This is a genomic window from Clostridium sp. ZBS15 (assembly GCF_023845705.1).
GTDB classification, from domain to species: Bacteria; Bacillota; Clostridia; order Clostridiales; family Clostridiaceae; genus Clostridium; species Clostridium aquiflavi.
The window spans coordinates 4788-62458 of record NZ_JAMQHY010000040.1 but is presented as its reverse complement, the minus strand read 5'-3'; the positions used below and the strand labels follow the sequence as shown (position 1 = coordinate 62458).

Annotated in this window: 55 protein-coding genes and 1 riboswitch (1 of these 56 only partly in view); of the genes, 16 read left to right on the top strand and 39 right to left on the bottom strand. The window is 27.1% G+C overall.

All coding sequences use genetic code 11. The annotated features are described in order from the left end of the window. The 4 genes from NG904_RS12355 to NG904_RS12340 all read right to left on the bottom strand — a co-directional run. On the bottom strand, window positions 1-169 hold the 5' end (the start) of the coding sequence (locus NG904_RS12355; protein WP_252231806.1) for a PrkA family serine protein kinase. Its footprint begins 1754 nt before the window's first position; the window shows 169 of its 1923 coding nt (coding positions 1-169); the start codon lies at window positions 167-169; the stop codon falls past the left edge of the window. 161 nt (window positions 170-330) lie between these two features. Continuing rightward, entirely contained in the window at window positions 331-1584 is a 1254-nt protein-coding gene (gene apgM / locus NG904_RS12350; protein WP_252211907.1) for a 2,3-bisphosphoglycerate-independent phosphoglycerate mutase, read from the bottom strand. A 21-nt stretch (window positions 1585-1605) separates the two neighbouring features. After that, window positions 1606-2367: a hypothetical protein gene (locus NG904_RS12345; RefSeq protein ID WP_252211905.1), complete on the bottom strand. Its 762-nt coding sequence runs from the start codon at window positions 2365-2367 to the stop codon at window positions 1606-1608. A 13-nt stretch (window positions 2368-2380) separates the two neighbouring features. Further along, on the bottom strand, window positions 2381-3856 hold the full coding sequence (locus tag NG904_RS12340) for an SLC13 family permease (protein WP_252231805.1): 1476 nt from the start codon (window positions 3854-3856) through the stop codon (window positions 2381-2383). A gap of 201 nt (window positions 3857-4057) precedes the next feature. On the opposite strand from NG904_RS12340, the gene NG904_RS12335 reads away from it, so the two are divergent. Beyond that, window positions 4058-4951, top strand: coding sequence for a LysR family transcriptional regulator (locus tag NG904_RS12335; RefSeq protein WP_252231804.1), 894 nt, complete (start codon window positions 4058-4060; stop codon window positions 4949-4951). Between the two features lie 181 nt (window positions 4952-5132). Here the strand turns inward: NG904_RS12335 and recQ are convergent, their stop codons facing one another. From recQ to NG904_RS12280, 11 genes are all read right to left on the bottom strand, one after another. Continuing rightward, window positions 5133-6896, bottom strand: a complete 1764-nt coding sequence (recQ, locus tag NG904_RS12330; RefSeq protein ID WP_252231803.1) for a DNA helicase RecQ — start codon at window positions 6894-6896, stop codon at window positions 5133-5135. 20 nt (window positions 6897-6916) lie between these two features. Beyond that, entirely contained in the window at window positions 6917-7090 is a 174-nt protein-coding gene (locus NG904_RS12325; RefSeq protein ID WP_252231802.1) for a hypothetical protein, read from the bottom strand. A 279-nt stretch (window positions 7091-7369) separates the two neighbouring features. Beyond that, window positions 7370-9061: an ABC transporter ATP-binding protein gene (locus tag NG904_RS12320; protein WP_502801462.1), complete on the bottom strand. Its 1692-nt coding sequence runs from the start codon at window positions 9059-9061 to the stop codon at window positions 7370-7372. Between the two features lie 13 nt (window positions 9062-9074). Further along, window positions 9075-10841 (bottom strand): ABC transporter ATP-binding protein, encoded by a 1767-nt coding sequence (locus tag NG904_RS12315; RefSeq protein WP_252231800.1) that lies wholly within the window; start codon window positions 10839-10841, stop codon window positions 9075-9077. A 122-nt stretch (window positions 10842-10963) separates the two neighbouring features. Continuing rightward, window positions 10964-11926 carry a helix-turn-helix domain-containing protein gene (locus NG904_RS12310; RefSeq protein ID WP_252231799.1) on the bottom strand — a complete coding sequence of 321 codons (963 nt, stop codon included), beginning with the start codon at window positions 11924-11926 and terminating at the stop codon, window positions 10964-10966. 166 nt (window positions 11927-12092) lie between these two features. Then, window positions 12093-14069, bottom strand: coding sequence for an FtsX-like permease family protein (locus NG904_RS12305; RefSeq protein WP_252231798.1), 1977 nt, complete (start codon window positions 14067-14069; stop codon window positions 12093-12095). Beyond that, window positions 14062-14829: an ABC transporter ATP-binding protein gene (locus tag NG904_RS12300; RefSeq protein ID WP_252231797.1), complete on the bottom strand. Its 768-nt coding sequence runs from the start codon at window positions 14827-14829 to the stop codon at window positions 14062-14064. Before NG904_RS12300 ends, NG904_RS12305 begins: the two co-directional genes overlap by 8 nt. A gap of 120 nt (window positions 14830-14949) precedes the next feature. After that, complete coding sequence (locus NG904_RS12295) at window positions 14950-15966, bottom strand: sensor histidine kinase (RefSeq protein ID WP_252231796.1); 1017 nt, start codon at window positions 15964-15966, stop codon at window positions 14950-14952. A gap of 1 nt (window position 15967) precedes the next feature. Beyond that, complete coding sequence (locus tag NG904_RS12290; RefSeq protein WP_252231795.1) at window positions 15968-16642, bottom strand: response regulator transcription factor; 675 nt, start codon at window positions 16640-16642, stop codon at window positions 15968-15970. A gap of 178 nt (window positions 16643-16820) precedes the next feature. After that, the gene (locus NG904_RS12285; RefSeq protein ID WP_252231794.1) at window positions 16821-17177 is read right to left on the bottom strand and encodes a hypothetical protein; all 357 of its coding nucleotides are present in this window, start codon (window positions 17175-17177) and stop codon (window positions 16821-16823) included. Between the two features lie 217 nt (window positions 17178-17394). After that, window positions 17395-17757 carry a response regulator gene (locus NG904_RS12280; RefSeq protein WP_252231793.1) on the bottom strand — a complete coding sequence of 121 codons (363 nt, stop codon included), beginning with the start codon at window positions 17755-17757 and terminating at the stop codon, window positions 17395-17397. Window positions 17758-18173: 416 nt separating this feature from the next. Between NG904_RS12280 and NG904_RS12275 the strand changes: the two genes are divergently transcribed. Beyond that, window positions 18174-18518: a hypothetical protein gene (locus tag NG904_RS12275; RefSeq protein WP_252211882.1), complete on the top strand. Its 345-nt coding sequence runs from the start codon at window positions 18174-18176 to the stop codon at window positions 18516-18518. A gap of 107 nt (window positions 18519-18625) precedes the next feature. Here the strand turns inward: NG904_RS12275 and NG904_RS12270 are convergent, their stop codons facing one another. After that, window positions 18626-19039, bottom strand: coding sequence for a MarR family winged helix-turn-helix transcriptional regulator (locus tag NG904_RS12270; protein WP_252231792.1), 414 nt, complete (start codon window positions 19037-19039; stop codon window positions 18626-18628). A 174-nt stretch (window positions 19040-19213) separates the two neighbouring features. Here NG904_RS12270 and NG904_RS12265 point away from each other — a divergent pair, with 174 nt between their 5' ends. After that, complete coding sequence (locus NG904_RS12265) at window positions 19214-19672, top strand: DUF2798 domain-containing protein (RefSeq protein WP_252231791.1); 459 nt, start codon at window positions 19214-19216, stop codon at window positions 19670-19672. A 68-nt stretch (window positions 19673-19740) separates the two neighbouring features. On the opposite strand, the gene rbr is transcribed toward NG904_RS12265, so the two are convergent. The 12 genes from rbr to NG904_RS12205 form a co-directional block, all read right to left on the bottom strand. Beyond that, window positions 19741-20331, bottom strand: coding sequence for a rubrerythrin (gene rbr, locus NG904_RS12260; RefSeq protein WP_252226574.1), 591 nt, complete (start codon window positions 20329-20331; stop codon window positions 19741-19743). 277 nt (window positions 20332-20608) lie between these two features. Continuing rightward, window positions 20609-21568, bottom strand: coding sequence for a patatin-like phospholipase family protein (locus NG904_RS12255; protein WP_252231790.1), 960 nt, complete (start codon window positions 21566-21568; stop codon window positions 20609-20611). 311 nt (window positions 21569-21879) lie between these two features. Continuing rightward, the gene (locus NG904_RS12250; RefSeq protein WP_252231789.1) at window positions 21880-22692 is read right to left on the bottom strand and encodes a hypothetical protein; all 813 of its coding nucleotides are present in this window, start codon (window positions 22690-22692) and stop codon (window positions 21880-21882) included. 228 nt (window positions 22693-22920) lie between these two features. Continuing rightward, window positions 22921-24378, bottom strand: coding sequence for a sensor histidine kinase (locus NG904_RS12245; RefSeq protein WP_252231788.1), 1458 nt, complete (start codon window positions 24376-24378; stop codon window positions 22921-22923). 5 nt (window positions 24379-24383) lie between these two features. Further along, entirely contained in the window at window positions 24384-25040 is a 657-nt protein-coding gene (locus NG904_RS12240) for a response regulator transcription factor (protein WP_252231787.1), read from the bottom strand. 337 nt (window positions 25041-25377) lie between these two features. Then, complete coding sequence (thiE, locus tag NG904_RS12235; RefSeq protein WP_252231786.1) at window positions 25378-26010, bottom strand: thiamine phosphate synthase; 633 nt, start codon at window positions 26008-26010, stop codon at window positions 25378-25380. 82 nt (window positions 26011-26092) lie between these two features. Next, window positions 26093-26923 (bottom strand): hydroxyethylthiazole kinase, encoded by an 831-nt coding sequence (gene thiM / locus NG904_RS12230; protein ID WP_252231785.1) that lies wholly within the window; start codon window positions 26921-26923, stop codon window positions 26093-26095. 192 nt (window positions 26924-27115) lie between these two features. Beyond that, on the bottom strand, window positions 27116-27901 hold the full coding sequence (gene thiD / locus NG904_RS12225; RefSeq protein WP_252231784.1) for a bifunctional hydroxymethylpyrimidine kinase/phosphomethylpyrimidine kinase: 786 nt from the start codon (window positions 27899-27901) through the stop codon (window positions 27116-27118). A 52-nt stretch (window positions 27902-27953) separates the two neighbouring features. Beyond that, window positions 27954-28481 (bottom strand): energy coupling factor transporter S component ThiW, encoded by a 528-nt coding sequence (thiW, locus tag NG904_RS12220; protein ID WP_205455232.1) that lies wholly within the window; start codon window positions 28479-28481, stop codon window positions 27954-27956. 78 nt (window positions 28482-28559) lie between these two features. After that, window positions 28560-28671: riboswitch (TPP riboswitch) on the bottom strand. Window positions 28672-28802: 131 nt separating this feature from the next. After that, on the bottom strand, window positions 28803-29681 hold the full coding sequence (gene sdaAA / locus NG904_RS12215; RefSeq protein WP_205455233.1) for an L-serine ammonia-lyase, iron-sulfur-dependent, subunit alpha: 879 nt from the start codon (window positions 29679-29681) through the stop codon (window positions 28803-28805). 1 nt (window position 29682) lies between these two features. Next, the gene (sdaAB, locus tag NG904_RS12210) at window positions 29683-30363 is read right to left on the bottom strand and encodes an L-serine ammonia-lyase, iron-sulfur-dependent subunit beta (protein WP_026140575.1); all 681 of its coding nucleotides are present in this window, start codon (window positions 30361-30363) and stop codon (window positions 29683-29685) included. Window positions 30364-30653: 290 nt separating this feature from the next. After that, window positions 30654-32300, bottom strand: a complete 1647-nt coding sequence (locus tag NG904_RS12205) for a nucleoside kinase (protein WP_061307420.1) — start codon at window positions 32298-32300, stop codon at window positions 30654-30656. 135 nt (window positions 32301-32435) lie between these two features. On the opposite strand from NG904_RS12205, the gene NG904_RS12200 reads away from it, so the two are divergent. The 11 genes from NG904_RS12200 to NG904_RS12150 all read left to right on the top strand — a co-directional run bounded on the left by NG904_RS12200 (window position 32436) and on the right by NG904_RS12150 (window position 45436). Next, a complete protein-coding gene (locus NG904_RS12200) occupies window positions 32436-33134 on the top strand; it encodes a DUF421 domain-containing protein (RefSeq protein WP_003373452.1) in 699 nt (232 codons plus the stop codon). Next, complete coding sequence (locus NG904_RS12195; RefSeq protein ID WP_012451363.1) at window positions 33134-33514, top strand: DUF4363 family protein; 381 nt, start codon at window positions 33134-33136, stop codon at window positions 33512-33514. The genes NG904_RS12200 and NG904_RS12195 overlap by 1 nt, the downstream gene beginning before the upstream one ends. 193 nt (window positions 33515-33707) lie before the next feature. Then, window positions 33708-34640 (top strand): class II fructose-1,6-bisphosphate aldolase, encoded by a 933-nt coding sequence (gene fba / locus NG904_RS12190; protein WP_003369309.1) that lies wholly within the window; start codon window positions 33708-33710, stop codon window positions 34638-34640. 715 nt (window positions 34641-35355) lie between these two features. Further along, the gene (locus NG904_RS12185) at window positions 35356-36579 is read left to right on the top strand and encodes an argininosuccinate synthase (RefSeq protein ID WP_061308182.1); all 1224 of its coding nucleotides are present in this window, start codon (window positions 35356-35358) and stop codon (window positions 36577-36579) included. Window positions 36580-36581: 2 nt separating this feature from the next. Beyond that, on the top strand, window positions 36582-37979 hold the full coding sequence (argH, locus tag NG904_RS12180) for an argininosuccinate lyase (RefSeq protein WP_085322712.1): 1398 nt from the start codon (window positions 36582-36584) through the stop codon (window positions 37977-37979). Next, window positions 37972-39006 (top strand): N-acetyl-gamma-glutamyl-phosphate reductase, encoded by a 1035-nt coding sequence (gene argC, locus NG904_RS12175; protein ID WP_053342499.1) that lies wholly within the window; start codon window positions 37972-37974, stop codon window positions 39004-39006. The genes argH and argC overlap by 8 nt, the downstream gene beginning before the upstream one ends. Window positions 39007-39025: 19 nt before the next feature. Further along, window positions 39026-40249 carry a bifunctional glutamate N-acetyltransferase/amino-acid acetyltransferase ArgJ gene (argJ, locus tag NG904_RS12170; protein WP_053342498.1) on the top strand — a complete coding sequence of 408 codons (1224 nt, stop codon included), beginning with the start codon at window positions 39026-39028 and terminating at the stop codon, window positions 40247-40249. 32 nt (window positions 40250-40281) lie between these two features. Beyond that, window positions 40282-41136 (top strand): acetylglutamate kinase, encoded by an 855-nt coding sequence (argB, locus tag NG904_RS12165; RefSeq protein WP_017826788.1) that lies wholly within the window; start codon window positions 40282-40284, stop codon window positions 41134-41136. 13 nt (window positions 41137-41149) lie between these two features. Next, on the top strand, window positions 41150-42331 hold the full coding sequence (locus NG904_RS12160; RefSeq protein WP_085322711.1) for an acetylornithine/succinylornithine family transaminase: 1182 nt from the start codon (window positions 41150-41152) through the stop codon (window positions 42329-42331). Between the two features lie 93 nt (window positions 42332-42424). Further along, on the top strand, window positions 42425-43345 hold the full coding sequence (gene argF / locus NG904_RS12155) for an ornithine carbamoyltransferase (protein ID WP_061308179.1): 921 nt from the start codon (window positions 42425-42427) through the stop codon (window positions 43343-43345). A 474-nt stretch (window positions 43346-43819) separates the two neighbouring features. Continuing rightward, window positions 43820-45436 (top strand): sensor domain-containing diguanylate cyclase, encoded by a 1617-nt coding sequence (locus NG904_RS12150; RefSeq protein ID WP_252231783.1) that lies wholly within the window; start codon window positions 43820-43822, stop codon window positions 45434-45436. A gap of 125 nt (window positions 45437-45561) precedes the next feature. On the opposite strand, the gene NG904_RS12145 is transcribed toward NG904_RS12150, so the two are convergent. After that, on the bottom strand, window positions 45562-46602 hold the full coding sequence (locus tag NG904_RS12145; protein WP_252231782.1) for a nucleoid-associated protein: 1041 nt from the start codon (window positions 46600-46602) through the stop codon (window positions 45562-45564). A 162-nt stretch (window positions 46603-46764) separates the two neighbouring features. Between NG904_RS12145 and NG904_RS12140 the strand changes: the two genes are divergently transcribed. Further along, on the top strand, window positions 46765-47325 hold the full coding sequence (locus NG904_RS12140) for a class IV adenylate cyclase (protein WP_035785088.1): 561 nt from the start codon (window positions 46765-46767) through the stop codon (window positions 47323-47325). A gap of 44 nt (window positions 47326-47369) precedes the next feature. On the opposite strand, the gene NG904_RS12135 is transcribed toward NG904_RS12140, so the two are convergent. The 10 genes from NG904_RS12135 to NG904_RS12090 all read right to left on the bottom strand — a co-directional run bounded on the left by NG904_RS12135 (window position 47370) and on the right by NG904_RS12090 (window position 56267). Further along, entirely contained in the window at window positions 47370-48347 is a 978-nt protein-coding gene (locus NG904_RS12135) for a type I phosphomannose isomerase catalytic subunit (RefSeq protein ID WP_252231781.1), read from the bottom strand. A 200-nt stretch (window positions 48348-48547) separates the two neighbouring features. Further along, the gene (locus NG904_RS12130) at window positions 48548-49474 is read right to left on the bottom strand and encodes a 1-phosphofructokinase family hexose kinase (RefSeq protein ID WP_252231780.1); all 927 of its coding nucleotides are present in this window, start codon (window positions 49472-49474) and stop codon (window positions 48548-48550) included. A gap of 303 nt (window positions 49475-49777) precedes the next feature. Then, a complete protein-coding gene (locus NG904_RS12125; protein ID WP_252231779.1) occupies window positions 49778-50635 on the bottom strand; it encodes a tagatose bisphosphate family class II aldolase in 858 nt (285 codons plus the stop codon). 44 nt (window positions 50636-50679) lie between these two features. Next, window positions 50680-51111: a PTS sugar transporter subunit IIA gene (locus tag NG904_RS12120; RefSeq protein WP_252231778.1), complete on the bottom strand. Its 432-nt coding sequence runs from the start codon at window positions 51109-51111 to the stop codon at window positions 50680-50682. A gap of 174 nt (window positions 51112-51285) precedes the next feature. Then, window positions 51286-52449, bottom strand: a complete 1164-nt coding sequence (locus NG904_RS12115; RefSeq protein WP_252231777.1) for an SIS domain-containing protein — start codon at window positions 52447-52449, stop codon at window positions 51286-51288. A 52-nt stretch (window positions 52450-52501) separates the two neighbouring features. Beyond that, complete coding sequence (locus tag NG904_RS12110) at window positions 52502-53227, bottom strand: GntR family transcriptional regulator (RefSeq protein WP_252211849.1); 726 nt, start codon at window positions 53225-53227, stop codon at window positions 52502-52504. 216 nt (window positions 53228-53443) lie between these two features. Next, a complete protein-coding gene (locus tag NG904_RS12105; RefSeq protein ID WP_252226607.1) occupies window positions 53444-54292 on the bottom strand; it encodes a PTS system mannose/fructose/sorbose family transporter subunit IID in 849 nt (282 codons plus the stop codon). Continuing rightward, a complete protein-coding gene (gene agaW / locus NG904_RS12100) occupies window positions 54282-55049 on the bottom strand; it encodes a PTS N-acetylgalactosamine transporter subunit IIC (protein WP_252211847.1) in 768 nt (255 codons plus the stop codon). Before agaW ends, NG904_RS12105 begins: the two co-directional genes overlap by 11 nt. A gap of 59 nt (window positions 55050-55108) precedes the next feature. Further along, complete coding sequence (gene agaV / locus NG904_RS12095; protein WP_252231776.1) at window positions 55109-55585, bottom strand: PTS N-acetylgalactosamine transporter subunit IIB; 477 nt, start codon at window positions 55583-55585, stop codon at window positions 55109-55111. Window positions 55586-55724: 139 nt separating this feature from the next. Then, window positions 55725-56267 (bottom strand): hypothetical protein, encoded by a 543-nt coding sequence (locus tag NG904_RS12090; RefSeq protein WP_252231775.1) that lies wholly within the window; start codon window positions 56265-56267, stop codon window positions 55725-55727. A 176-nt stretch (window positions 56268-56443) separates the two neighbouring features. Here NG904_RS12090 and nagA point away from each other — a divergent pair, with 176 nt between their 5' ends. After that, on the top strand, window positions 56444-57583 hold the full coding sequence (gene nagA / locus NG904_RS12085) for an N-acetylglucosamine-6-phosphate deacetylase (RefSeq protein ID WP_252231774.1): 1140 nt from the start codon (window positions 56444-56446) through the stop codon (window positions 57581-57583). Window positions 57584-57671: the final 88 nt, after the last annotated feature.

Below are 57671 nucleotides of genomic sequence, written 5' to 3'. Positions count from 1 at the left end.
TTAGTTCCTCTACTCCTTGTTTTAAAATCATATCATAAACTCTTTTATGTGATAGTTTAGCAATATCAGGATCACCCTTTACCAATTCTAAATAATCTAAAAAAGTTCCTGAAAATTTATTTTTACCATTCTTTTCTCTATCTATTTGTATAAATTCTTTAAAGTCCATATCCCCGCCTCCTTTTTATTAAAATATATTCAACAAAAAGGTAACAGTATGACAAATTTTTGTAAATTCATTAATATACTTAATAAAAACAAAGAACTGTATACTGAATTTTTCAAAAAAATATCCAGATACAGTTCTCTTAAACTTATATTATTTAATTTTTATGCTCCTCTTTTCTTAGTAAATCCCATAAAATCCATTTGTAACATGAAAATATCAGATGCAGTAATATTATTTAAACAACCATTATTAAAGTATTTTTCTCCAGTTAACTTAACCTCATCTTTTCTAACATCTTCTCCCCATATTATAGTTGGAACCCCGTCTCCAGTATGATCTCTTGCTTCACATGGAGTTGAATGATCTGCTGTAAAACTCACATAACATTTCGTTTTATCTATATTGTCTAATACATATCCAACCATCTTGTCTATCTTCTCTATAACCTCAACCTTTTTCATAGGTAAATTATCATGACCTGCAAGATCTGTTGCCTTGACATGAACCACAACCCAATCATAACCTTTATTTATATATTCTATTGCCTTTTCAGCTTTTTTATCTATTCTCGTATCAAAATTCGCAGTAAAATCATCTTCAGTATATTTTTCCATTCCTGCTAAATTTGCAATACCATAAACTGTTTTATCTCCAGCTATACATACTGCCTTAATTCCAAACTTTTCTGTTATCTTAGACATGAATTTCTTTTGTCCAACACCTCTGGTCAAAATTGTATTTGCAGGTTTTTCTCCCTGTTCAATTCTTTTTAAATTAACTGTATGATTTTTTAGTATTTTATTCGCTTTAATTGTAAACTCAAGAAGATTTTTTGCTGTTTTTTCACTTTTAATATCATTTTTATCTATTGCTGTTGGAATTACTAACTTCTCCCCTTCACAAGCTGTTCCTGGATCTGTACAAATTATTTCTTTTCCCAAACCCTCTCCTCTTAATACAACAGCTACTCTATGATCAGTTAGTTCCTTAACTAAAACCTTTGTCCCATCTTCTAATAACATTCCATTTAATGACTTTGCTAATAAATCTGTATCTTTTCTAATACGTCCAGCTCTTCTATCAATAACAATATCATTCTCATCTATAGTTCCAAAGTTACCTCTAAAAGCAATATCTCCATCATTAATTTCTATACCAGCACTTACAGCTTCAAGTGGTCCCCTACCTGGATAGACTTTACTGCTATCATATCCAAATATCTCAAGATGACCTACATCAGTACCTACTCTTATACCTGGTGCTATTGGATGTACATTTCCACACATTCCTTCACTCACTAATCTATCTAAGTTAGGAGTATTAGCTTTTTCAAGTGGAGTTAATCCATTTAATTCTTTATTAGGTCTGTCACCCAAACCATCTGCTATTATTAATATGCCTTGTCTTTTCCTCACTTTATTCACCTACTTATTATATTATATATTCTTCATTTTTAAACTTTTGTTCTTTAATTTTTCTTCTTTAGCCTTTGTTAATAAATCCTTATTCTTAACCATAAACAATATTGAAATTATTATAGCCATTCCCCAAACTATATAATTAAAAGTTTTATTTTTGTTATATATATTAATTGCAAGTTTCATATCAGATCCACTTTTAATTTTTCCAAATGCATATTTACCAAAAATTTTTCCGTCTTTTTCAAAAACTTCATATTCTTTTTCTGGATCAAAATTAACTATATTTAAAAGTTCATATCCAATAGGAGCTGCTAAATTAATTGTATAATTTTCAATATTTAAAGGAGAATTGTTTTTATCTTTAAATTCAATCATATTTATATTTTTAGGAAATGTACTTCCTATTTTAGCTCCCTTTTCTACATAAGTTTTTTCTTGTATAATTTCAAGATCAAATGTAACTTCTGTATTTTTTTCTTTGAAGTTTAATGAGTTATATTCTATATCTCCATTTTTTATAAGCTCAACATTTCCATTTTGTGTTCCATTTTCTATTGTAATTTTATTTATTTTGCTATCTTTATAAGATGGAAAATATATATTTCCATTTGAATCAGTTATAGCTTTTATACTTTCTTTTATATTTGCATTTTCTCCGTCTTTAGTAATTACATCTTCTATAGATACAAGCTTTGCATCTTTATCTGCTGCAAAAACTGGCACTGATGATGAAGTCACTAAAGTTAATACTAATACTATAGTTAGTAGTTTTTTCATATAAATTTCCCTCCTAAACTATTCCTAATACTTTAAACCAAGTAAATGAAGCACCCATTAAAATTGCCCATTTTACTAATAATACAAGTAATCCATAGATTAATTCTTGTAATACAGTAAAGTATCCTGTGTTGTAGTATATAAGATTAACCTTACTACTTGGTGGTAATGTAATCGTATCCGCAATAGTTAATGCTGCTGGTAATGCCAATGCTATTGGATTATAACCTGATGTTTTTGCTATTGCTATTATTGTTGGTATAAGTATTATTGTTCTTACTGTTTTTGATGTAAATACTAAATGACTAAAACTTGAAATAAACATTATTGTTGCAAATAAAGCATAAAAACTTAAATTTTCAATTCCCAAAGAAGTAAATATACTATTAAGCACCCATGATGCAACGCCAGTATCATTTAATGCAACTCCACCTGCATATGCTCCACATGCAAATATTAATAAGTTCCATGATATCTTGGCCTCTTTCCACTTCAATATTCCTATATAAGGCATAAAGAATAATGCTGCTGATAATATTGCAACCATAACTAAACTTAGTCTAAATCCTAATATTTTAAGTTGTCCTTTATCTAGTGCCCACATAATAACCGTGAAAGCAAAAATAATAAGTGCCTTCTTTTCTGTTATTGACATTTTTCCAAGGCTTTTATATTGATCGTTCAGTTTTTTCATGTCTTCTACAGTTACTTTTTTATTATGAACTTTAAATAATGACTTACCTATAAAAAATGAAGCTATTAATGTAAGTATAGTTATTGGAGCTGATGCCATAAACCATTCACCCCATGAAATTTCATGACCTGAAAGATCTCTTATAAAGCTGACTGCAAGTATTTGTGATGATGTAGCTGTTAATATAGCAGCAGTTGATAAGTTATTTGATTGAATTCCTTGTAATGCTAATAATCTACCAAAGTTATTTTTAGGATCATCTAAATTAACATGAAAAGCTTCTATTACTAGCATTACTATAGGGAACATCATAGCAGCACGAGCAGTTGTTGATGGAACAACAAAAGCTATTAGAAAATTTGTTGCCATAAGTAATGCTAATATATTATTAGTACTCTTCCCAAATTTAGTAATAAGAAATAATGCTAACCTTTTAGCAAGTCCACTCTTTTCCATACCAGATGCTATTATGAAGGCTGCAAAAGTTAACCAAATAACTTCATACCCTAAAACCCCCATAACTTGAGTCTCGTTCCAAGCACCAGTTAATGGTAAAAGAACTATAGTAAGTAGTGCTGTTACATAATTAGGTATACTATTTGTTATCCATAATGTTAATGCAAATAAGAATACCCCCATTGCCATCTTTCCTGAATAAGAAAGTCCGTTTGGTGTTGGCATTGTAAAAATTATTGCAAATAATATAAGTGCTATTGGTAAACCAAAAAACTGCATTCTTATCTCAAAAGTACTTTTTTGTTTTTTTATCTTTACTTCTTTTTCTGAATTGCTCAAAATACATTCTCCTCTCATTTTTGTATTAGTTTCCTCGAGAATTATTCTAACAGTAAATCAAGTTACATATCCAATTACAAATACTTATTAAAAATTTTCTTTTTACTTTTACTATAAGCATTTTTTATAGTTACTTGTTTATTAGATTATTAATGTGTAGTATAATTTTACTAAAATAAACATATATTAAGGGGTATTGAAATGAATATTCAAAATATAAAAACATTTCTTATTCTCTCTGAAAATAAAAACTTTACCAAAACTTCCGAAGAGTTATTCTGTACTCAAGCTGCTGTGTCCCTTAGAATAAAAAGCTTAGAATCATATTTTAATACAAAGCTATTTTCACGAGATAATAAAGATGTAAAATTAACTGAAGCTGGAAAAGAATTTTTACCATATGCTAGAAAAATATTAGAATCAACAAATGAGGCTAAACTCAAGATTTCACTATTAAATGATTTAAAAGAACAGAAAATAAACATTTCATGTTCTAGCACACCAGGAACTTATATACTTCCTGATATAATATATAAATTTAATTTAAAACATCCATACATCTCTATATTAAACGATGTCAAATACGCTAAAGATGTAATACAAAACATAAAAGATAATGTATGTTCAATTGGTTTAATAAGCCAACCTGAATTTTTTGATGATGATTTAATTTGTGAAGTTATTGGTGAAGACCCATTGGTGTTATTAGTAGGTAATAACCATCCTTTTACCAAAAAAAAATCTATAAGTATAAATGATTTAAAAAACAGTACTTTCCTAATATCAAATCCTAAAAGTTCAATAACTAAATATTTTGAAAGTATAGGTAATTTTAAATTCAATTCTGAAAAGATTTACACAATAGGTAATATTGAAGCTATTAAACAAGGAGTTATTTCAAACATTGGAGTATCAGCTTTATCTTACTACTCAGTCAAAAATGAACTTAATTATGGACTAATTAAATCTATTCCATTTAAAGAAAACATAAAAATTAGTAGAAAACTTTATCTTATAAAAAATAAAAATTATAAAAAATGTATCGCTGATGAAGTATTTATTGATTTTTTAAGACATTCTTTAAAACAATTATAATAAGATTTTCTTATACACAAGTATTATTTTATTAACAGTAATGTTATTTTCTGCTAACTGCTAAGTTCTCTCATAAATCATTAGTGTAACCAACATAATATTCTAAATAAAAACAAGTGAAGTCTATACTAATTTAGTTTAGTTAAACTTCACTTTCCTTTAAATACATCGTGATATTTGTTTAAAACAAAGCGATTATTTTTAATATTTCTTCCCCATAATCATTTATTTTCTTTTCACCAATACCTCTAATATCTAATAATTTTTCTGCATTATCAGGTTTACTATTACATATATCAATTAAAGTTGTATCTGAAAAAATTATGTATGGTTTTTTATTTTCTTTAAACGCTTTTTCTTTTCTCCATTTTTTCAATGCCTCAAATAATTCTATATTTAAAATGCTTTCTTCTTTGTCTAAAATTTTAAATATAACTTTTTCTTTGTTTTTTAAGACTTTATATGAACGTTGATTAAGTTTTAACATTGAATATGTTCCTTCTTTTAAATCTACATATCCTTGCTTTAATAAGCTATTAATCAAATCTTTAATTAATGAACTACCATATTCTCTCATTATTCCATAAGTTGTTACTTTATCCAAATTATTTTGTATTATCTTAGGGCCTTTAAACCCTTTTAATATATCTATAAGTACTGATATTCCATATTTTTCTCTTGTTCTAAAAACAGTTGATAAAACCATTTGACTTTCCTTTGTAAAATCTTTTAGCTCATCATCATTTAAGCAATTACTGCAATTATTGCAGTAATTTAATTTTCCATAATTTCCAAAATAATTTAATATATATTTTCTATAACATTCTTTTAAATTGCAATAATCAATCATATATTGTAATTTTCTAAGATGAACTTCTCGTGTTTTAAAAGATGAACTCTTATTTATTATATATTCGACTCTTCTTATATCACTTTCATAATAGAAAAGATAACAATCGCATTTTTCTCCATCTCTTCCCCCTCTTCCTATTTCCTGATAATAACATTCTATATTTTGAGGGATAGTAAAATGTACTATAAATCTTATATTTGACTTATCAATGCCCATTCCAAATGCATTAGTTGCAATCATTACATTAAATTTTTCAAATAAAAAACCTTCTTGAAAACTTTCTTTTTCTTCATCTTTAAGCCCACCGTGATATTTTCCGACACTATAGCCTAAATCATTTAAATAGTAATAAAGATTATCTACTTCTTTTTGTGAAGCACAATATACTATTCCTGATTGTTCTTCATGACTTCTTATAATATCTTTTAATTCTTCTAATTTATCAATTTCTTTTAAAACAGTTAATTTTAAATTTTCTCTATTAATATCACCTATGTATATATATGGTTTAAATAACCCTAAAAGATTTATTACATCATCTTTTACCTCTTTTGTTGCTGTTGCTGTAAATGCAGAAATTACTGGTTTGTTCTTTAAAAGTTTATAAAACTCTGAAATTTGCAAATAGCTTTTTCTAAAGTCATGACCCCATTGAGATACACAATGAGCTTCATCAATAGCTATTTGAGAAATATCTAAATCTTTTATCATATTTCTAAATATATTTGATTCCAATCTTTCAGGTGCAATATATATTATTTTATATTCATTTATGGAAGCTTCTAATAATATGTTTTTAATCTCCTCAATACTTTGAGTGCTGTTTATGTATGCTGCTTTTATACCACTTTCAACAAGATTATCAACTTGATCTTTCATTAGAGATATTAACGGTGAAATTACAAGAGTTATACCATTAAAAATTAAGGCTGGTATTTGATAACAAATTGATTTTCCTGCACCTGTAGGCATAAGGCAAAAGGTATCTCTACAATTAAGAATACTGTTTATTATTTCATATTGTCCTCTTCTTAAAGTGCTATATCCATAATACTTCTTTAATACATAAAAAACCTTTTCTCTATTATCCATGAATTCCTCCCCCTTAATAATTAATTTAAAGTGTCTCTAAATAAAGTATATCTTAAAAAATCCAAATAATAAGCCAATTGTTTCATTCCTTGAACTGCTTTACTATTTACAGACATTCTATATCCAATTAACCCCAGAATAGCTATTATAATAATTATTATAAAGACTATTATTTTATTATTTTTAATGTTCATAATCAGTTCTCTTTTATTATTCTCATTATATAGTATATACCAGAGATAATAATTCTCAAACCTAAGTTAAAGTATTTTTAGATTTCTCCTTATTTAACTGTAAAATTATGTGTAAACTATTAGCTATAAGAACAAAAGATATACGCATGATTTTAAAGAGATAATAATAAATTTATATGAATAACTTTAAAACGTCTATACTACAATAATTCTAAATAAAAAAAGTTGTATCATAATTATTATAATTAAACTTGATACAACTCTTTTTAATACTATTTTTTATTTATAAAGTTCTTTTTCAGCATTCCACATATTATAGTATTTGCCACTATTATTAATCAATTCATCATGCTTACCCTGCTCAATAATTTTTCCATCAGACACAACGATTATTTTATCTGCATTTTGAATAATTGAAAGAGTATGAGCAATCATGATAACAGTCTTTTTATTTTTAAGAAGATTGAGAACTGCAGATTTAACAGCTATTTCATTTTCAATATCCAAAGAAGCTGTTGCTTCATCTAAAAGTAATATTGGACTATTTTTAAGAATAGCTCTTGCAATGGATAAACGTTGACGTTCACCACCTGAAAGTTCATTACCATTTTCTCCAACAAATGTATCATATCCATGTTCCATCTTTCTAATAAAACTATCACAGTTTGCTACCTTGCAAGCTTCTATTATTTCAGCATCTGTAGCATTCTGTCTTGCATGGCGAATATTATTTTTAATACTATCATTAAATAAAAATACATCCTGATCTACTATTGATATATAACTTAATACTTTTGAAGAATTAATATTATTTATTACAGTTCCTCCTATTTTAATTTGTCCAGACTGTGGTTCATAATATTTTGCAATCAAATTTAATATTGTTGATTTTCCTGAACCGGACTCTCCAATAATAGCTGTTAACTTTTCATTTTCAGCTTTAAAACTAACATTTTTAAGTATTTTTTCATTTTCTTCATAAGAAAAACATACATTGTCAAAATTTATTTCATGAGTTTTTGGTTCAAAATTTATACTAGATATTTCTTCTTCTTCTTCATCTACTACTCTTTCAATAGCTCTTCTTGAAATCATCATATTTTTATAAGAAGTAAAATCTACAAAAATTGCTGTTATAAGTTTACAGGCAAAAGTTGGTATCATAATTTCCATAATAAAATCAATTACATTTAATGTGCCATTTAATATTGATGATTGTCCTACAAGTATTATAGCTGGCATACAAAGACCAGTAATGACAGCTTGTACAGATCCAATTGGTATTACTTTTGCTTCATATTTATAACTTATATCAGAATACTTTTTCATGGACTTTGTAACTGTTTGATTTTTCGTTCCACCAAGTCCATATGCACGAAATGTTTGTATTCCTGTTATATATTCAACAACATTACTTACATTTTCACTTATAGTATTATTTTTTTCAGTACCATACTTCTTAACAACTCTTGCAGACAAGTATAATGCAGGAAACATTATTAAAGTCGCCACAAATATAATTAACCCGCCCTTAAAATACACACTACCCATAAATATAGTAAGCATACTAAGAAGTGAAATGTTTTTTATTATATCTCCTAATTTATGCGTCAAAATATTCTCATAATTGCTTACATCACTTGTTACTACATTAATATATTCTCCTGTCTTAACCTTGGTAAATTTAGAAAGTGGAATTTTTTTAATCTTATCACCTAAAAATAGCCTGATTTTTTGTGACATCTCTGCCCCTGCTATATGTCCACCCGTATATGCTATAGTATAAATAATTAATCTAAGAACAAATATGCCTATTAGTAAAGTACTATAATTCATAACTAATTCTCTACTTAAGGTTTTACCCACAAGTGATTTTATTAAAAAATATAACACTGCAAAGTTAGTTCCTGACATTAATCCTTCTACAACATTTAATATCATTGAAATATACAATTTCTTATTTTTTTTCATAACATTATTACTACTATTCATTTGAAACACCGCCCTCCATAACGTATGAAATATTACGTGCTTCATTATAATCATGCCATGATTTTTTGTAATATTTATTATTATTTAAAACCTCTTCATGTGTTCCTATAATTTCAATTGTGTTGTTTTCTACTACTGCAACACGATTGCAATTTTGCACTAATCCCAATCGATGTGCTACTATTATTACAGTTTTTCCTTCACAAAGATTGTAAATAGCCTTATCAATTTCAACTTGATTTTCTGGATCTGCTGCTGAGGTTGCTTCATCAAGAATTAAAATAGGAGCATTTTTAAGAATCGCTCTTGCAATGGCTATTCTTTGTTTTTGTCCTCCTGAAAATCTTGATCCATAACCTCCAACAAGTGTATTATATCCATTTGGAAGATTAATAATAAAATCATCTATCTGTGCTTTTTTAGCTGCAGATCTCACTTCTTCTAGTGTTGACTTCTTTCCCATAGCTATATTTTCAAAGACACTTCCTCTACTTAAAAATGTCTTTTGGAAAACAATAGATACATTTTGTAAAAGTGTTTCATAATCAATATCTTTTATATTCTTTTCACCAATTAATATTTCACCCTGATTAATATCATAAAATCTTGCAATAAGCTGTACAATAGTACTTTTTCCATTTCCAGATTTTCCAATCATTGCAATCTTCTCTCCATCTTTTATATTTAAATTTACATTTTTAAGTACATTAGTTTTTCCATCATAAGAGAAATCTACATTTTTAAGTATAATATCATGATTTTTAGGAAACTCTTTTGTACCACCTTTAAACATTGGTATATCTAAAATTTCTTTTATCTTTATTACTCCATTTAAAACTTGTGAAAAATTTGATCCTAATTCAAGCAATGGACGAAGTTCAGTTAAATATAATGATCCAACAAATGCAAATAATATAAATGTACTTGCTGTTATGTTTTCATTAAGTAACATAATTCCTCCAATTGGTGCAATTAAAATCAATCCACATTCGATTATAATTACATACATTGAAAATGGTATTCCCATTTTGCGTGACATCCTTTTCCAAACAGAACGTTGATCTTTAATTGCCTTAGCGTATTTTTCAAATGATTTACTTCCCATATTATAAGCTTTAATTAGTCTCATTCCGCTTATATACTCAATCATTGTTGAATTTAGAGATGCAAGTGAACTGTTCATTTCATCAAGTAAAGTTCCCACTCCACAAAACATAAAACATTGACAAAGTAATGCAATTGGAATTGGAGTCAATGAAATTAATGCTAATTTTAAGTTTACTGTGCAAAGATAAATGAAAACTGCTAATGGTCCACTTGCATACATTACAAGTTCTGGTAAGTGATGTGCTAAAAATAATTCTAGTTTTTCAATGTCCTCATTTAACACTTTCTTAATTTCACCAGTACTTCTTTCATTTAAATGACCTAATGGAATTTTAGCCATATGCTCATTAACCATGCATCTAACTTTAAATAATGTTTTATAAGCACCTTTATGTGACAATATTCCTGATGTCCCGAATGATATACACCTTATTATCACTGAAGCTCCAATAATAACTGCATTTTTAAATATAATTACACTTGAAATATCTTCTTTAAAAACAACATCAATTATATTGTAAATACACAAATATGGAATTATAATACATATTCCACTTATAAATGCACAAAATATAGATGAATATAAATAATATTTATCGCCTTCCGCCCATTTAAATAAAAGTGCTAGCGGCTTTTCTTTTTTTCGTTTCATTATAATTACCTTCCTTTCTTTCTGTAATTAAATGATAATGATATTCATTTAATATTTCTGCTCTTTCTTTTAGGTAATAGCCCGATTGAAAATTTTTTCAAAAATAATAGAGTGCATCAAACTTATTTTGATGCACTCATCTCTTTTCTATATTGTGTTGGTAGAACTCCAAAAGTTTCTCTAAACGCTTTTGCAAATTTACTCCCATTAGAATATCCACATAATAATGAAATTTCTAATATAGGAATCTTCTCATTTGAAATAAGCTCCTTTGCTTTCTTCATTTTATACATTTTACTATATGAAAAAATGGTATAACCATAAATGCTCTTAAATCCTTTTTCTAAATCAGTAGTATTCATTCCAACCATTCTAGAAAGACTTTTTATTGTAATAAACTGATCCACTTTGCTTAAAATAATTTTTCTAGCTTCTTTAATCTTCTCCACAGAAGTTTTAGAAAAATAAATTGTCTCATTTTTCTTATAATCTGTTCCTGATATTAAATATAGAATTAATTCAACTACTTTAATCTTCATAAGATAATTTTTATATTCATCTGGCAATACATAAAGTTCTTTAAAAATATGATGTATACTTTGGTTACCATGAGTTATGATACATCTATCAGAACAAAAAACATTTTTGAAGAAAGTATCTCCTTTAAATTCATTTGTTCCAAGCATAATATTTAGATTTTGTAAAAATTCATCTATATAAATCATAACTCTAATTCCAACAAAATGTTTTAAACTAAAGTCACATGAAATTGCCTTTGTTTGATATCCAAATAAAGATATATCACCATCTGCCATATAAGCATACTTTTCATTCCCAAATTTTATCTCAACTTGTCCTTTTAAACAGTAAGTTATTTCAACACAATTGGTTTCAACATTCATCATATTTTTAATAGGATTTTTTAGCTTTAAATCATTATATATAAGCTCTATTCCAGGCATTACTTTAAAACTTTGCATAGTTCCTTCTCCTGCCTGTGATGCAATTTTATAAATTATAGAATCTTTTTTACATATGCGTTCTCCTATAATTTGTTTAAAAAAATCTTTCTCTAAAGACCTCAAAATGATCCACCTATCACAGTAACTACTGCAAATAACGCACTAAAAATGCCTGTTATAACTAAATCTTTAACTGTTAATCTTTGATTTCTTTTAATAATTGTATTTTGCATGATATACCCCCTTTAAATTTTATTTAATTTACTATTTATCATCAAATTGTATTTAACTAATCTTCTTGTTCAACAATTTTATAATAAGTTTTTGCTGTTATCATATAAACTAATATATAAACTATAGCAAAAGTAATCATTGTTCCTAAAGTACATTGTAATAATATACTTGTATTGCTTATTGCAAATAAAGCTAACATTTTTTTCATTACTTTGAAGGCAAAAACAATATGAATTACAGCTGTAACTAATGGTAAGAAAAATACCATTAATATTTGTTTACTAATAGTCCTTTTAACTTCTTCTTTACTCATACCAACCTTTTGCATTATCTTAAATCTTTCACTATCATCATAGCCTTCTGAAATTTGCTTATAATAGATTATTAAAACTGTAGCCATTGTAAATAATAAACCTAAAAACACACCTATAAATAAGAATCCACCATTAATTGTAAAAAGCTCTTGTCTATCAGTATAAATGCTAGTAAAGTCTCCCTTATACATTTCATTAACCTTACTACTTATATCACTACAAAAATTCATAATATAATTTTTATCACCACTGACATCAAATGAGATGTTATATTTTATACTTTCTAAATCTTCATTAGTCATATCTTTATATATATTTTTTAAAACATCGCTATCCTTTACAACAATATAATAACCTTTTATTATAGCAGTATCTTGTTTATTTACGAATCTCAGACTATTAAGTTCATCTTTTATTTTATATTCCTTTTGCCCAATGTTTATAGATTCTTCATTAAAAGTTCCTTCCTGCGAAAATATTAATACCTCATTATTTTCTAAATAACTATCTTTTCCTTCAATTTGATTGTAATCTTTTAATGTTAACAAAGTTAAACCATATAATCTACTTATATTAGACATATCTTTTTGTGCAACTTCAAAAGCATCGTCATTTTTTATTGTCATCATTTCAATATAATTAAATGTAATCTTATTATCTAAATTTATATTATTATATTTTACTTCTTCATTTATCACATAGTTAATGCTCTCTGCATTTTCATTTGCTCCATTGTCTATAGATATACTTATATCTTGAGGATATTTATCTCTAAGACTATCTTCCTGTCCAACATATAAACATACTGTAGTAGATACTGTTAATAATACTGCTGTACTAAGTATACATATATTAGCAAGTCCTATCGCATTTTGCTTCATTCTATATATCATTCCTGATACTGAAATAAAGTTATTTGTCTTATAAAAAAACTTCTTATTCTTTTTTAATAATTTTAATAAAGCTATACTTCCAGCTCTAAAAGTACTGTATGTTCCAGCCATTACTAAAAGTACAGCTATAAAAAATAATTGAAGTGCTTCTACTGGAGATTTTACTGTAATTGCTATACCATAACCTATCATCAATTCAATAATTCCTGAAATAGCCAAGAATTTTGATGTTTTAGGCACTCTTTCTCCCTTTTCCCCACCTTTTAATAATTCTATAGGATTAGATATTTTAACTTGTATAAAATTCTTAATTAATATAACTATAAAAGTTATATTAAAAATCTTAACCGTAGAAATTATTGCTGGAATTGATATTGAAAAAGATAATGTAACTTTAAATTTCATTAAATTAAGCAATATTAAAAACAATAACTTGCTTATTAGAATTCCACCTATTAATCCTAACACTAAACTTATAACTGCTACTATTAGTGTTTCAAAAAAGAGTACTTTTGCAATATGCTTTTTTTCCATTCCAAGAATATTATAAAGCCCAATTTCTTTTTTTCTACGTTTTATTAAAAAACTATTAGTATAAAATAGAAATATTATAGAAAATATAGCTATTACATATGATGTAAATCCTAATAATGATTTTAATGCATAAGCACCCCTCATTGTGTCTAATCCTTTGTTTAATACCATAGACTTCATAGTATAAAATGTAATTACTGCACAAATTGCCGCTATAATATAAGGAAAATAAGTCTTACCATTCTTCTTCAAATTAGTCAGAGCTAATTTAAAATAAAATGAATTATTCAATTTCAGCACCTCCTGTTGTTAAAACAGTAAGACTGTCTGAAATCTTTTGATACATCTCATCATTATTCATAGCGCCACGATAAATTTGATGAAAAAGCTTTCCATCCTTTATAAATAACACACGACTTGCATGACTAGCTGCTTTAGTGCTATGAGTAACCATTACTATTGTTTGACCTGCTTTATTTATATCTGAAAATAAATCTAATAGTTCAGTAGATGATTTTGAGTCCAATGCTCCTGTTGGTTCATCTGCTAATACTAATTTAGGATTTGTTATAAGTGCTCTTGCCACTGCTGCTCTTTGCTTTTGTCCTCCGGATACTTCATATGGATACTTTTCTAATAAATCTCTAATTCCTAATTTACTAGCAATTGGTTTTAATCTTTCATTCATCTCTTTATATTCTTTTCCTGATAATACTAAAGGTAAAAATATATTATCTTTTAATGAAAATGTATCTAATAAATTAAAATCTTGAAATACAAATCCTAAATGATTTCTACGAAAAGCAGAAATTTCTTTTTCTTTTATATTCACAATATTATTTCCTTCTAATAATACTTCACCATTAGTCGGTTTATCTAATGATGCTAATATATTAAGTAATGTAGTTTTTCCTGAACCTGATTCTCCCATAATAGCAACATATTCTCCCTCTTCCACTGAAAATGAAATATCAGATAATGCCTCTACCTTATTTCCACCAAATCTTGTAGTATATATCTTCTTTAAATTTTTAACTTCTAATAATGCCATTTATTATTACCTCCAAATATTTTTGATGTACCTTATTACAAATTAAGTATAATAAAAAAAGAAATGTACTGCCTTAACCTTGACTTACATTTCTCCTTTTAATCTTACAATTGTGTAAGGTTACTCTATTTCAATATTTTTTCTTGAAAAATCAATAGATACTTTTGTTCCTTTTCCTACTTCTGAAGTAATAAATATTTTATTAGAAAGGTTATTTAAAATTTCTTTACATAAATATAACCCTATTCCCGTAGATTTTTTATTCATTCTGCCATTAAATCCTGTAAATCCTCTTTCAAATACCCTAAATATATCTTCCTCTTCTATTCCAATACCAGTATCTTTAATTATTAAAGTATCTTCTCTTTTCTTATCCATATAAATAGAAATTTTTCCTTCTCTTGTGTATTTTAATGCATTAGATAAAATTTGTTCTAATACAAAACTAAGCCACTTTTCATCAGTAATCACTTTATAATCTATTTGTTCTAAATCTAATGAAATCTTCTTATTTATAAATATCATAGAATGTTTTTTTACTACTTCATGAAAAATATTTTGTAACTCATACTCTTCTAAACGTAAATCACATGACATACTTTCTAATCTAAGATAATGAAGTACCATTTCAACATATTGCTCTATTTTAAATACTTCTTGATCCATAATCTTTTTGTATTTACCAGAATCCATAGATTGCAAAATCATGTGCAATGCAGAAATAGGAGTTTTTATTTGATGAACCCACATTGTATAATAATCTATCATTTCACTACGATTGTTATTAACTTTATGTTCTAACTCTACATTATTTTTATGTAACGCTTTAATAATACTTTGATAGTCTTTTTCTATTAAACTCTTATTTCTAGGTAAATTATCTAACTTTTCTTCTACACCATTGAGAATATCTTTTAAATATATATGCTTATTATAAAACTTATGAAAATCATATACACTAAATAAAAAAGCTAATGTACAAGTTAATAGCATTGAATATAAGACTGGTTCTAATGATATATGATACAAAAGATATACTGTAAAAAATATAAGTATAAATATAAAAAATACCAAAATAGTTTTTAACTTTTCTCTAATATAAGAATATATCATAAATAAAATAGATTCTCTCTTCATATTAATCACCCACTATATATCCAATACCTTTTTTAGTTTTAATAAAATCCTTAAGTTCTATATCTTCTAACTTTTTTCTAAGTCTAGTAACATTAACAGTTAAAGTGTTATCATCAATAAAACTATCACTATTCCAAAGATGCCTCATAATATCGTCACGCGAAACAGTTTTATTTTTATTTTCTAAAAGTATTTGCAGTATCTTAAATTCATTTTTACTTAATTCTATTTTTTTATTATTATATGTAAGAGTTGTATCACCTAAGTTAAGAACAGCTCCATTACTCTCTAAAATATTTGTCTGTCCTTGAAATGAATAAGTTCTTCTAATTAGAGCCTGTACCTTTGCAACTACTACATTTAAATCAAAAGGCTTAGCAATAAAATCGTCTGCCCCCATATTTATAGCCATAATTAAATTCATATTATCACTTGCTGATGATGCAAAAATTATTGGAACTTTAGATATTCTTCTAATCTCTGTACACCAATGAAATCCATTATAAAAAGGTAATGTAATATCTAATATTACTAATTGTGGATCATACTTAATAAAGTCTTCCATAACATTGTTAAAATCAGAAATAATTTCTGCCTCATATCCCCATTTGCATAAATAATTTTTCAAAATACTTGCTATAGTTAGGTCATCTTCTACAATTAATATCTTATACATTATGTCTACTCCTATATCTTAAATTTTTTCTATTATTATTCTGTTAAATGCTCTAACATTTCCTAATTATACCTTATTATTAATAATAAGATAACTCTTTTCTAATCTATTAAGCAATATTAAATAAGAACTAGTAACATTAATCATAATTTAAGTTACTAGTTCTTATATAAGTTATTTATTTTCTTTTCTTTTTAAATATTTTTCCTAATGCTTCAAAACAATTTATAAAATTAATGCTCTCTTTTGCATCTTTTATAGACTGTCTAAATTCTTCATCTCTATAGTTGCATTTTTCTGCTTTATAAACATCTTTCCCATCAATAGAAACAGTAAAATTATATATATTATTCTTTCCATCTATTTTTATTGCTTCACCTTTTCTAAGTTGAATAATCAAATTAAATGTATTTACTTTCTTATTATCTTTTGTAATTTCTTTTTGTTCAGATTTTAGTATTATTCCTATTTTAGCCCTACTTACATAGTGCTCTATATCCTTAATTACTTGTGAATTATATTTATTAAAGTCCATTGTAGCTCCCTCCAATCAATATTCTGTAAGTTATAACCTTTTTACAAATATATTCTGTTAAGTATATTTGTATTACAGATATATGATTTGTTTTAAGAACTATTCTTTTTCTCCTTAGCTGGATATGTATTTATTGCACCTCAAATATACCAGTAAAAGTATTATTCATTCCTAGTAAATACTCTAATGATAAACCATGATTTTTTTCTATATACTATTATTTATACTCTTCTAATGTTTTTAATAAATCTTCAGTATCGAAAGGTTTTTTAATATAGCCTTTCGCTCCTAGTTCTATACATTTATCTTTTACACTTTCATATCCTACTGCTGATATAATAAATACAACTGCTTTAGGATTAATTTTCATCATTTCAGTTAATACATCAATACCATCCATTGTAGATTCAGACATGTTTAAATCCAGAAACACAATATCTGGATTTTCAATGTTAAATATATCTATAGCATCTTCTCTGCCTGATGCCTCAAATATTGTATGGAAACCTCCTTTTTCAATAATATTTTTTACAAACATCCTCATAAAAGATGAATTATCAACAATTAAGATCTTTTTCACATTAAAAACTCCTTTATATATGTTTTTTAATTTCCTAGCAAAGTAAGTCTTTTATTTCACCAAAAAATCTAATACATTCATCTATTTCACGTTTTAAAACTGCTTCCTCCAGTTTTATTGTCATTTCATAAATAGAAATTATTCTTAAATTTCCAGAAGAACCTTTTAATTCATGAGCTAATCCTAATAATATTATTATAATCGAGTACTTTACAATTTTCTTTAGTATTATCTTCTATCATGGTAATTCATATTTTTTTGATCTGTCTACCTTAAAGAGAACATATAATTTTAAATATATCTATACTTTATTTATATATAATTTTTATCTAATTTGTATAGTTATTTTAAAAATAATAGTAATAATATTATCTAAATAAAGAACACTACTAAGGAAAGGATGTGAGATATATATAATGAAAAAATTACTTATTTTTATTTTTATTATTTTTTGTATAATCATAAATACACCTTTAAAAGCCAGTGCATATAAAAGTGAACCAGTTCCTACTGCAAAAATTTACACTGAAGGTATATATCATTTTGATAAAAGTATTGGACAAAAAGTAACATTAAGATTAATCACACCTGAGAAACCAATAACTGTAATAATAATAGAAGATTCAAATGATAAATTAAAATACTATTTTAATCTTAATAATAATATTAATTTGACAAATGTATTCTTAAATATTCCAATAGATAAACATACTGTAATATTAAAAGGTGAAGGTCAACTTTCTCTTACATTTGAAGAATAATTTTTATTAATCTAAAATAAAAAGCCGTTATGGACTAATGATATAACTCATTCCATAACAGCTTATTTTATTTGTATTACAGATATATAATTACTCTTAAAGTATTATTATTTTATCCATCTCTTATTTAATAATTCTTTAAGCATTCTTATATTTTCCTCACCTAAAACATCAGAAATTTCTGTTTCTATACTCTCCTTTAATTCTTTGCTTCTTCTACAATAATCTTTACCTTTCTCTGTTAGATCTGCATATTTATTATTGCTTTCATCTATTACAAATTTTAAGTATCCTCTTAGCTCTAATTTTTTAGCACATTTATACATGGCTTGACGAGATATATTAGCTTGCCTAGCAACTTCAGCAATAGATATCTTACCCATTTCAATTTTAGCTAAAAAAAGTGCTTCAGTATGAGAAATCTCCTCATCTTCTACAGCTTCCCATCTATCTTCCACTTCACGTCTGAGTACAATATGTTTTTCGCTTATTAAATCTATTATATTTAAATTACTCTTCATCATTCTCACCTTATTCTTTATTTTCATATATTGTAACATATATTTTTCTGCATTTCAGATTTAATAAGTACCGCACCAAGTCAACTAAGTTGACACAACGCAGAATAATTGTTATAATTCATTTTGTCAACTTAGTTGACTTTAAAATATTTAATATGGGGGAAAATTTTTATTATGGGACAAACAAAATTACAAAAATTTATTTTTACTTTAATGATGTGCTTCGGTATGGTTTTAGGTATGACCATTTATAATATGCTATTAAATGAAGGCTTTCATAGTCAATTCTTTAATAATCTTTTAAAAGATTTTTGGCTTGGATTTATTGTTGCACTTTTATTAGATGTGCTTATTGTTGGTAAAATTGCAAAACCAATTGCACTAAAAATTGTGAAACCTAATAACGAAACTAAACCAATTAAGGTTATATTAACTATCTCATCATGTATGGTAATAGGTATGGTGCTTTGTATGTCTATGTATGGTGCTATAACAGCTGTTGGCTTTAATAGTGGAGCATTGAAAATTTATCCATTATGTATTATTAGAAACTTTATTATGGCATTACCTCTTAATATGCTTATTGTATCTCCAGTTGTAAGATTATCATTTAATAAAGTATTTTCTAATTAATCAAAAAAGACTATTACCATTTTATAATTAACAATAAATAGTAATAGCCTTTTTTAATTTAACAATCTTTATTCAAAAGGTGAATTTTTAAATGGAATAAAAAATCCTTTAGGATGCACACAAACAGGGCATACTTCTGGTGCTTCTGTTCCTTCATAAATATATCCACAATTAGTACACATCCATTGTTCATTATTAATTTTCTTAAATAGATTACCACTTTCTAATTCATCGGCATATTTTTTGAATCTATTAGAATGAATTTTTTCGATTGAAGCTATCTTATCAAATAATGTTCCAATTTCATCAAATCCTTCTTCTCTTGCAATTTTTGCAAAACCACTATAAATATCATCATGTTCAGCTGCTTCATGCTTTTCTGCTGCTCTTAAAAGAACTAATGTACTTGTTTCTACTTCTGCTGGATATGCTGCTGTTATAGTAATGTCTTCTCCTGAAAATTCTTTTAATCTTTTCATAAATTCTTTTGCATGAGCTTTTTCTTGATTTGCTGTATAGTTAAATAAATCTTGTAAAATAGAATATCCTTCTTTCTTAGCCACTGATGCAGCAATGTTATATCTATTTCTTGCCTGACTTTCTCCCGCAAATGCTCTCATTAAATTTTCTTTAGTTTGACTTTCGTTAAAATTATTCATAAATATATACCTCCTTGTATGATCTAGTTTTAATATTTGATAGAAAACTATTTATCTTTCTAACGAACATTATACTTCTTAATATTTTTAATATTCTTATTATTTGAAGATTAAAAATAATTATTCTTTACTTATGCAATAATAAAAATAAATGTATCAACCAAATTAAAATGAGCCATCTCAGCTAATGATTTGAAAAATCATTCTAAGATAGCTCATTTTATTTTTATTGCTATTTCTTTAACTAAAATTATGCTCTAACTTCAAATACAGATTTTTATGCTGCATCTCTATAATTCTTGACATACTTTCCAAAATCCCATTCTTTTAAGAACTTTTCAGTGCTATCATATCCAGATTTATATAATGCTAAACTCTTTTCTTTTGATAAGTCAAAATCTGTTGTGCTCACTCCAAGTGTTGGTATATCTATTGTTCTAACTAAATCCTTATCTCTAATATAATTATCTTCACTATTATGACTAAAAATGCAAGTGCTTAATACATCATATGAATAGTATAAGAAATTAGTCTTACCTTGTGCTGTATAACTTAACTCATTCTCATCAAGGTTAAATCCAAATGTAGGATATTCTGGTTTACCTTCTGAATCAAATATCCATATAGGATAATTAGATAAAATTCCACCATCCACAATAAAATTAGTACCTTTATCAGTATTTAATTCTACTGGCTTAAAGAAGAATGGAATACTCATGCTCATTCTTACAGCTTTTGATATTTCAAATTCCATAGGATCTATTCCATATTTTTTAAGATCATCAGGCAATATTAACATAGTGCTATTAGTTATATCAGCAGCGATTATTTTTAATCTTGACTTACCATTGACACATACATCCTTAAATTTAGTTTTTGATTTTGCTTTAAGAAGCTTGTGTATCCATTTTTCAAAGTAATCTCCACTATAAAAACCTTTTTCTGTAAATAAATTGTACATATGAGATGCTTTTTCTAATATATTGCCAGTACTTAATATAGATATATTTTTATCTAAGAAATTATTATAATCTGTATTAAGCATAATCTCTTTTACTTCTGCTGCTGTATACCCTACTGCTAAAAGTGCTGATATTATAGCTCCTGCTGATGTTCCTGCACATCTTTCTATTGAATATCCGTTCTCCTCAAGTTTAGCTATGGCTCCTACGAAAGCTACACCTTTTACTCCTCCGCCTTCAAATACAGCATCAAATTTCTTGTTATCATTATTCATATTTATCATCCCTTCTTATAAATTAATTTTATTTTTGAAGATTTTTTCAATCGATTGTGTTGTCTTCTATATACTAAAAGACCTCTTCAATTCAAAATGTAAACTTTAACTTATAAAAATTTAAAATATGAAATGTAATAACTTGTCATTTCTTTTATATATCTTATAAAAACAATAAAAAAATATTTTTTCATTTCTACTTATAATATTGATATAAAGCCAGACCTCAAATTTCCCCACTATATTTACTAAATTCTTTAAATTAAAAAGACCGTATAAATTATTCTATACGGTCATAATTCTCTCTGATTTTATTTTTCATTAATTGCTTTATCATACTCAAAATCTGCATATGCTTTTACTGAAAAACTACTTACTTTACCTGTAAATGGATTAATACCTACCTCTACTTTTTTAGTAGAATCATTTTTATCTTGATAGAAAAGATTCTTTCCTTTTACAAGTATACATTTAGGCGTTTCTATATCACCTAACTTATTTTGCTTAATAAAATCCTCTGCTGTATTTTTTAATTGTTTTTCACTAATTGTTAATGGAACATCTGATTCTTTAGGAATACCTTCACTAACCATTACAAAATCTACTTCCTTTGTATTTTCATTGAAATCAATAGAATAACATTTATCCTCGCTAACGCCAACCCATCCAGCTTGGACCATTCCATGTTTTAATTTTGATACTCTATTTTTAAGTCCATCATCATTTTTTTCAATGTAAGCTATTTCTTTATCATACTCTTCCTTGGAAATCTCCTTATTATCATATAAATCCTTCATTGCTTTTAGTTCCTTTGGCCTTAGTTCATCCAAAGTTTTTTCATTTAATATACATGCACTGAACTTAAAGTTTTCATTTTCTTCAACTGATATGTTGAAACACTTTTTTAAAAGATCTAGAGACTTCTCCTTATAAGCTTCCTCTTCAGCACCACTTACCTCAAAAGCATCTTGAGAAGCTGCTGAAGTATCATCTTTAGTATACACAACATTTTGCTTTACACTCTCTGCAAAAGCTGTTTTTATATTAATTTCATTAAATAAAGCACTAGTAGATGCTACTACTCCCACTGCTACTAATACTGCTGTTAGTTTTTTGGAAAACATAATAATTCCTCCCTATATTCTTGTTTTTCATTTTACTCTAATTGTGTGTAAATACTTACCACTCTTTAATTATAAAATTTAAATGTCCCAGAAGTTTATTTCAAATGTAAAATAGTTGTAAACTTTTATTTATTTTCCTAAAGAGCAATCTCAATCTAGAAACTTATAACAAGAACCTGCTATAAATAATGGACATATCATTGTAATATAAATATTTTAGAATACAGATTAAATTGATTTATCTATAGTTTTAGAAGGTTTATTAAAAATTATGGTTACTTCTGTACCCTTACCTAATTCACTATTTATTTTTATATCTGTATTATGAATTTCAGCTATTTTTTTGCAGATAGAAAGTCCAATACCTGCTCCGTTATTTTTTCTGCTCCTTGCTTTGTCAACTACATAGAAGGGCTGCCATATTTTATCCAAATGTTCTTTAGTCATTCCTGTACCTGAATCCAAAACAGATATAAAAATTTTATCATTTAAAACAGATACTCTTATATATATTTTAGAATCATTCCTAGATGCTTTTATAGCATTTTCCACTAAATTGCATAATGCTATCTTAATTAAATCTTTGTCCACATCTAATATGCAGTCCTCTTCTTCAATAATTAAATCTATATTTTTATCTTTAAACTTAACAAGTAGAGATTTTTTCACTTCATATATTATTGGCATAATTTTTTCAGGTGTTAATTTAATTTCCTGAGTCTTAGCATAAATTAAATCCATCATTTTAAAAGCCATTTGCTCAAGTCTTTTACCCTCTTTGTAAATATAGTCTGCCGATTCAAAAAATAATTTTTCATTATATTTTGATGTTCTTATTAAATTAGCATATCCAATTATAGAAGTTAAAGGTGTCTTAAGCTCATGAGTCAAGTTATTTATGAAAGTTTCCTTTTCAACATTAGATATCTCAAGTTCATTTATTTTATCTTCTATTGTCTGTGCCATCAGGTTAAAGTGATTTGAAAGAACATTAAATTCATCTTTTGATTTTATTCTTAACCTTTCAGAATATTGGCCCAAAGATATTTTTTGAGTAGACTCTATTAACGTATTTATTGGTTTTGTTATCAATCTGCTTATAAAAAACATAAAAACAGCAAAAAGAGAACAGATTAAAACATCCAATTTCATAAAAAGAGCATACTGATTCATTTTTTCAATGTATATGTTTGAAATATCTTTAGCATAATGTATTTTTATTGGAATATTATACACATTAACTAAGCTGCTTACATATAAATACTGCTTTCCATCTAATGTTCGAATAATGTAGTTGGTTTTTCCTACAGAAAGATTTTCTAATTCCTGTTTTTCATCTGAAACAGGAAATTTCACATCTGAATATAATATTTTATTTTGCTGATCTAAAATTTCTATATTTCCATGTTGTCCAGCTTCATCATCAATCAAACTGTTATATTCACTCATTAAAGCACTGATTGACATATTAATGTCAGGAGAAGTGTCTAAATAATAAATTTTTTGCAAAGCCAGAGAATTAATTCTGAATTCTGAAGAAACAAATTTTTGTTCTGCAAGACATTTCTCAACTTCTTTTTCTAATACATCATTATGAAGTTTTTGTATCAATATAAATCCAGCTATGTTTAAAGTAAATATTAGTAACAATAAAGAAAAGAAATATATTTTCTTCCATAACTTCATATCTATTACTCCTCTAATCTGTATCCAATTTTATATACAGTTTTTATTTCATCCGTAAGATCTAGCTTCTTCCTTATTTTTTGAATATGAGTATCTATTGTTCTTGTTTCCCCCATATATTCGTACCCCCATATCTTTTCTAGTAAATATTCCCTTGATAGAGCCATATTTTTATTTTTTGCAAGCAAAACCATGAGTTCAAATTCCTTTAAGGTAAGATCAATTGTCTCATCATCTTTTTTAATAATTCTTTCTTCTTCGTATATTTTCAAATTCTTAAATTCTATACAATTACTATTTTTAGAATATCGCCTTAAAACTATTTCAATCCTTGCCAGTAGTTCAACTGTTTCAAATGGTTTGACAATATAGTCCTCTGCACCAGATTTAAGACCAGTTACCTTATCTGCAAGTCCATTTTTAGCTGTGAGAAATATTACTGGTATATTTAAATCTTTTATTCTTTTCATCAATTCAAAGCCATCCATACCTGGTAGCATAATATCCATAAGTATAAGATCAAAAGATTCTTCTTTTAACAAATTAAAAGCTTCTAATCCATCAAATACTTGCTTGCTTTCATAACCAACCATGCTCAGGTTTATTTTTATTAAATTAGAAATAGCCTCATCGTCTTCTACAATTAAAACATTTATTTTCAACTATATTCCCCCTAGTATAATAAACTAATATTTTTCAGTAAATGTTTGATTTATACTTTCATTATATAACAAAGTTTTTAAAAACATTGCAAAATAGTTGTAAAATGGTTGTAAAATGGATGTAAGATAAATTAATTCATTTGCTGATTATATTTTACTTTTATCTAGTTTTTTAGCTATTTAATCTTACCATTATCAAATAAAAAAGGAATACTCAAAGCTCTTATTGCTCTAAGTATTCCTTTTGATTTCTATTCATTAATTATAATCTATTATATCTTTTTTGATACTTTTTAAGTTCTACAATAAATTCTAAAAATCATGAATTAATCCTAAACTATCTAATTTTTAAAAATTCTTCTTTTAATTCTCTTGTGGCTTTTTCAATATCTTTTTGTGCTATAATAGCCGATACTATAGCTAATCCGTCTATATTTGTTTCCTTAAAATCTTTAACTCGTTCTTTATTTATCCCACCTATTCCAACTACAGGTATTGATACTTTTTTCATTATTTTCTTTAATTCATTCATAGTTGTTGACGTTGCATCTTTCTTAGTTTCAGTTGAATACATTGCTCCAACCCCTATATAATCTGCGCTATCTTTTTGTGCCTTTAAGGCTTCATCTAAATTACCAGCTGAAACTCCAAGAATTTTATCTTCTCCAATTATATTTCTCACAATAGTTGCTGGTAAATCGCTTTGTCCTATATGAATTCCATCTGCATCAACAGCTAAAGCTATATCAACTCTATCATTTATTATTAATGGTATATTGTATTTTTGTGTTATTTTTTTTATTTTTAATGCTGTTTCATAAAAATCATGCGATGAACATTCTTTTTCTCTTAGTTGAACTAATGTAGCTCCTCCAAGTATTGATTGTTCTACAGCCTCCTCTAAAGTTTCAGTGCTCATTAAATCCCTATCTGTAACAAGATAAATACTATAATCTATTTTATTATTCATAAACTCTCCTCATTTCAATAACATATTTTTAAATTCCACAATTGAATTTATTCCTATACTATCAATTTTCAATTCTCACTTCTCAATTAATCTTTACCCTCGCCTTTTCCTTTATAATATTTTCATTCATCATACTAATAGCATCAATAAGTGAAATATGGAAAGTTCCCATTCCTATTCCCTTAGATTTTTCATACGCAATTTCGCCACTTATACTCATTGTTAAAACTGCACATATGGCTGCTATAAAATAATCATCACTCGCTCCAGCAAAAGCTCCACATAATGCACTACTCATGCATCCTGTTCCTGTAACATTAGCAAGCATTTTATGTCCATTAGATAAAATCACATTTCTTTTTCCATCTGAAATAATATCATGTACTCCTGTAATTGCCACAACACAATTTAATTTTTTGGCTAGTTCTTGTGCTACAATCACCTTTTTATCATTTCCCATATTCATATCACGTTCTGAAGCATCAACCCCTTTTGTTTCAGATCTTAATCCACATATAAATTTTATTTCAGAAATATTTCCTCTAATTATATCTACCTTTACTTCACTCAATATCTTCTCTGCACTTTTATTTCTAAAATTAGCGATTCCAGCTCCAACTGGATCAAAAATAACTGGAACATTGTTTTTATTAGCACTCTTTCCTGCAAGAATCATAGCTTCAACCATTTTCTCACTTATAACTCCCATGTTTAAAACTACAGCAGATGAAATACTTGCAATTTCCTCAACTTCCTTAACATAATCAGCCATAGTTGGGGAACCTCCAACTGCTAAAATTACATTTGCACAATCTGTTGCTGTAATATAATTAGTTATACTATGTACTAATGGTTTCTTTGTTCTAACCTCTTCTAACAATCTTCCAACCTTATCTAATATCTCATTAATCATTAATTTCACATCCCCATTTCTTAATCATATTCTATTTTTCAAAATTATGTTTTAATGCTTATATAAAATATTAATTAAATATATTTTTATATACTTAAAATAAATAACATAATATTATAATTTAATTATATTTTGGTATTTAGAAAATTAATCACACAGGAACCTCGCTTCTTAATACATTCGCACTATATTCTAATAAAATTTATAAAAATGATGAGTTGGTCCTACACCTTTTCCAATTGAAAATCCGTTTTCTATAGCACCTGTTATATATTCCTTTGCTTTTATAACTGACTTTTTAATATCTATACCTTTTGCTAAATTTGCTGCAATTGCTGATGATAATGTACAGCCTGTCCCATGAGTATGAATTGTATTTATTCTTTTTTGTGGAAGGCATATGAACTCATCTTCATAAAGCAATAAATCAGTTGCATCATCTTTTAAATGTCCTCCTTTAACTAATACATACTTTGGACCTAATTCTTGCAATTTTTTAGCTGCTTCCTTCATTTCATTTAAATTATTTATTTTCATTCCTAATATTTCTTCTGCTTCTGGAAGATTCGGAGTTATCAAAGTTGCTAATGGAAATAATTCTTCAATTAATGTATCCTTAGCATCTGGAGATAATAAATTAAATCCACTTTTAGAAATCATAACTGGATCTAACACTACCCTGGGCAAGTTCTGAACTTTTTTTAGTCCATTTGATATAGCTTTTATAGATTCAATTTTTGAAACCATTCCTATCTTTACTGCATCAACAATAATATCATCAAAAATAACATCTATTTGTGATTCAATAATTTCTGGATTTATATCTTGTATTCCAAAAACCCCCATTGTATTTTGTGCTGTTATTGCTGTAATAACGCTCATTCCATATACACCATTAGCTGAAAAAGATTTTAAATCAGCTTGAATTCCTGCCCCTCCACAACTATCTGATCCTGCTATAGTTAATGCTTTAAACATTTTTATTCATCCTCTCTTTTATCACGTTTTTATATAATTAAATAAATTACACCTATTCAGTGCCTTTTGATTGATTTAAATTTACTTGATTTTTCACTAAAATATTATTTATAACTGGTACTTTTAAAAATAAATAAGCAATTATTGCCCCTACACTACAACTTAATGTAAATGGAACAATAAACATTATTACAGCACCTTCCTTTCCTAAAAATATATTAGCTATTGGATATGATACTAATGCCCCTAATAATCCCGTTCCTATAATTTCTCCTATTGATGCACTTAATAAATATCTAAACTTTTTATAAAAAATCCCTGCTAATAAAGCACCTATCATACTCCCTGGAAAAGCTAATAAGCTACCTGTTCCTAGCATATTTCTTATCATTGATGTAACAAATGCATTACTTACTGCATAAATTGGTCCTAATATTATTGCTCCTACAACGTTAATAAAATGTTGTACTGGAGATACTTTTGCAATTCCAATAGGAATTGAGAAAGTTCCAAATAAAACTGCCAAACTAATTAATACCCCACTTAATGCAATCTTTTGAGCCTTACTCTTATCATTCATATGTTTCCCCCTTAAAATTTAAATTTGTATATTTAACCAAAAAAAATGTAGCCCAAGGGCTACATAATATAAACTATTTTGTCTTATATATATCCTTCCCTCCGTTGGTACTAGCCAAATCAGGTTATAAGGGTCTAGGAAATCATTTTTTCCAATCTCAGCTGATATATCAGCACCCCTAGTTATTAATTCAATATTTTGTTTTCTATAACATATAGATTATACCATTGATGTAAAAAAATCAAGAAAATCTATATAAATTGTTTAATCTTTCAGTTGCCTCATTTAGTTTTTTAATTTATATATTTAATATTACGTCGTCTACTCATCACCAAAAACTTGCTTTTTAAGTCTTAATCCAGTAGGTGTTGTTGCTATTCCACCCATTGCAGTTTCTCTTAATGATGATGGTAAACTTTTCCCAACTTTGTACATAGCAATTACAGCTTCATCGAATGGTATTTTTGCTTCAATACCTGCCATAACCATATCTGCAGTACAAAGTGCTGTTATCGCTCCTTGAGCGTTTCTTTTTGCACATGGTATTTCAACTAATCCTGCAACTGGATCACATACTAAACCTAATATGTTTTGAAGTATTATAGAACCTGCATCTAAACTCATCTTTGGAGTTCCCCCCATCATTTCTACAACTGCTGCCGCTCCCATAGCTGATGCTGAACCACATTCAGCTTGACAGCCTCCTTCTGCTCCAGATAATGTTGCATTAAGTCCTATAATAAGCCCAACTGCTGCTGCTGCTAATAATCCTTTTATAAGTTCATCTTCATTTAATTCAAGAATTTCTCCTGCAGCTAAGATAACTGCTGGAAGTATTCCACATGATCCAGCAGTAGGACATGCTACTATTTTCCCCATAGATGCATTTACTTCTGATGAAGCAAGGGCCATTGCCATTGCTATTGTAGTTGCTCTGCCAGTCAGTGTTTTTTTTGACTTTGAATACTCATATAACTTGTGTCCATCTCCACCAATAAGACCACTAACAGAATATACTTCTTTTTCTGTTCCTTCCTTTGCAGCAGCCATCATAACATTTAAATTTTTTCTCATTTTTTCTATTACTTCTTCTCTTGTTAAACTTTTTTCTTCAACTTCACATCTTATTGCATATTCACTTAAAGATATATTATTTTCCTTACAAATTTTTAATAGCTCTTCACCTGTTCTTGCAAGCATTTTATTCACCTTCCTTTGCTGGACTTATTGAAATAACTCTATGTACTAACTCTAATTTTTCTATTTCTCTTATGGCTTTTTCACTAACCTTATTATCCATTTCAAAAATCATTGTAGCATCTTTGCCTTTGTGATTTCTAAAAACTTTCATGAAAGCTACATTTATATTTTCCTTTGATAAAATACTAGTTACACTATGTATAACTCCTGGTAAATCTCTTTGAGAAACTATTAAAGTTTCATAATTTCCAGTGAATTCAACTGGATTACCATTAACTTCAGAAATTTGAATATTTCCACCACCAATAGATGATCCAACAACTTCACAATAATCACCATTTGATGTATTCATTAAAAACTTAACTGTATTAGGATGTACATCACCTAAATCAGCCTCTTTAAATGAAAAATTCATTCCTTTTTCTCTTGCTATTTCCATAGAATCTCTAAGTCTTTCATCACTTGGTTCCATTCCTAAAATTCCAGCAACTAAAGCTCTATCTGTCCCATGCCCTTTATATGTTTTACCAAAAGATCCATGTAATAAAAATGTTACTTCCTTTATTTCATTACCAGCTATTATTCTTGCAATTTTTCCAAGTCTTGCAGCTCCAGCTGTATGTGAACTAGATGGCCCTATCATTATTGGTCCTAAAATATCAAAAACACCTAAACTTTTCATAAACATTATCTAGCTAAATATAATAAATTTTAGCTAAATACCCCCTCTCATTAAACATTTATTCCACTGCTTTATGGCATAATGTTGATATATGTATAAATAAAACTGTGTAGATAAAATATATCAACAAATATGAAAAAACAGATAATTTTATTTTTAAATTTATTTATAAAAATTAAATTTCATTTTATTGTCCATATATAGAATGCATAATTTAAGTAGCATAGTCAAGGGGTACGAAAAAAAGATATGTTTTACAATTTAAAACATATCTTTTATAAATATTATATTTAATATTCATAGAAGCAACTTCCACCTATAAATTCTCTAAGTATTGAATTCATAGGTACATAACATGGATCTACTTCTTTAAAGAAATTTAATATAGATTTTAATCTGGCTGCTTCTGCATATACTGGACTGTCTTCTTTAACCTTGTTTAGTTCTTTTAATGCATGTAATTTTAATAATCCTAGCTCATACACTAATGTTGAATTAAACATTACATCTGCTTGATCCTGATAAACAAATATATTATTTTTTTCACCTTTTTTTACTGATGGCCACATTTTAAGCGTTGCTTCTGCATCATGTCCTCTACTTAATGAATCTCTTACTATTCTTCTAACTTTTCTAACATCGGTTGTTGGTATTCTATTGTGATTATCTAAATTTAGTTGAGTTAATGCTGAAATGTAAACTTTAAAAATTTTATTTTGATCAACATCTGAGGTTAATATTGGATTTAATCCATGAATACCTTCTAATATTAATACGCCATTTTCATGTAATTTTATTTTATTTCCATTCCACTCTCTCTTTCCAGTGAAAAAATTATAAGTAGGAATATCAACAACTTCACCATTCATTAAAGCTGTAAGTGATTTATTAATTAGCTCTAAATCTAATGCATAAATAGATTCATAATCATACTCACCATTTTCATCTCTAGGCGTATTTACTCGTTCTACAAAATAATCATCTAATGAAAGAGATTGAGGTATAAATCCATTAACTTTAAGTTGTATTGCTAGTCTATTTGCAAAAGTAGTTTTTCCTGAAGATGATGGACCTGCAATAAGAACTATTTTCACATCTTTTTTGTTAACTATTTGATCTGCTATATTAGCTATCTTCTTTTCATGTAGCGCTTCTGAAGTTAAAATCAAACTTTGAGCTTCATTACTAGAAAGTTTTTCATTCAAAGTCCCTACTTCTCCAATATCTAATATACTTAGCCATTTTTCTGTTTCTAAAAATATATTTCTTAATTTTCTTTCTTCTTTATATTGTGGTAATTCATTTAAATTTTCTTTTTCAGGACTTCTTAATATAAATCCTGATTCATAATAAATTAAATCAAAAGCTTTTATAATACCTGTTGAGTATGCCATTTGACCATAAAAATAGTCATATCGTCCTTCTAATTCATATAATTTTACCTCATTAAGATTAGAATTTTCTAAAAGCAAAACTTTATCTTCCATTCCATATTGGTCAAATATATTAATAGCTTCATCTTTAGAGATTCTTATACTATTTATTAGAACATTTTTAATTATAATTTCTTTCATTTTTTCTTTAATTAATTTTATATCTTTTTCATTTAAAGTATCCTCTTTAATTACCTCTCCAAATAACCCTTTACTAATTGAATGTTCTATCTTAATTTTTGAATTTGGAAATAAGTCTAAAGTAGCTTTAATAAATATAAATTGCAAAGTTCTCGTATATATATTTAATCCCATTTCTGTATTAAAATTTATTGTCTCTATCTCTCCACTTTCACTAATAATATCTCTTAATTCATGATATTTTCCATTTAATTTGCATAATGCTATATTCTTAACTTCTACTATATTTTTAGATAATACATCATAAAAAGTATCAGTAGAATTTTGTTCTTTATTGTTAATATTATAAACTATCGAATTCATTAACTATATCCTCCCAAAAATTCTAATTGTCCTATATTATATTATATCTAATTTCCCATAAAAAGATAAATTTATTTTTTATTTTGCATATTCCAACGAAATATTACAAATATTATTTATGCGAGGTGTATTTATATGTTTATCGTTTTTATTAGAACTGCAATTTTATATTCTTTAGTAGTTGTAGTAATGCGTTTAATGGGAAAACGTCAAATAGGTGAACTTGAACCTTATGAATTTGTAATAACTATTATGATTTCAGATTTAGCAGCTTTACCAATGCAAGATTCTAGACTCCCATTATTACTTGGTATAATTCCAATTATTACATTACTATTTTTAAAAACTATGCTTAGTGTAATAGACTTAAAATCCCAAAAAGCCAGAAAAATTATAGATGGTGAACCAACTATATTAATATACAATGGCAAAATAAATTATATTGCACTAAAAAAGCAACAATTAAATATAGATGAATTATTAGAAGAATTAAGAATTGCAAATTATTTTAATCTTGATGAAATTCAATGTGCTATTTTAGAAAATGGAGGGCAGTTATCAATTTTGCCTAAGGATTATAATTCACAATCTCAATCAAAATCTAGTGATAATACTGCTAAAACAAAGGATGTAAAATTGCCTAAGGTATTAGTATCTGATGGGAAAATAAATAACAATGCTTTAACAAGTATGAAAAAAGATAAGGATTGGATACTTAATGTTCTTAAAAATCATAATATAAATTCAATTAAAGATGTTTTAATAGCTATGTATGATACTGAAGGTAATTTTAAATATCAGCTTTATAATGATTATGATGAGGAGGGTAATTAATGAAGAATGTTAGAGCTTCAATACTACTTTTTCTTTTTATAATGATATTTGTTTATTTTGCTAATGTCTCAATATTAAAATTATGCGATAATATTGAAAATGTTACAGAAGAAATAGAACTTAATATTATTGAGGGTAAAAATGAAGACGCTTATATAAAATCAATAGAATTAATGGATATGATTCAAAATAAAAACTTCATAACCTCAGTATATATTAGTCATCAAGAAGTAGATATACTTGTTACTGACGCAGCAAAACTTTCAGTATATTTATCTCATAATGATACATCTGAGGCAAATGCTACATTGCATGCATTGAAATACAATTCTAGAAACATGCGAAAATTACAAATTCCTAATCTAGAAAATATATTATAAAAGTTATAATTATTATGTAAATTAATTATAATTATTAAAATATATTCCAAAAATCACTATATTTTATGATGTTTTTTTTTATTTTAACTCGTTAAATGTAGAAAATACAAGCAGTATAGTTTATAATTGTTTTTGTACGGTTAACATTAATCGTAAACCATAATTTGAAAATTTGAAAGGTGGTACAATTAACATGGCATTAGTTACTACAAAAGAAATGTTTAAAAAAGCTTACGAAGGTGGATATTCTATCGGTGCTTTCAACATCAACGATATGGAAATAATTCAAGGTGTTATTAATGGAGCAAAAGCTAGAAATTCAGCAGTAATTCTTCAATGCTCAACTGGAGCAATTAAATATGCTGGAGCTAAATACTTAAAAGCAATGGTAGATGCTGCTATAGCTGAAACTGGAGTAGACGTTGCTCTTCACTTAGATCACGGTCCAAGTTTTGAAGCTGTTAAAGAAGTTATAGATGCTGGTTTTACATCAGTAATGTTTGACGGATCTCATTTTGATTATGAAGAAAATGTAAAGAGAACAAAGGAAGTTGTAGACTACGCTCACGCTAGAGGAGTTGTTGTTGAAGCTGAACTTGGAGTATTAGCAGGAGTTGAAGATGACGTTGTTGCTGATTCTCACGTTTATACTGATCCAGAGCAAGCTGTTGATTTTGTTAACAGAACAGGCGTTGATTCATTAGCTATCGCTATCGGAACTTCACACGGAGCTGTTAAATTCCCACCAGATGCTAAACCAGAATTAAAATTCAACATATTAGAAGAAATTCAAGCAAAATTACCTGGTTACCCAATCGTTCTTCATGGTGCATCAGCTGTTGACGCTAACACTGTTGCAACTTGTAATGAATTCGGTGGAAAAATAGCAAACGCTAAAGGTATTCCAGTTGATATGTTAAGAAAGGCTTCTTCAATGGCTGTATGTAAGATCAATATGGATACAGACATAAGATTAGCTATGACTGCTGCAATAAGAAAAACTTTCGGAGAAAAACCAGAAGTATTCGATCCAAGAGCTTATCTTGGTGCTGCAAGAACTGCAATTCAAGAAGTTGTTGAATCAAAAATTGATAATATCTTAGGATCTGCTGATTCTATGAAATAATATTTTTTTAAAAGACGAGGTATAATAACCTCGTCTTTTTTTATTCTTTTATACAACTTATCTATACTAATTTTCTATTATAATTTAACATAACTCTCTTTTCATCTTTATACTCAACTTTAACACAATCTTTTTCTACAAGTCGCTTAATTCTACAAACAATAAATCAATCTTTTAAATAAAGTCTACCCTAACAATAAACTATCCTACCACTTTAACTATGAGAATATTTTTTCTTGGTATTTCTTTAGAATAAAATAATAACATTCCTAAACATTTTTATATTTATGCATTTTTATAAATACTTATATGTTTTGTATAAATATAATCACATATTTTTTTAATTATCATGATTTTTTATTTTTTTATAAATAATTTTATTATTATATTTTATAATAATTCATTAAATTATAGTCATATTTTTTAACTTTTTCATATAAATATTAACTTTTTATTCTTTTAAGTAACTATTCAAAATAATTTTGTCGTTATTTTTATTTATTAATTTATTGATTATTTATGCATATAATTGTATAATTATAAACAATACTTGAAATATATATTAATTAATTTGTTTTTAATTTAGTTATGATTTAAATACTTGATTATATTTAAATATTCAATATCAAATATTTTTGTAATTAGCAATATTACTAAAATAATATTATCTATATTTTAACTCATAACATTTTTATAACTATAAGGGGGCTTTAATATGAATAAATTAAATAAAGTTATTTTGGCATATTCTGGAGGATTGGATACTTCAATAATTATTCCATGGCTTAAGGAAAATTATAATTGTGAGGTTATCGCAGTCTGCGGAAATGTTGGACAAAAAGATGAATTAGATGGATTAGAAGAAAAAGCAATAAAAACTGGGGCATCAAAATTATATATAGAAGATTTAACTAAAGAATTTGTTGAAGATTACATCTTCCCTACTATTCAAGCTGGAGCCATTTATGAAGGAAAATATCTTCTTGGTACTTCTTTCGCTAGACCATTAATAGGAAAAAGATTAGTAGAAATAGCAAAAGTGGAAGGTGCTGATGCTATTTGCCATGGATGCACTGGAAAAGGTAATGATCAAGTAAGATTTGAATTAGCTGTTAAAGCTTTTGATCCAGATATGAAAATAATTGCACCATGGAGAATTTGGGATATTAAATCAAGAGAAGATGAAATCACCTATGCAGAAGCAAGAAATGTTCCTATAAAAATAAATCATGAAACTAATTATAGTAAAGATAAAAATATATGGCACTTAAGTCATGAAGGTTTAGATTTAGAAGACCCTAAAAATGAACCTAAATATGATGAAATTTTAGAGCTTTCTAATTCTTTAGAAAAAGCACCTAATGAACCAACCTATATTACTTTAACATTTGAAAAAGGTAATGCTGTTGCATTAAATGGAGAGAAAATGGATGCTGTTACTTTATTAGATGAATTAAATAAAATTGGTGGAAAAAATGCTATCGGCATAACAGATATGGTTGAAAATAGACTCGTTGGTATGAAATCAAGAGGTGTATATGAAACTCCTGGTGGTACTATTCTCTATAAAGCTCATAAAGACTTAGAAGAACTTTGTTTAGATAAAGAAACTTCTCATTATAAAGAACAAATATCATTAAAATTTGCAGATTTAGTTTACAACGGTCTTTGGTTTACTCCTCTTAGAGAAGCATTATCTGAATTTATCAAAAAGACTCAAGAAACAGTAACTGGTGAAATTAAATTAAAATTATATAAAGGAAATATTGTCAATGCAGGTATGACTTCTCCTTACTCTTTATATAGTGAAGAATATGCTACTTTTGGTGAAGATGCAGTTTATAATCAAAATGATTCAGCAGGATTTATAACATTATATGGTCTTCCTACTGTTGTCAAAGCAAAAATGTACCAATCATTAAAGAAAGAGGATAAATAATTATGAAACTTTGGGGCGGACGATTTAAAAAAGGAACTGATGAATTAGTTAATGATTTTAATTCATCTATAAATATAGATTCAAGAATGTATAAAGAAGATATTGAAGGAAGTTTAGCTCATGCATCAATGCTTGGAGAACAAAATATAATTTCAAAAGAGGACAGCTTAAAAATAACTTCAGGACTTTTAGAAATTTTAAAGAGAATGGACAATGATGTTATTAATATAGATTTAACATCTGAAGATATTCATAGTTTTGTAGAAAGTACTTTAACATATTACATTGGAGAATATGGAAAAATGCTTCACACTGCAAGAAGTAGAAATGATCAGGTAACATTAGATTTAAAATTATATTTAAAAAAAGCATTAGTAAAGTTAAGAAAAGATATTTTATATTTAGAAGAAGTTTTATTAGAAAAATCAAAAGAACATATATCAACCATCATGCCAGGATATACACACATGCAAAAAGCTCAACCAATAACACTATCTCATCATTTATTAGCATATGCTGAAATGTTTAAACGCGATATTGGAAGAATAAATGATGCTTATAAAAGAACAGATGAAATGCCATTAGGAAGCGGTGCCTTAGCTACTTCTACTTATCCAATAGATAGATATATGGTTGCAAAAGACCTTGGATTTTCTAAAATCACATTAAATAGTTTAGACTCTGTTTCAGATAGAGATTATGTAATAGAAACTTTATCTGCACTTTCTCTAATTATGATGCATTTATCAAGATTTTCTGAAGAAATAATTCTTTGGTGTACAGGAGAATTTAATTTCGTTGAACTTGATGATAGTTATAGCACTGGAAGCAGTATAATGCCTCAAAAAAAGAATCCAGATGTTGCTGAATTAATAAGAGGTAAAACTGGTCGAGTTTATGGTGATCTTATAACACTTTTAACTGTAATGAAAGGTATTCCTTTAGCTTATAACAAAGATATGCAAGAAGATAAAGAAGCTTTATTTGACGCTTTAGATACTGTTACTCTATCATTAAAAACATTTGCTGGAATGATTAAAACAATGAAAATAAATAAAGATAATATGAAAAAAAGTGCTGCTCTAGGTTTTACTAATGCAACTGATTTAGCTGATTATTTAGTAAAAAAAGGCTCTTACTTTAGAGATGCTCATGGAATAGTAGGACAAATAGTTCTCCAATGTATAAAAGATAATAAAATGATTGAAGATTTAACGCTTGCTGAATTAAAAGAGTACTCTCCTACTTTTGAAGAAGATGTATATGATGCCATCAATTTATATACTTGTGTTGAAGAGAGAAAAGTCATAGGTGGACCCTCTAGAGAATCAGTGAAATTTCAAATAAAAGAACTACAAGAATTTATACACCAATTCAAAGGGGATGAAATGTATGATTAAAATTGGAATAATAGGAGCAACTGGATACGTTGGTGTTGAATTATTAAGATTATTATTAAATCATTCACAAATAGAAATTGGAGCTATAAGCTCCGTTTCTTTTGATGGACAAGAACTTGATTCTATATATAAAAATTTTTTAGGTAGAACAAATTTAATATGTACAAATATGAATGAAGTTATTAAAAAAAATGATGTTATATTTACTGCATTACCTCATGGATTAAGTGAAGATATAGCAAAAAAAATAATAGAAAATAATAAAATTTGTATTGATATGGGGGCAGATTTTAGATTAAGTAATGAAGAGGAATATAAATATTGGTATGGAAAAAATTTTTCTCATCCTAAACTTCATAAACAAAGTATTTATGGACTTCCTGAATTAAATAAAGAAAAAATTAGAAAATCTTCATTAATTGCTAATCCTGGATGCTATCCAACAAGTATAGAACTTGGCTTAATTCCTTTATTAAAAAATTCTTTAATTAAACCAAATGGGATTATTTGTGATTCCAAATCTGGTACTACTGGATCTGGAAGATCACTAAGTTTAAATACACATTTTCCTGAAGAAAATGAAAACTTTGCACCATATAAAATTGGTGAGCATAGACACACTCCTGAAATAGAAGAAATACTTTCAAACATAGCTAATACTAAAGTTACTATTACTTTTACACCTCACCTACTTCCAATAAATCGAGGAATAATATCTACAATTTATTGTACTCCTAAAGAAAAAATAGACCTTAATTCAATTCATAAAATATATACAGATTTTTATAAAGACAAAGAGTTCGTTAATGTATTGCCTTTAGGAGATATTGCTTCAATAAAAAATGTGAAATTATCAAATAACTGTCATATTTCACTTCACTTAAATCATAGGAAAGATCAAATAATAATTATAAGTGCAATAGATAATATGATTAAGGGGGCTGCTGGTCAAGCTATTCAAAACATGAACATTATTTTAGGCTTTAAAGAAAATGAAGGACTAAACTTAATTTCACCAGCATTTTAATAAAAAGGGGGTTATAAAATTGAAATTTAATTATATTGATGGGGGGATTACTTCTCCTAAAGGGTTTTTAGCTTCTGGCATACATTGTGGATTAAAGAAAAGCACTATGAAAAAAGATTTAGCTTTAATTTACTCAGAAGTTGAGGCAAATGGTGCTGGAGTTTACACAAAAAATAAAGTAAAAGGGGCACCACTTTATATCACTAAGGAACATTTAACTAATAAAAAAGCAAGAGCAATTGTAATTAATAGTGGTAATGCTAACACATGTAATGGTGAGGATGGCTTGAAAAAAGCAAAAAAGACTGCTAATCTTCAAGCAAAAGAATTAAAAATAAAAACTGACGAGGTTTTAGTTGCTTCTACTGGGGTAATTGGGGTTCCACTAAATATAGATGCAATAAAATCTGGTCTTCCTCTTCTTACAAAATCATTATCTAAAGAAGGTTATCATGATGCTGCATCTGCTATTATGACAACTGATACATTTCAAAAACAATTAGCTTTAGAATTATACATTGGTGATAAAAAAGTAACTTTAGCTGCTATGGCAAAGGGGTCTGGAATGATTGAACCAAATATGGGGACTATGCTTTCATTTATAACTACTGATTTAAATATTTCGCCTAAACTATTAGATGAAGCATTAAAAACTAGTACTAATTTAAGTTATAACAGAGTTAGTGTTGATGGTGACACTAGTACTAATGACATGGTTATTATTTTAGCTAATGGTCTAGCTGAAAATAAAATTATTAAAGACAAAGATGAAGACTATAATCTTTTTTTAATGGCATTAAATGATTTAAATGTAAAGCTTGCAAAAAAAATTGCTAAAGATGGTGAAGGTGCTACAAAGTTAATAGAATGTAGAATATTGGGGGCATCTACAGAAAAAGATGCTGTAAAACTTGGTAAAAGCGTAATAAATTCTAATTTAGTTAAAACAGCCATTTTCGGTAGCGATGCTAATTGGGGACGAATTTTATGTTCACTTGGATATGCAAAGGTTGATTTTAATCCTGAAAAAGTCGATGTTTATTTCGAAAGTTCATCTGGATCGATAAAAGTTTGTGAAAATGGATCTTCTTTATCTTTTGATGAAGAAAAAGCACGAGAAATTTTATTGCAAGATGAAATTATAATTAAAGTAGATTTATTCTTAGGTAACTTTAGTGCATGCGTTTGGGGCTGTGATCTAAGTTATGATTATGTGAAAATAAATGGTGAATATAGAAGTTAATTTTTAATATTTCTATTAGGGGGCGATTCTAAGTGAATCATAATGAAAGAGCTAAAATATTAGTAAATGCATTACCTTATATTCAAAAATATTATGGTAAAACAATAGTTGTTAAATATGGTGGAAATGCAATGATAAGTGATGAATTAAGAGAAACTGTTATAAACGATATAATTTTAATGAAATGCGTTGGTATAGATCCAGTTATAGTTCATGGTGGGGGCCCTGATATTTCAGATTTTTTAGATAAGTTGGGTAAACAAAGCGAATTTATAAATGGATTGAGATATACAGATGAAGATACAATAGAGATAGTTCAAATGGTATTGGGTGGCAAGGTAAATAAAAATTTAGTTTCTTTAATTGAGACCTTTGGCGGTAAAGCTATTGGTCTTTGTGGAATGGATGGATCCCTTATAAGGGCTAAAAAACTAGAAAAAGATATTGATTTAGGATATGTTGGTGAAATAACAAAAATAGATACTAATATCTTAAAAACAGCATTAAACGCTGGATATATCCCCGTTGTTGGAAGTGTTGCTTTAGGTGAAGATGATAATAAAGCATATAACATAAATGCTGATATATGTGCTTCAAAAATTTCTTCTGCATTAAATGCTGAAAAATTAATATTACTTACAGATGTTCCTGGTGTGCTTGTTGACCCTAAAGATTCAACTTCCCTACTTAATGTACTTAGATTACATCAAATTCCAAAACTTTGTTTAGATGGAATAATTAAAGGTGGAATGATTCCCAAGATTGATTGCTGCGTTGAAGCAATACGAATGGGTGTTGAAAGAACCCATATAATTGATGGACGTGTTCCTCACTCACTTATTCTTGAATTATTTTCAAATGAAGGTATTGGTACAATGATTTATTAAGGGGGCTATTAATATGAATTATAATTTTAATGAAGCAAAAAATCATTTAATAAACTCTTATAACTTTTTAGAACCTGTAATGTCTTATGGTGATGGAGTTTATCTTTATGATATAAATAATAATAAATATTTAGATTTTACAAGTGGAATTGGTGTAAATAGTTTAGGATACAATGATGAGGATTGGATTCAAGCTACAACTACTCAATTAAAGACACTTCAACATAACTCAAACATATTTTATAACAATACTACTGTTAAATTAGCAAAAAAATTAACTGAAACATCTAATATGAGCAAAGTATTTTTTGCAAATTCTGGTGCTGAAGCTAATGAAGGTGCAATTAAACTTGCTAGAAAGTATAGCTATGATAAATATGGCTATGGTAGAAATAAAATTCTTTCATTAGTACAATCATTTCATGGAAGAACCATAACAACTTTAAAAGCTACTGGCCAAGAGAAATTTCATCAGTACTTTTACCCTTTTACAGACGGATTTGATTATGTAAAAGCTAATGATATAGAAGATTTTAAAAATCATCTTAATACTGATGTTTGTGCAATAATCCTTGAGGCAATTCAAGGTGAAGGTGGTGTTCTTCCACTTGATAAAAATTTTGTTGAACAAGTTGTTAAAATATGTAATGATAATGATATTTTAGTTATATTTGATGAAGTTCAATGTGGCATTGCTAGAACTGGTAAAATGTTTGGATTCAATAATTTTGATGTTGAACCTGATATAGTTACTGTTGCTAAGGGTTTAGGTGGTGGATTACCAATTGGTGGAGTTCTTTGTTCTGAAAAACTTGAAAATGTGTTCACTCCAGGTGATCATGGTTCAACTTTTGGAGGAAATCCAGTTGCTTGCTCTGGCGCATTAGTTGTATTAGAGAAACTTTGTAGTGAAAATTCATTTGATGAAATATATAAAAAAGGAGAATTTGTTAAAGATATATTAAAAAAATCAAATAATCCTCATATTTTATCTGTGAGAGGAAGTGGATTAATGCTTGGAATTCAAGTAGATATTTCTCCTTCTTTAATTCAACATGAAGCTTTAAAAAATGGACTCATTGTATTAACTGCTGGAAAAGATGTAATTAGATTACTACCACCTTTAATAATTTCTAAAAATCAATTACATGAAGGATTGTGCACTCTGCTTGATGTGTTAAATTCGATTAAATAAAATTTGATTTTCAGCTAACAATTTAACCAATTCTATATATTTTAATTACTTTATACATTAAAAACTTATTAAATTATAAATGGGGGCTATATTATGAAAAAAGATTTATTAAAAATGGATGATTTGTCTAAAGAAGAAATTTTAGAAATTTTAAATTTAGCGGATCAATTAAAATACGAACAAAAACATGGAATTGAACATAAACATTTAAAAGGAAAAAGCTTAGGTATGATATTTGAAAAATCATCAACTAGAACTAGGGTTTCTTTTGAAGTTGGCATGTATCAGCTTGGAGGAAATGCATTATTTTTAAGCAATAGAGATTTACAAATAGGACGTGGCGAACCTATTGAAGATACTGCACGAGTTTTATCAAGATTTCTAAATGGAATAATGATCAGGACTTTTTCTCAAGATGGTATTGAAACTTTAGCTAAATATTCTTCCATTCCTATAATAAATGGCTTAACTGATGATGAACACCCATGCCAAGTATTAGCTGATTTAATGACAATTAGAGAATATAAAAACATTCTTGAAGGTTTAAATGTTGCATTTATTGGTGATGGAAACAACATGGCTAATTCTTTAATGATTGGTTGTTTAAAAGTTGGTATGAATTTCTCTATTGCTTCACCAAAAGATTATACAGTAAATGAAACTTACTTATCTAAAGCCAAAGAGATTGCAAAAAAAGAATGTGTAAATTTAAAATCTACTACTTCCCCCTTTGAAGCTGCAAAAGATGCTGATGTAATAATCACAGATGTTTGGGCAAGTATGGGGCAAGAGGAAGAACAAACTTTAAGGATAAAAGCATTTAATGGCTTTCAAGTCAATGATGAATTAATGAATCTTGCTAAAAGTAATGCAATTGTTCTACATTGTTTGCCTGCTCATAGAGAAGAAGAAATTACAGCAAAAGTTTTAGAAGAACATTCTAAAGAAATATTTGATGAGTCTGAAAATAGATTACATGCGCAGAAAGCTGTACTTGTTAAATTTATGAAATAATAAATAATTAAAAACATTTTTTAATAAAAGAGATAGTTAAACTTATTGTAAGTGAATGGATATTTTTTAAGTATATAATGTATTAGCTCTTCAAGCTGTACTTACTTAAATATGATACTATTCAAGGTTAACTATCTCTTTTAACTTTTAAATTCTATAATTTTACAAATTTTATTCAATAATTATGTGTATTTGTCTATACATGTATATTATTAAATGTGATATAATTTACTATATAAACTAATACAATGAATAATCTAAATAATACATAACACACTAATAATAGAAAAAAGTTTCAAGCTAAATTTATATATTTTTATAATAAACTACATAAATTTATATTGATTAAATTAATGTGGCGTTAGGTGGTGATTAAATGAATAGTTTCATCAATAGGAATATTCTAAACAAAAAAGTAACTTTAAATTTAATTATTTTTTCTTTAATTATATTTTTTTATCAATTATTTCATCATTGCGTTTTAAAGAAGATTATAAAATCAAATATATTGATGATAATGCAATAACCTTAGCAAATAATTGGAATTTAGAAAATTCTTTTAACAATATTAAAACCATTGTAAACTTTCCTATGAATCTTAAATATCATCACAATACTACTTATTCTTTTTCTAAAATATTAGATGAAGATTTAGATGAAGACTCTGACATGTTATGTTTACGTATTGGCTTTTCTAATGTAAATGTATACTTAGATGATAACTTAATTTATAGTTCTGCTTTTTCAGATTATGAAAAATTCAAAAACAAAGGTAACAATACATTACATATGATACCTTTAGACTCTAATATTAAATATAAAGAACTTAAATTTGTAGTTGAAATGAAATCAAACTTTTCATTGCCTTATGATATCAAACCACCAATTATAGGAAATGAAACTTCTATAATTCATAGTTTAATTTCTTCTCAAGTATTAAATTATGTAATTATTTTTTTGCTTATAACTTTCACTTTATCAATATTTGTTATATCAGCAATTGCATTTTATAAAAACAAAAATAATATATTTCATTTGTTATATATAGGCATCTTTGCATTACTATCTTCTATATATGCAATTTCAGAAATAAATATTATGCAAATATTGATTCCAAATACTTATTTGCTTAACAATCTAACATTTATGCCTTTAATGTTAGTTGGTATTCCAATAGTAATGATAATGATAGAAACTACAAATAAAAAATATACAAAGCCATTATTAATAACTACTTATTCAATGATTATTAATTTCATTATCCAATCATTGCTAACTTTATTTGGCATATTAGATTTAAGAAGTATGTTAATTAGCTCTCACATATTAATAATGATCAATGGTATATTATCACTTTATATTATGATTCTATCTTGGCATGATAGGTCTTTTAGTAGTAAGTGTTTTACTATTTCAATAGTTCCTATGATATTAGGTACATCAATAGATATAATATTATTTTATCTTCATATACCTCATTATTACGGTATATTATTTCAAATAGGTGTTTTAATATTCATAGTAATACAATTATGGTATGTTATTAATAAGTACTTTAATTATTATAAATTATCAATAAAATCTAGTGTCTATGAAAAAATGGCTTTTACAGATACTATTACGAATCTTGAAAACAGAGCTGCTTTTGAAAAAAAGATTACTTTTATAGATAAGAATATAAATGATTTTTCTTCAATTTGGTGCATATCTATGGATTTAAATAATTTAAAATTTGTCAATGATAACCTAGGTCACGCTAGTGGAGACACAGTTATAACTTCATTTTCTAAAATTTTAAAAGATACTTTTAATAGTATTGGTAATTCCTATCGTACAGGTGGAGATGAATTTATTGTTATTGTAAATGATATTTCTAAAAGTTCATTAGAATGTAAGATTTCTGATTTATATAATTCTATTAATAAATTTAACTCAAACTCTACTTTAAAAATAAGTGTAGCTTTAGGATATGATAATTTTAAAATTAATGAAGATAATAAAATAACTGATTTGATAACAAGGGCTGATAAATTAATGTATATAGATAAAAAAGAAACAAAAAAAAATTTACCTAATAAATATTTATTTTAATCTATGTTTTAGCAAAGTGTTGATATATGCATAAGCAAAGTGGGCGGAGTAATTGAACTTCACCTATTGCATATATCAACACTGTTTTAAAACATAGCCTTATTTTATTTCTTGTAAATTTAATATTACTTTTCTATATAATTCATAACATTTTTTACAACTAAATTTATTGTTCCATCACCATTTCTTTGAATTTCAAATTTACTTTCATCATGATATACTTCTTCATTTAAATATATGTCAATTTGTTTATCTATATTTAATCTGACTCTTTTTAATTTTTTTTCTACCCACGTCTTATCTACGACTACTTCTTCATCTAAGCCTTTTCCTTTAACAAAGCTAGAAAAATTCACTTTTTCTTCTGAGTTTTCCTTAAAAAGCTCTTGTGATAATTCATCTATATTAATACTATCTTCTTCTTTTAGTTTACTTTTAACTGTTGTTCTAATTTTCTCTGCCTTTGATGCATCATTGGATATATTTTTTCTAGTCCAATCCTCTGTGGCTTTTAAAAATGTCTTTGTCATATCTCTTTCATTAGTAATAACTTTAGCGTATAAAAAATCATTAACAAAATAGTTTATTCCAAGTTCATTATCTTCTTTGTTTTTTCTTTGTTTATCTAATATCATTAAGTTAAATCTATCGTCATCTCTAAAAGGCTTTATGAATGCTGCTTTTTGTATTTTTTGACCGCCACCTGGAAGTCCAGCACTTTGAGGCACTATTCCTATTCCTATTTTTTCATCTATAAACTGAATTTCATGGGTGAAATTCTTTATGTAATCCAATTTAAGAACACCTATCATAGGACCTTTATCTGTAGTTATTGATACTATTATCAAATCACATGATTCTATATTTTCATCCATCTGCATAATTACAAATAGCTGTCTTGCCAATTTTTTTGATAAAGTAATAAAATCATCATCTATTCCATTTAAATAATCTTGTACAGATTCTCTAACACTATTAGTTCCTTGAATAAATACACCTGATTTTAATTCTTCATCCTTAAAACATTTTTCTAAATGCTTATATAAATATTTATATATCTCATCATTTAATTCCAATGTAAATTCATTTAGGACAGGTTCTGATGCATTTCTATCCAATATATGTATTACTGCTTCATTTATATTAATTTCATTTATATATTCCATGATTATCTACTCCCTATATAATTAATTATTAGCATAAATATCAAAATAATTCTTATGATACTAGCATTACTCAGAATTATATTATAACATTAAATTATAAAACTAGATTTTTAAAACATAAATTTTAATTTGCATTAAAATTTTAATATAGGAGGAGTATATATGCAAGAAATTGAAACTAGAATTATGGATATAGATATAGACAATATTAGAAAAATTCTTATAGACAACGGAGCAGAAAATATAAAGAAAGAAGATCAAATTAATGATATTTACGATTTTGAGGATGGAAAACTTTTAAATAATAAAGGGTATGCTCGTATAAGAACAGTAACTGACAACATAAATAATAAAGTAGTTTATTATATGACAACAAAAAAAATGCTTTCACAAGAACGCTTTAAAGTCATGGAAGAAAATGAAGTTATAGTTAATGATAAAAAAATGGCAGAAGGTATTTTTAAATCCTTAGGATTAAAATTAAAAGAATCTAATAAAAAATATAGAGAAAGCTATAAAATATTTGATTCATTAGTTGAGATAGATATAAATGAAAAGAAATTTTGCCCTTTTCCATATTTAGAAATAGAAACAACTTCTGAAGAAAACTTAGATAAAGTAGTTAAATTACTAGGTTATACTCTAGAAGATACTACTTCTCAAACGATTTACGATATTTTAGCAGAAAGAGGTTTCACACCAAATTCCCCCAAAGGAATTTAAAAAATAAGTCCAAGTTGGTGACAGTCACCAGCTTGGACTTATCCTTATCTTTTTATTACACTTAAAATTTCATTTTGTTCTTTTTCTACATCTGGTACATAGCTCTTTAATAATGTGAAGTTTCCTATTAATTCATATTCTCCCATAGTTGCAGGTATGAATATACTATCTCCCATAGCTATCTTTTCTTCACCATTTTTATATTTTATAGTTCCGCAGCCATCTACGCATGTAAATAAATAAAATCTATTTATATCACTTTCCTCTTTAACATAATTATTTATTTCATATTTTTGAATTGTGAAATAATCACTTAAGCAAAGATAAGTTTTTTTATAATTTTCTTTTTCTATTAAAATTCCTTTTGAATTCTTTCCTTCTAAAGAAAAATCAATAACGTCTAGAGCTTTCTCTACATGTATTTCTCTGCCTCTATTATAATCATAAACCCTATATGTAATGTCACTACTTTGTTGAATTTCTGCTATTAAAACACCTTCACATATGGCATGAACTAATCCACTTTGTACATAAAAAAAGTCACCTTTTTTTACAGATATTTTATTTAAATATTTATCTAAATTTCCGCCTTTAATAGCTTTTTTAAATATTTCTTTATCGCAATCCTTTGTGCCAACTATTAAGCTTGCATTTTCTTCAGCATCAATAACATACCATGCTTCAGTTTTACCAAATTCATTTTCTACCCTATTTGCATATTCGTCATTTGGATGAACTTGAACTGATAGTTTATCTCCAGATGTAATTAATTTAATTAATAAAGGGAATTTCTCTATATCAATTTTTTCGCCAATAAGTTTTTCTTTAAATTCATTAATTATCTCATCAAATTTTTTACCTTTTAAGTTTCCATTTTCTACTTCACCTACTCCATTTGGATGACATGCAACATCCCAGCTTTCCCCTATCACTCCATTTGGAATATTGTTTCTAAATTTTTTTAGAGCATTTCCGCCCCATATTCTATCATAGTATAAATTTTTAAATTTAATTGGATACATATTGTCCTCCTATCGAATATATTAGTATTTCTAATCATTATAATTATATTATATACTAACTATAATATAATAAAAATTTCTTATATATTAAAAAATGTGAATTCCGAAGAATTCACACGTTCATTATATAATTAGGCTCTGTTTTAAATGCAAAAGCAATTCAATCCATTTTGTATAGTAAAAAATATTTTGACATTACACTATAATTCTTTAACAATAATTTTATTAAATAATTTCTCTACTACATCCTTATTTACAAACCCAGTTTCCTTTTCCATTGCATTTGCAGTTCCACAAGCTGATGCTAATTTTAAAGTATCTATAATATCATAGCCTCTTTCAAGTGCTACTGCTATGCCACCAACATATGCATCTCCTGAACCTACAGGATTTATAACTTCTACTTTAGGAATATTTATTTTATAAATTTTATCTTCAAATCTAACAATTGATCCTTCTGCTCCCAATGAAATTGTAATAAAATTTATTCCTTTTTCACTCAAAATCCTTATTTCTTTTATAGCATCTTCTTCAGACAAAATCTTTCTACCAGTTAAATCTTCTATCTCATCTTTATTAGGTTTAACAAAATAAGGTTTTGCTTCTACACCTTCTTTTAAGGGTTCACCACTAGCATCTAATAAAAATTTTTTTCCTTTTTTATTAGCATATTCTATTAGCTCTCTATAAAAATTTTTTGGTACATTTTTTGGAAGACTACCTGATGCTACAATTATATTTGCTTTTTCTATTAATTCATTATACTTATTTATAAAATTATTTTTTTCTTCAATTGTAATCTCTGGTCCAGGTTCAAGTATTTCTGTTTGAATAAAATCATCTGTAATAAATGCCAAGCACTCTCTTGTTTCACCACTTATCTTTACAAAATCATTCTTTATTCCATAATACTTAAGTTTCTCTTCAATAAATTCTCCACTCTTTCCTCCAAGAAAACCTGTCGCAACACACTCTTCATTTAATATATTAACTATATTAGCTACATGTAATCCCTTTCCACCTGGAGTATTCTCTACATGCCTAGCCCTCATTACCTTTCCCTTTTGTATATCCTCTATCTCATATCTTTTATCTATAGAAGCATTAAGATTTATAACCAATATCATATTATATACTTACCTTTCCGTAATATCTCGTGTATCTAACTCACAAGACCTATATTTATAATAAAATTATCAAGCTATGTTTTAATTAACTGTTTATATTATAGTATAATAGCGAACTGGCATTGGAATTTGCTTTTTAGAACTCTTAATGAAGATTTGTCAAATTAATTGCTTGTCAACAATCTTTGATTGGGAGCATGCATTAATTGGACTACTCTTTATTCTAGAGTTCTTAAAGTAAATTCCTCTGTCCATGAGCTTTATACTATAATATAAACACTATTTTAAAATATAGCATACACCTCAATATCTATTAGCACTTCCACAAACTTTTATTTTGTTTTCTACTATTTTTGCCATAGCTTCTTTACCTGGAATCATATACTTTCTTGGATCATTTGCATTAGGATTTTCCTTAAAATATTCTTTTACTGCATCTGAAAATGGTATTTTCAAATCTGTAGCTATATTTACCTTACATATTCCAAGTGAAATTGCTTTTTTCACTAATTCATCAGGAACATCTGATGCACCATGCAATACTAAAGGTACATTAACCTTACTTCTTATCTCTTTTAATCTTTCAAAATCTAATTTTGCTTTTCCTTTATACAATCCATGTGCTGTTCCTATAGCTACAGCTAAAGAATCTACCCCTGTTCTTTTAACAAATTCTGCTGCATCCTCTGGATTTGTATACATTGAATCTTTTTCAGATACTATTAAGTCATCTTCTTTTCCACCGAGTTTTCCAAGCTCAGCTTCAACAGTTGCATCATATTCATGGGCATATTCCACAACTTTTTTTACCTTTTCAATATTAACTTTAAATTCTTCTTTAGATGCATCAATCATACATGATCTAAATCCAATATCAATATTCTTTTTTATTTCATCTATATCCTCAAAATGATCCAAATGAATGGCTATTGGTATATCATACTTCCTAGCTGCTACTTCTGCCATTGCTTCTATATAAGCTGCCCCTGCATACTCTATGGTTGATGGTGTTCCTGCTATAATTACAGGTGATCTCATTTTCATTGCTGTATCAACAACTACTTGTAATGTCTCTAGATTGTGTATATTAAAAGCTGGTACTGCATAACCTTCCTTTTGAGCTTTTAATAACATTTGCTTTGTTGAAAGTATTTTATGCATAAACCTATCTCCTCTCATATAATCTTAATTCAACTTTTTAGCAATTATATTCCATCATCATTTTCCACTGTTTCTTTAATTTTATTTCTCTTATACTCTTTAATTCCTATAGTGGCAGCATTTTTTACCGATTCAACTAATTCTTCCATAGTATAATTATTTCTTGATAAAGATGCCTCCAGAACCATAGGTAAATTCATACCAGAGATAACTTTAATATTCTTATCTTTTCTTTTTTCACTAATAATAACAGATACATTAAAAGGAGAACCCCCTGCTAAATCTGCTAAAATTAATATTTCATCTGTATTAAGATTATTGATTGCATTTTCAATATTCCTCTTTAAAATATCTGATCCTTGTCCACCTTCAAAATTCACGCCTATAACTTCTTGTTGTTCTCCAGCAATTAATTTTACTGAATTAAGTATTCCTTCTGGAAAAAATCCATGTCCAACAATAACCAATCCTATCATTGCTATCCCCCTTATTCCATATTTATCTAATTTATATATTTAAAATCAGTCTATGTTTAAAAACAATGTTGATATATAGCATAGAGCGAACTGGTATTGGAATTTGCTTTATCTATAATATCAACATTCACTTAAAATATATGCAAAAAATTATATAAATTAAAATCTTAGAAACTAAAAGTTTTGTTTATGAATGTGTACCCCTTTAACAACCCTATTAACAGTACCATCTGGTCTTGGATTGTCTGGAGATATTTTTAGCTTTATTGAGTTAAATAACCCAAACATTTGTCCAAATAAAATATAATTAAATACTGTATAAATTTCTGGTACACTTGCTCCATTTATTTCAATGCATTTATCACATATATCTTTTAATTTCTCATTATTTTCATAGCTTATTACTGCAAGTTTATGATTTCCCGAATCATTATATATCTCATTTATTAAATCTAAATCATAAAGATTAGTATATTTATCTGTAGAATTCATAATAATAATTAAAGTCTTATCATTAATTATTGACTTAGGACCATGCCTAAAGCCCATAACAGATTCAAATATTGTTACTATCTTTCCACTTGTAAGTTCTAATCCTTTTAATGCCATTTCCTGAGACAAAGCTTTTAGTATTCCTGAGCCTAAATAAACAACTCTATTACATTCATAATTAACTAAATCACAAACATCATTCCAATTATTTTCGAGAATATCTTCTCCTTGTTCTGACACTAAATCTACAAAAGTTTTATTATTTTCTATATTATCTATATCAAACATTAATATTGTTGCTAGAAGCATACAGCTAAAAGAACTTGTCATAGCAAATCCTTTATCATTTGATTCTGTTGGCATAAGCAATACTAAATTATTATTATTTGTAATAGCCTTCTTTGCTAATTCACCGCCTTCATTACAGGTAATTACCACTTGTGATATGTTGGTGATATCTTTTTCAAATAAATCATATGCACCAACGCTTTCTGGTGAATTTCCTGATCTTGCATAGGATATTAAAATAGTTTGAGTATCTTTTTCCATATATTCCTTAGGATTTGATACTAAATCAGTAGTAGCTATAGCTTCAATTCGTGCATTTATTTTACTTCTAAGTTCTAATAAAGCTGTTTGTCCTACATAATCCGAAGTTCCAGCACCTGTTAATATTATTCTTGTATTCTTTGATATATTTTTCTTTAAAAATGATTTAATTTCATCTCTTTTATCATAAATTATCTTATATGTCTCTTTCCATAAATCAGGTTGTTGCATTATTTCTTTTGATGTGTTTATTGCTTTTAATTTTTCTAACTCTTCAACAGTTTTTCCAAAAATCATAATACCCTCCCATACTGGCTATATTGTAATTACCAGTGCATATAAATTTTTACTAATTTTTTAAACATACTCTATATTTAAATTTATCCCCTCTTGCAATACTTACTGTATATTCAATAACTTGCTTATTTTCATATGTTGTTCTTTCAATTTTTAACCCTGGTTCTCCTTGTGATACATCTAAATAAATACTTTCCAATTTATTTATTGAAACACTTTCAAGCACTTCTTCAGCCGATGTTATATGAACTTTAAAATCATTCTTAAAAATTTCATACAGAGGATTTTCCTCTAAATCTTTTTTAGTCATACCATTAAACTTATCATATGGTAAATATGTTACTTCATATATCATTGGAATATCGTCAGCTATTCTTATTCTTGTTATTTTATATACAAGCTCATTTTCTTTTAACTTTAATTTTCTTAATATTTTACTATCAGGTTCTGCAATTTCAAAGTTTAACAATTTTGAAATTGGTTTTTTCCCAAGTTTTCTCATTTCATCAGTAAATGAATAAACTTTTATCAAGTCCTGTTCCACTCTTCTTGATGATATGAAATTCCCTTTTCCGTGAACTTTATATATATATTTTTGCTTTTCTAATTCATCTAATGCCTGTCTTACAGTTGTTCTACTGACACCATATTTATCACAAATTTCTCTTTCTGAATCTAATTGATCATTTTCTTCCATATAATTTTCTATTTGATTAATAAGAATATCCATTAATTGTGCATATAATGGAATTTTAGAACTTTTATCAATTTTATTCATGTGAATATACCTCTTTCAATTTAACCTAATTTTTTCTAATTATAACATACTCTTATTAATTATAGAAACTGATTTTAGTACTCTTTAATGATTGTTATCCCTTTATTTATAATACTTTTATAGATATTTTCTATATCTAACTTAATAACTTCTAAATTTTGGACAGAGCTAATACTCCATCCAAAATTCAGAAATTTATCTATTGAAACTTATCCATTATAATATAGCAAAACCTGTTTTTACTTCTATAAATTTTGCAATTAAACCTAAACAAATTGTAATTGTTATTAATTTAATTGGTGAATATCCCTTCTTTAATAACTTATACATTAAAAATGTATATCCTAAAGCTAACATATTAGGCATTACTTGATCTAAAACGCCTTCTTGTAATTTTATTGCTGAATCACCACTAGCAGATCCTGCTGAAATTACCATTGTTGTCTTTAAATTAACCATTGATGCTATTAATCCACCAACAACTGTTAAACCTAATATTGATGCTGCATGAGATATTTTCTTTGTTTGTTCTTTTAATGAAGAAAGTGCCTTAACTCCTGTCTTATATCCATATTTCATTAAAAAGAACCTTAAAAAGAAATGTAGTGCATTAAACATTACTAGGAAAACTATAGGTCCTGCTACATTTCCCTCCATAGCCATTGATGCACCTATACCAACGCAAATTGGTAATGCTGTTAACCAAAATAATGCATCTCCAATACCACCTAAAGGTCCCATGGTTGCAACCTTTATTGCTCTTATTGTGCTTCTATCTTCTTTATTTTCTTCCATTGCTAGTACTAATCCCATAATGAAAGTTACTAAGAATGGATGAGTATTAAAAAATTCCATATGATCTTTCATTGCTTGGGAAAGGTCTTCTTTATTTGTATGAATCTTCTTTAATCCTGGTATTAATCCATAAAGCCATCCACAACCTTGCATTCTTTCATAGTTAAAAGATGCTTGTAAAAAAAGTGAACGCCAAACCATATGATTTAAATCTTTATTAGTAATTACCTTTTTAGGGGTAGGTTCTTTATATGCTACATTAGATTCCATCTTCATATTCCTCCTCTGCAACTTTTACTACTTTCTTATTACTAGCTGAATAATAATCATATAATGCTATACTTAAGCCAACTAAAGCTAATCCTAAAATTGAAATATGACCGTATGTTACAAATAAGAAACCAATAATAAGAAATGCCATATATTCTTTCTTTAACATGATTTTTAATAACATTGCAAATCCGATTGCTGGCATTACTCCACCTGCTACTTTTAATCCATCAATAAACCATTCAGGTACTGCTCTTACAATCTCTGCTGCTTTGTCTGCACCAAAGAATATTGGTAAAAATGCAATTACAAAGTAGAATACAAATAAGCAAAGCATTCCCATATAATTAATTCTATCTATACCTTTTGTATCTGCATTTTCTGCATAAGTATCTGCCTTATGCATAAAGAATGAAAATAATGTGAAAATAAATGTTATAGCAGCTTGTACAGCTACAGCAAATGGTATTGCTACTCCAACAGCTGCTTGTGGTTCTAATTTACCTAAAATAGCTATACTTGTTCCAATAATACCTCCAATAACTACATTAGGAGGTTGTGCTCCTGCAAGTGGAACCATACCCATAAATACAAGTTCTAATGCGGCTCCAACTATAAGCCCTGTTTTTACATCGCCTAAAATTAAACCAACTACAAGTCCTGTTACTATTGGCCTGTGTATATGAAGTAATCCATCATATAAATCTATACCTGCAATACCTGCCCAAATAGCAATTAATAAAGCTTTAACAAACATAATGTTCCTCCTTCATTAATATATTTTTTGATAATAAAAATATTTTTAATTTTATGGATTTATATGTGTTTATAAATATCTTCATCTATTGCTTCATCAGGTACTCTTCTTATTTCTAGTTGAACTCCTAATTCTTTGAGTCTTCTAAAAGCTTGTCTATCACTTTCATCTATAAAAACAGTAGAAGAAATTTGTTTCTTTCCTTCACTGAAATGTAAATTACCTATATTTATATTTTTTATAGGAACTCCTCCCTCAACTAATCTTACTGCATCTTGTGGAGTTCTACATACCAAGAAAATTAATTGTCTTGGTGCTGCTTTGTTTATTATATTTACAGTCTTTTGTATTGAGAAAAACCTTATCCCTATAGTATCTGGAATGACCATCTCCATTAAATTTTGTTGAACAGAATCTTTAGCCACCTCATCATTTGCTACTACAAGTAAATTTGCCCCTAGGTGATTTACCCAAGTAACTCCTACTTGTCCATGTACTAGTCTATTGTCAATTCTAGTCATTAATATGTTTGGCACTTCTCACCCCTCCTATAAATACCAGTTTGTTTTCTAATAATTGGTAATTACCATACTTAAATATTAAACCTTTACAAAAGATGTGTCAACATGTTTAATTATATTATTTTATTTAAATAAATCTATTTTAGAAAAAATTCTAATTACTCTTAAACATAAAAAAATATAACATACTTGTAATTACAGATGAAACCATTACAATAAATATAATACCTATAATATTTAAAATGCTTAATAATACCCAATATATAATACAGCTAATCAAAAACATTAAAATAACTTTTAATATCTCTATAATTCTATGTTTTTCTCTAATTATGTTAAGCATTTGCTTTTCTGATAAATTTTTTTCTTTATATTTTCTATTAAAATAACTACTTATTGTACCAGATAAAAATGTCTTTATAATAAACTCTCCAATAAAAATTACAAACACACTTGCAAAAGACACAATGAATATTTTATAGTTAGAAATGTCAACTGGTAATGTCCAGTTTGCCAATTTTAAGAATAAACTCATAACTATAAGTATACATATAGCTATAGGAGTACTAAATAACATTAATAATAAAGAAACCTTTATGCTTTCCTTTCCGGCACTTTTTAAAGCAAATATATTATAAATATATATTGTTGAAAAAGATAAAACTATTGCTAATAAAATAAAGTTAAAATATTGCATAAAAACCCCCTCCTTTTAAATTAATTATATTTTATTTTTAAAGAATTATAACCTTGTTTTACAATTTATGTAAAATAATTAAATATTAAAGGACTTTTTTATCTTTTTAGGATTCTTATTACATACATATTAAATTTTTTTCAATAATATCTTTAAGTATTTAGGAGGTTTTAAAAATGTTAATTACAAATTGTAACATTATTTATTTAGATAAAATAGAAAAAGGCTCTGTTATTATTCAAGATGGTAAGATAAAAAAAATTAATCCCTCTAGTTTTACTAATAATGAGATTAATCAGATTATAGATGCGAAAGGTTTATACCTTTCACCTGGATTTATTGATGCACATATTCATGGCGCTGGTGGATGTGATACGATGGACGGAACAATCGATTCTATAAATACAATTGCAAAAACAATAGCTAAGCATGGTACAACTTCCTTTGTGCCTACTACTATGACTGTTTCAATTAGTGATATTAATAAATCTATGAGAGCTATTAAATTATTAAAAGAAAAAGGTTCAGAAGGTGCTCATGTTTTGGGAGCTCATTTAGAAGGTCCTTTTATAAATCCAAATGCAATTGGAGCTCAAAATCCAGATTACATTTTGCCACCATCAATATTTACTTATGAATCTATGGTTAAGGATTGTGAAGACTCTGTTATTTCACTTACATTAGCACCAGAACTTTCTGGTTCTAATGATTTAATTAAATATCTTTCTGCTAATGGAATTGTATGTTCATTAGGACATACAAAAGCTACTTATGAAGAAACAATACATGCAATTAAATGTGGTGCTACTCATTCAACTCACCTTTATAATGCAATGCCTTTCTTTACTCATAGAAGTCCTGGAATTGTAGGTGCTATATTTGATAGTGATATTAAAACAGAAACCATTTCGGATGGAATTCATATCTCATATCCTGCATTGAGAATTGCTTATAAGCAAAAAGGTACCGATAATGTTTTGTTAATAACTGATGCCATGATGGCATGTTGCATGCCTGATGGAAAATACTATTTAGGTGGGCAAGACGTTATTGTTAAAAATGGTGCTGCAAGAGTTAAGTCTGGCTCTCTAGCTGGTTCTGTTTTAACCCTTGATAAAGCTGTTAATAATATCTACAAAAATTCAGATTTACCATTAAATGAAATTGTAAAAATGGCTTCATATAATCCAGCTAAACATTGTAAGATAGCTGATCATAAAGGACTAATTAAGGAAGGTTACGATGCCGATCTAATATTATTCGATGATAATATAAACATAAAGAAAGTGTTTATTTCAGGAAAAGAATTTTATTAAAAGGTATTTTATTTAAAAGAAATTAAAGGCTCTGTTTTAACTATATGTTGATATATGCAATATGTAAGGTGGCATTGTAATTGGACTT

Coding starts and splice junctions, on each gene's coding strand:
- NG904_RS12345 (WP_252211905.1), bottom strand. CDS start 2,367: ATGAAAAAACTACTAACTATAGTATTAGTATTAACTTTAGTGACTTCA.
- NG904_RS12335 (WP_252231804.1), top strand. CDS start 4,058: ATGAATATTCAAAATATAAAAACATTTCTTATTCTCTCTGAAAATAAA.
- recQ (WP_252231803.1), bottom strand. CDS start 6,896: ATGGATAATAGAGAAAAGGTTTTTTATGTATTAAAGAAGTATTATGGA.
- NG904_RS12325 (WP_252231802.1), bottom strand. CDS start 7,090: ATGAACATTAAAAATAATAAAATAATAGTCTTTATAATAATTATTATA.
- NG904_RS12320 (WP_502801462.1), bottom strand. CDS start 9,061: ATGAAAAAAAATAAGAAATTGTATATTTCAATGATATTAAATGTTGTA.
- NG904_RS12315 (WP_252231800.1), bottom strand. CDS start 10,841: ATGAAACGAAAAAAAGAAAAGCCGCTAGCACTTTTATTTAAATGGGCG.
- NG904_RS12300 (WP_252231797.1), bottom strand. CDS start 14,829: ATGGCATTATTAGAAGTTAAAAATTTAAAGAAGATATATACTACAAGA.
- NG904_RS12295 (WP_252231796.1), bottom strand. CDS start 15,966: ATGAAGAGAGAATCTATTTTATTTATGATATATTCTTATATTAGAGAA.
- NG904_RS12290 (WP_252231795.1), bottom strand. CDS start 16,642: ATGTATAAGATATTAATTGTAGAAGATGACCTAACTATAGCAAGTATT.
- NG904_RS12285 (WP_252231794.1), bottom strand. CDS start 17,177: ATGGACTTTAATAAATATAATTCACAAGTAATTAAGGATATAGAGCAC.
- NG904_RS12275 (WP_252211882.1), top strand. CDS start 18,174: ATGAAAAAATTACTTATTTTTATTTTTATTATTTTTTGTATAATCATA.
- NG904_RS12270 (WP_252231792.1), bottom strand. CDS start 19,039: ATGAAGAGTAATTTAAATATAATAGATTTAATAAGCGAAAAACATATT.
- NG904_RS12265 (WP_252231791.1), top strand. CDS start 19,214: ATGGGACAAACAAAATTACAAAAATTTATTTTTACTTTAATGATGTGC.
- rbr (WP_252226574.1), bottom strand. CDS start 20,331: ATGAATAATTTTAACGAAAGTCAAACTAAAGAAAATTTAATGAGAGCA.
- NG904_RS12255 (WP_252231790.1), bottom strand. CDS start 21,568: ATGAATAATGATAACAAGAAATTTGATGCTGTATTTGAAGGCGGAGGA.
- NG904_RS12250 (WP_252231789.1), bottom strand. CDS start 22,692: ATGTTTTCCAAAAAACTAACAGCAGTATTAGTAGCAGTGGGAGTAGTA.
- NG904_RS12245 (WP_252231788.1), bottom strand. CDS start 24,378: ATGAAGTTATGGAAGAAAATATATTTCTTTTCTTTATTGTTACTAATA.
- thiE (WP_252231786.1), bottom strand. CDS start 26,010: ATGAATAATAAAATAGATTATAGTATTTATCTTGTTACAGATAGGGAT.
- thiM (WP_252231785.1), bottom strand. CDS start 26,923: ATGATTAATGAGATATTAGATAAGGTTGGAAGATTGTTAGAAGAGGTT.
- thiD (WP_252231784.1), bottom strand. CDS start 27,901: ATGTTTAAAGCATTAACTATAGCAGGATCAGATAGTTGTGGAGGGGCA.
- thiW (WP_205455232.1), bottom strand. CDS start 28,481: ATGAATGATAAGAGTAAGGCTCAAAAGATTGCATTAAGTGGGGTATTA.
- sdaAA (WP_205455233.1), bottom strand. CDS start 29,681: ATGCTTGCAAGAACAGGTGAAGAGCTATTAAAAATTTGTAAGGAAAAT.
- sdaAB (WP_026140575.1), bottom strand. CDS start 30,363: ATGAAAAGTTTAGGTGTTTTTGATATTTTAGGACCAATAATGATAGGG.
- NG904_RS12205 (WP_061307420.1), bottom strand. CDS start 32,300: ATGAATTCGATAGTTTATAATATTAACAATAAAGAACAAAATTCTACT.
- NG904_RS12200 (WP_003373452.1), top strand. CDS start 32,436: ATGTTTATCGTTTTTATTAGAACTGCAATTTTATATTCTTTAGTAGTT.
- NG904_RS12195 (WP_012451363.1), top strand. CDS start 33,134: ATGAAGAATGTTAGAGCTTCAATACTACTTTTTCTTTTTATAATGATA.
- fba (WP_003369309.1), top strand. CDS start 33,708: ATGGCATTAGTTACTACAAAAGAAATGTTTAAAAAAGCTTACGAAGGT.
- NG904_RS12185 (WP_061308182.1), top strand. CDS start 35,356: ATGAATAAATTAAATAAAGTTATTTTGGCATATTCTGGAGGATTGGAT.
- argH (WP_085322712.1), top strand. CDS start 36,582: ATGAAACTTTGGGGCGGACGATTTAAAAAAGGAACTGATGAATTAGTT.
- argC (WP_053342499.1), top strand. CDS start 37,972: ATGATTAAAATTGGAATAATAGGAGCAACTGGATACGTTGGTGTTGAA.
- NG904_RS12160 (WP_085322711.1), top strand. CDS start 41,150: ATGAATTATAATTTTAATGAAGCAAAAAATCATTTAATAAACTCTTAT.
- argF (WP_061308179.1), top strand. CDS start 42,425: ATGAAAAAAGATTTATTAAAAATGGATGATTTGTCTAAAGAAGAAATT.
- NG904_RS12145 (WP_252231782.1), bottom strand. CDS start 46,602: ATGGAATATATAAATGAAATTAATATAAATGAAGCAGTAATACATATA.
- NG904_RS12140 (WP_035785088.1), top strand. CDS start 46,765: ATGCAAGAAATTGAAACTAGAATTATGGATATAGATATAGACAATATT.
- NG904_RS12135 (WP_252231781.1), bottom strand. CDS start 48,347: ATGTATCCAATTAAATTTAAAAATTTATACTATGATAGAATATGGGGC.
- NG904_RS12130 (WP_252231780.1), bottom strand. CDS start 49,474: ATGATATTGGTTATAAATCTTAATGCTTCTATAGATAAAAGATATGAG.
- NG904_RS12125 (WP_252231779.1), bottom strand. CDS start 50,635: ATGCATAAAATACTTTCAACAAAGCAAATGTTATTAAAAGCTCAAAAG.
- NG904_RS12120 (WP_252231778.1), bottom strand. CDS start 51,111: ATGATAGGATTGGTTATTGTTGGACATGGATTTTTTCCAGAAGGAATA.
- NG904_RS12115 (WP_252231777.1), bottom strand. CDS start 52,449: ATGATTTTTGGAAAAACTGTTGAAGAGTTAGAAAAATTAAAAGCAATA.
- NG904_RS12110 (WP_252211849.1), bottom strand. CDS start 53,227: ATGAATAAAATTGATAAAAGTTCTAAAATTCCATTATATGCACAATTA.
- NG904_RS12105 (WP_252226607.1), bottom strand. CDS start 54,292: ATGGAATCTAATGTAGCATATAAAGAACCTACCCCTAAAAAGGTAATT.
- agaW (WP_252211847.1), bottom strand. CDS start 55,049: ATGTTTGTTAAAGCTTTATTAATTGCTATTTGGGCAGGTATTGCAGGT.
- NG904_RS12090 (WP_252231775.1), bottom strand. CDS start 56,267: ATGCAATATTTTAACTTTATTTTATTAGCAATAGTTTTATCTTTTTCA.
- nagA (WP_252231774.1), top strand. CDS start 56,444: ATGTTAATTACAAATTGTAACATTATTTATTTAGATAAAATAGAAAAA.